Genomic DNA, 54,577 nt, shown 5'->3' on the forward strand with positions numbered 1-54,577 from the left:
GGTGGGCGTCGGCAGCCTCGTCATCTGGGTCGTCGACGTGGCGACGGCGCTGGTCGTCTTCGCCGCGTTCCCCGACATCGCGCTGACGCCCGCGCTGGTCGCGACGGCCTTCTTCGCGGTCAGCGTCGGCAACCTCGCGAAGGTCCTGCCGCTGTCGCCCGGCGGGATCGGCCTCTACGAAGGGGCGTTCACCCTCATCGTCTTCGGGCTCACGAACGTCGCGGCGCCGGTCGCGTTCGCCATCTCCATCGTCGACCACGTCGTCAAGAACGCCGTCACCATCCTCGGCGGGCTCGCCTCGATGGCCTGGCTCAACGTCTCGCTGACCACCGCAGTCGAGGAGAGCCGCGAGGCCGGCGAGGTCGAGGCCGCCGCCGCGACCGAGGACTAGTACAGGTCGGTCGCGAACGGCCCGAACGCCCCCGCGACTGCGTGGGCGAGCGCTGACTCCCGGTCGATTGCGCCGCCCGTGAGCACGCCGGCGGCGCCCGCTCGTTCCCTGAGGCCCTCGGTGTCCAGGCGGTCGTCCAGCACCGGCCCGAGCTCCTCGCCCGACCGGACGCGCTCGGCGATGTCGTCGGGGAGTCGCAGCGCGGGGCCGCCGCCGCGTTCGAGGGCGTCGCCGTCGGTGACGGCCGCCCACATGATCAGGTACAGTCCAGGTCGGTCGGCCAGGTCCGCGACCCCGCCCTCGATCCCGACGCCGTAGGCGGCCTCGGGGTCGGCGCCGAGCGCGCGGGCCGCCCGGTTCTCCGCCCCGGCCACCGTCTCCGCGCGTCCCCTGGGCTGTTCGGGGACGCCCGGATCGACGGCGACGGCCACTACCTCGGCCCTGTCCTCGAACAGATCCGCCACGACCCGCTCCGTCGCCCCGACCTTCACCGGATTCTCGCTCCCGACCACGACGCGTGCCATGTCCCGATCCAGACCGACCCCCCGCTTGCCCCTTTCGTTCCGCACCGAATACAGGTATATAAATGCAGGATAGTAACGTGTGGAACACGTTCACACACCGTCCGAAATCCCGTCTTTCGGCCGTTTCGGAGGACGGCCTCACTCGCCAGCGAAAGATTTATAATAGTATCTCCGTATGATCGTGCCACCACCGAGCGAGTCCGGGATTCTCCGTCGCGTTCTACCCGGATCGACACGCCCCCAGCAATGAGCGACTCTCGACTCAGAACCCAGCGAACAGACGTACAGGAAGACGAATCAACCGAGGAGCGGACCGACGAGGCCTGCCCGGAGTGTTCCGGCCACCTCGTGGTCGACGACGAACGCGGGGAGACGGTCTGTGAGGACTGCGGCCTCGTCGTCGAGACCGACGAGATCGACCGCGGGCCGGAGTGGCGCGCCTTCGACGCGAGCGAGAAAGACGAGAAATCGCGCGTCGGTGCGCCGACGACGAACATGATGCACGACAAGGGTCTCTCGACCAACATCGACTGGCGCGACAAGGACGCCTACGGTAACTCCCTGTCGTCGAACCAGCGCCAGAAGATGCAGCGCCTCCGGAAGTGGAACGAGCGATTCAGGACGCGCGACTCCAAGGAGCGCAACCTCAAGCAGGCGCTCGGCGAGATCGACCGTATGGCCTCCGCCCTGGGCCTGCCCGAGAACGTCCGCGAGACCGCATCGGTGATCTACCGCCGCGCGCTCGACGAGAACCTCCTGCCGGGCCGCTCCATCGAGGGCGTCTCGACCGCCGCCGTCTACGCCGCCGCCCGCCAGGCGGGCGTCCCGCGCAGCCTCGACGAGATCAACGAGGTCTCCCGCGTCGAGAAGTCCGAAATCGCCCGCACCTACCGCTACGTCATCCGCGAGCTCGGCCTGGAAGTCGCGCCGGCCGACCCCGAGAGCTACGTGCCCCGCTTCGCCTCCTCGCTCGAACTCTCGGACGAGGCCGAACACCGTGCGCGCAAGCTCCTCCAGAACGCCAAGGAACAGGGCGTCCACTCCGGGAAGTCCCCCGTCGGGCTGGCCGCCGCGGCCGTCTACGCCGCCGCCCTGCTGACCAACGAGAAGACCACCCAGGCCGCCGTGAGCGAGGTCGCCGACATCTCCGAGGTCACCATTCGGAACCGCTACCACGAACTGCTGGAGGCCGAGCAGGGCCTCCCCGCGGTCTGACCGGCCGACCGCTCTCGCTTCCGTCCGCCCGCGACTCACCCGCGACCGCACCGCCCGAACTCGTCCGACAGCGGCATCCGCGGGCGGTCTCGCCGCAATCGAAAATCAGGGCTGATAACAGCGGGAGTACGTTTAATTCGGTCGCTCACACCGATCGGCGTATGGCTTCCGATTCCGGTGACCTCGGCACCGAAGCACTCGACGTACACTCCGAGGCAGGGGACATGACCGTCGACGAGCTTGGGACGGCGATCGACGAGCTGTTGCGGGCCTCCGAGAGCGTCTCCCAGAGCTCCCAGCAGATCAGTGACCTCGCCAACGAACAGTCCGAGAACATGCGGGAGGTCGCCGGCGAAGTGTCGAACCTCAGCGCGACCGTCGAGGAGGTCGCCTCCAGCGCGAGCCAGGTCCGACAGGTCAGCACCGAGGCCCGCGACCTGGCCGACGACGGCCGCGAGATGGCCGACGAGGCCATCGACGCCATGGAGTCGGTCGACGAGGCCAACTCCGAGGTCTCGGAGGACGTCCGCCAGCTTCGGGACCGCATCGACGAGATCGACGAGATCGTCGAGGTGATCAACGACATCGCCGACCAGACGAACATGCTGGCGCTCAACGCTTCTATCGAGGCCGCCCGCGCCGGCGAGGCGGGCGAGGGCTTCGCCGTCGTCGCCGACGAGGTCAAGAGCCTCGCCGAGGAGTCCCAGCAGAACGCCACGGAGATCGAACAGCTCGTCGGCAACATCAAGAGCGACACCGAGAGCACCGTCGAGAGCATCGAACACGCGAACGAGCAGGTCGAGGAGGGCATCGAGCAGGTCGACGACACCGTCGACGTGCTCCGGGATATCGACGCCGCCGTCGAGGAGGCCGCCCAGGGCGCCCAGGAGGTCGCCAGCGCCACCGACGAGCAGGCCGCCTCCACCGAGGAAGTCGCCTCGATGGTCGATTCGACCGCCGAGAGCGCCGAAGAGGTCGCCGGCGAGATCGAGCGCATCGCCGCCGCCAACCAGCAACAGACCGCCCAGATCAACGAGATCCAGAGCCTCATCGACGACCTCCAGCGCTAACGGGACCGCGGCCGGCGGGGGCCGGGACCCCGGCGGCCCCGCGACATCCGATCCGGTCGCTTTTTTTCGCCGGTCACGGTAGGGAGCGACATGGAGACCGATTTTTCGTCGTTCGTCCTCGCGGCCGCGACCGCGGATCTCTCTGACGAGCCCGCCGCGCGCGACGACGCCGACGCGGTCGAGTTCCGGCTCGACCTCGCGACCGAGCCGCTGGACGCGCTGGCGACCTACGACGGCGAGCTGCCGCTGATCGCGACCAATCGGGCGACCTGGGAGGGCGGCGAGGCAGCCGACGACGCGGCGCGCCTCGACGCGCTCGAAGTCGCCGCCGAACACGACGCCGTCGGGGCTATCGACGTGGAGCTGGCGGCGCTGGAGCGCGGCGACGCCGCGGGCGTCGTCGACCACGCTCGCGAGCACGGGACGGCGGTGATCGTCTCGACGCACGACTTCGAGGGGACGCCCCACCGCGACGCGATGGCGGAGACGCTGTCGGAAGCGAGTCGCCTGGGCGACGTGGCGAAACTGGCGGTGACCGCCGAGGGCGCCGGCGACGTGCTGGACCTGCTCGGCGCGACGTGGGCGGCGACCACCGCCGGCGAGACCGTCGCGACGATGGCGATGGGCGAGGCCGGCCGCCACTCCCGGGCGGTCGCGCCGCTGTACGGCTCGCGGATCGGCTACGCGCCCGTCGACCCCGCCGACGCGACCGCACCCGGGCAGTACGACCTGGCGACGCTGGCGGGACTGGTCGAGCGGCTGGGCGATGTGTGACCCGTCCGGGGCGACGAATTCCGGGAAGTCGGAAACTTGAAACCGTGTGACGACGGAATTCGCACAACGAACAGTGAGTACACGGAACCGAACGCGACCGTTGCTGGCAGTCGTGCTCGCCTTCCTCTACCCCGGTCTCGGGCACGTCTACCTGCGCGAGTGGCTCCGCGCGCTCGTCTGGTTTTTCCTCAACGTGACGAGCTTCACCCTGCTGATGCCCGCCGACGCCGTTCCGGAGACGTTCGGCTGGTCGGAGCTGGTCGCGGCCGCCGAGAACGTCACCCCGGAAGCGGCGCTGGCGCTCGCCGCGATCACCGTCTTCAGCATGATCGACGCCTACTGGATGGCCAAGCGCCAGAACACCGAGACCGAGGTCGAGGAGGGCACGACCTGTCCCAACTGCGGCCGCGACGTGGACTCGGACCTCGAGTTCTGTCACTGGTGTACCGAGCGCCTGAACCCCGAGTCCGACGAAGCGGAAGAGACGGCCGACGACTCCGGGGCGAACGCCTGAGCGCGATGGTCGGTCGACCGAACGCCAGCGAGCGGGCGGTCACCCCGTCGGCGTCCGCTCGTTGGTCGGGCCGCTGACCAGTTCGTCGTAGAGCCCGACCAGTTGCTCACCGACTCCCTCCAGCGTGAATCGGTCGGTCGTCGCCGCGGCGTTGGCACCGATCCGCCCGCGTTCGGCCTCGTCCTCGCAGAGTTCGGTGATGGCCTCGACGAACTCGTCGGTCGTCTCGACCTTGCGGCAGTCCTCGCCGTCGGCCAGCCACTCGTAGGTCGGAATCGCCCGGACGACCGGCGGCTTGCCGCAGTGCATCGCCTCCAGCAGCGCCATCCCCTCGTTCTCGTTGCGCGAGGGCCAGAAGAACACGTCGCCCGCCGCAGGCGCCCCGCGCGGGTCCTCGATGTAGCCGGTGAAGGTGCAGTTGTCCGGCGAGTTCTCGACGAGTTCGCGGGTCTCGCGGGGCTGGAGGAACCTGTCGAGGCGGCCGCCGGTCGGGTTGAGGTAGCCGAACCAGGCGAAGTCGTACTCCGGGAGCCGGCGGGCGACCTCGACGAACGTGTCCAGGCCCTTGCGCTTGATGACGTGGCCGAACATGAACACGACCGGCGGCTCCAGATCGTAGCGGTCGAGATACTCCGCACGCAACTCGGGGTCGTCCCAGCCGGCGAACCGGTCGCCGTCGAACCCGTTCGAGATGACCGTCGAGGGCGTGTCCGTGTAGTCGGCGATCACCTCCTGGTTGTGTTCGGACGGGCAGACCAGATGGTCGGCCTGGCCGTAGGCGTAGGCGAGGAACGGCTTCAGCGGCCGTGCGAGCGCGTTCGAGAAGACGAAGCTGTCCCGGAAGTCCGCGGCCGTGTTGTGGGTGTGAAAGAGGACCGGGATCCGCCGGCGCCGGGCGCGCTTGGCGTAGTAGATCGACCGCGGGCCGGCGTTGTTGAGATGCAACAGGTCACAGTCCAGCGTCGGCTCGGTGGTGTAGTCGATGCCGTGGTCGTCGAGGACCGCGCGCTGGTTGTTGACCGACTGGGCGAACCCCCCGGTGACGACGCCCTCGCCCTCGAAGTAGTGGCTGACTCTCATATGTGGTCGGGGTGCGGTCGACGCCGCGGCCGCACGCTTGCGACCGCTGACACCGGCCGCGTCACTTCTCGATGATGCTCTCCTCGATGGCCTCGCCGAAGTGGCGGGCCTTGTCGCCGTAGAAGACGCGCACCTCGTCGCCCTCCTCCAGATCCGTGACGGCCTTGCGGCCGTCGGCGGTGGCGACCTTGATCGTCTCGGCGTTCTGCAGCAGCGTCTCGATGCGGTCGACGCCGTCGTCGGTCTCGACCTCGGCGCTGATCCGGAACATCGGCCGCTTCTCGATCTTCACCCGGCCGACGATGGCCTCGCGGGTGCGCCCGTCGGTGTCGACGACCTGCACCTCGTCGCCGCTGCGCAGCTCCGAGAGGTACTTCGTGCCCCCGTCGGGCGTGCGAACGTAGGCGTGGACGGCACCGGCGTTGACGCGGAAGGGTCGCGAGGCGACGTACGGCGACTCCGCGGTCTCGGCGTGGACGAAAAAGAGGCCGCGGCTCATCGAGCCGACGAGCATCCCCTCGTCGTGTTCCATGAGGTTGCCCGTGTCGATGCAGACCCGGTCGGCCGAGCCGGTCTGCTCGATCTCGGTGATCTCCGCCGTGGTGAGATCGAGCTGTTCGCGGCTCATCTCGTCGCGAACCTCGACTGTCTCGCGGATCTCGTCGACGTTGTCGGTGTCGAGCAGGACCGAGTCGGCGCCGATCTCAAGGGTCTCGTAGGCGGTGCGGGCCTCCTTGGCCGTGGTGACGCCCGCGACGAGGTTCGTCTCGTCGCCGATGCGCGCGATGAGATTTTCGAGGGGGATGATCTGCCAGTCCTCGCCGACGACGATAGTGTAGTCGGCCGCCGTGGCGACCGCCTCGGCGAACTCCTCGTAGCGCTCGTCGAAGATGCGGACGTAGCCGGCGCTGGCCTTGCCGTCCTGGCGGAGCACGGAGAGGTCCGCCGACCCCGACAGGTCGCCGGGGATGTCCATCGAGCCGTCCCCCTCGCCGTCCTTGCCGACGACGGCCGCGTCCGGCTCCTCGTCCTCGTCGGCCTCGGCGTCCATCACGTGGACGTCGCCGTTGGTGAACGCCGCGATATTGACGGCGCCCAGGTCGCGAACGCGGGCCACGTCGGACTCGTCGACGAGGACCCAGTCGACCCCCGCCTCCAGCCCCGCCGTGATCCGGCGCTTGCGCGCCTCCCAGTCGCCGACCTCGTCGTCGGCCTTCAGCCACACTTGCCGTGTCATGTATCCACGCTCGCCCCCGTCCGATTTGAACGTGGCGGAAGCGGCGCTATCGGTCAGTGCGGTCCAGTCCCCGAGCGACAGTCGTCGCTGGCCGGATCGCGGTCCGGTGGACAGAATTCGCGAGTACCCCTACCCGCTGTCCACCGACGTGTCGCCGAATCGACCGACGGAAGGGATATGTCTTGTGGTTGCTGTCAGTTGTCGCCGCCCGGAGTGAATGGCCGTCCGGATCGACGGCGCTCGACTACGGATCCGTTCGATACGACGGGTCGTCGGACGCCGACCCGAAACGGGGGCGTGGGTTCGGACGAGTCACGCGCGTCCGTCACTCGGCGGAATCGATCACGCCTTCGACCAGCACGACGACTCCCTGCAGCCCGACCACGAACCCGACGAACAGAGCGGCGATCCACGTCCCGACCGCGGCGAGAACGGTGTCGCCTCCGCCGGAGACGCTCGTCCAGGCGAAGACCGTTCCGAGACCGGCGATCGCCGCGCCGACGGTGAGGCGACCGGCCGCGCGGATCCGGAGGAGGATCGACTCGCCCACGTCCATGCGGACGAACTGGTCAGCGGCTCTAAAAGTCGTTGCGCTTCCGTCGGTGACGCCGTGACCGGCCCGGCCGCGGGCGTCACGTCGATCTCGACGACCCCTCTCAGCCGACGGTGTTCGCACCTCCCTCGCTCGTGGCTTCGTCGGCCGAGCGCTCCCCGCACTCGACACAGACGTAGTCGTCCCCCCGCTTGACGACCGCTGCGCCGCACTCGCACTCGATACGAGCGTTTCGGCTCGCTCGCGGAAATCGAGTCATACGGTATCATGTAGCAGGGGCAGAAACATAACTATTTTCCATGGACGACACGGCGACGCGAGCCCACCGAGCGGCGGGTTCGGAACGCCTATAGCGACGGGCATTCGACGCGGCACATGGTGTCGTCTCGCCGATTTTTCTGCCTGAGCGTCGCGTCGGCGACGCTGGTCGGCGGCTGCTTCGGGCGGCCGGAGCGCACCCGCCTCGACGAGATCCAGTTCGTCAATGAGGGCGACGCGGCCCGGACGTTCGAGGTCACGATCGAGGCGGACGGCGAGGAAGTGTACGCCGAGACGCGGACGGTTTCCCCGGCCGAGGACGAACCGATCCCCGTCGTGACCGAGGGGCTACCGGACGCTCGCGGCCCGCTGACCGTCCGGACGACGGTCGGCGACGCCGCGGCGTCGCATACCTACGAGGCCGGCCGCTGTTTCGGCCTGCTCGTCGAGTACTCGCCGGGAACGGTCGTCTACTTCTCCAACGACCGACGGTGCGCGGGGACCCCCAGCCGGGGACGGAGCGGCCGGTAGCGGCGAGCACGGGGTGCCGGCCGAGAGACCACGGCCGGGCTCGGCCTGCGAGAATCGCCACAAGGCTCTTTCGGGAGGCGTTCCCACGGTCGAGTATGCAGGAGGCCTGGATCCAGCTCCAGTGTCCCGAATGCGACGAACAGTGGGAAGCCAACCCCGCCGACCTCCACGAGCCGGCCGAGACGTTCGGCTGCGAGGACTGCGAGGCGCGGCGGCCCCTTTCGGAGTTCACCAAGACCGCCCGCGACTTCGAGATCTTGGAGGAGTTCCACGGGAGCTAGCGACCGGAAGTTTCGCGCGAACGAAAAGCGTCAGGCAGTGACGCTTCGAACTCCAACGGGATGACCGAACTCGACGCGGTGGTGTTCGACCTCGACAGCACGCTCTGCGTCTCGACACAGGACGACGAAGCGATCCACCGGGCGATCTTCGAGCGGACGGGCATCCCGGCGTTCTTCGAGCCGGCGGACCTGCACGCCATCGACTGGTCGGCGCTGCCCGAGGCCGGCTCCGAGCGCGCTCACTACGAGAACATGTACCGCGCCGTCGCGAGGGAGGTCGGCGCCGACCCCGACCACGCGCCGGCGCTGGCCGAGGCGACCGTCGAAGTGATGGACCCGGCCGCGGTGGCGTTCCGCGAGGGCGCCGCGGACGCGCTCGCGTACGCCCGCGACCGGTACGATCTCGCCCTGCTCACGAACGGTTCCGAGGACTCACAGCTGCCGAAGGTCGAGCGCCTCGGCGTCGCCGACTGCTTCGAGACGGCCGTCTGCTGCGGGCCGGGCACCGGCATCGAGTCCAAACCCCATCCCGAGCCGTTCGAACGGGCCCTCGACGCGCTCGGGACGGCGCCAGAGCGGACGGCGTACGTCGGCGACCGCCACGACGGCGACGTGGTGGGCGCCCACGCCGCGGGGATGCGGTCGGTGTGGGTACCGACGGGCGTCCCGGGCCGTGACCACCCGGAAGACCCCGATCCCGCGCCCACCCACCGCCTCGACGGGATGAACGAACTCGTCGACATCCTCTGAACCGCGACGGTGCCCGCGATGAGAAGACCCATACCTATCGTCGACACACAACTACGGGATGACAGGAAGGCTGCCGGCTGCACTCGCGCTCGTCGCCCTGGTCGCGCTGGCCGGCTGCGCCCCGCTGACGGGGTCGACGCCGTCCGGACCCGCCGAACCGGTCGAAACCCGGTCGGTGGGGGGAACCGCGGTCCCGTCATCGCCGGGCGACATCGCGACTGCGACGGCGGTCCGTCCGACGACGGCCGCGACGGGGTCCGGACCCTCGACCGTGGAGACGGCGAACGCGAGTCGGGTCCGGCGAGTGGTGGCCGCCCACAGCACCGCCCTCGCGGACCGCGACTACGAGGTGACGCGCTCCGAGCGGCGGCGAGTAACGGGCCCGAACGGGACGCGGTCGGCCGTTCGGCGTGTCGTCGCCCGTAGTAGCGCGGCCCAGGACCGCATCGCGGGTCGACTCACGGTGAACGGTACGTTGGAGCCGGGTGTGACGCGAACGAACACCTTCGTCGCGGACGGGACCGTCAACAGGCGGACCGTCCACTCCGGTCACGAGCCCGAATACACCCGTGAGGCGGCAGAACAGTCCCATCGCGAGCTTCACGGTGAGATGGCGACGACGAGCCTCGAAGAACTCCTCGAACTCGGGCGCTACGAGCGCGCTTCGACGGTCGAACGCGACGGTCGCCGTCTCGGGCGGTACGAACTCGCCGCGTTCGCCGGGCCGTCCTGGAGCCGGGCGTCGACCGTCGAGAACGCGTCGGGGGTCTACCTGGTCGACCGCGACGGGGTTGTCCGCGAGGCCCGGTTGACCTACCGGCTGTCCGACCCGGAGGCCGAGACGACGATGACGGTCGAGCGGACCTACGCGGTCGAGACGGCCGACCGGCTGGCCGTCGAGCGGCCGGCCTGGGTCGACGAGGCGGTCGAGGCGGCGGATGGACGAGCGTCCCCGTCGACCAGTTCGAACCGCACCAAGAGCGACGACGGGCCGTCGTAGACGAAGCGGTAGTCGCCCGCGGGCAGCCGCTCGCAGACGACGAACTTCCCGGTCGAGAAACCGGCGGCGCTCGCACGGAACAACCATTCTATGCCCTCGCCTGGGTCGTGGCGGAGCGCCGTCGCGTTGAATCCGGATCGACCGCTCGGGAACAGCGTCACCGTCCGCCAGCCCCCACCGACGCGCCGCTGGAGCGCGTAGCGGTGGCGGGTCCCCGTGGTTTGCCGGTCGTCCGCGACGTTGGTCAGCTCGAAGGCGATCGGCTCGCCGCGCTCGACGACCGACCGGTTGGCGGTCAGTTCGAACCCGCCCGCGCTGGCGGGGAGCGCACCCGCGGGGCCGACCCCGGGCGTCGTTTCGTCGCCGGAACAGGCCGACGGACTCGCAACGGTCCGCGGGTCGGCCGGCCCGCGCTCGGGGCCCGAGGCGACGCCGAGACAACCGGAGACTGCAGCCACCGCGAACAGCGCGAGTGGCGCCAGGAGTGCGACGGGGGCTGTCGAGCGATCGCGACCGTTCATACCCCGGGAGAGCGCCGGGGACCACCTCAGAGTATCGCGAGCTACAACGCCGATTTACGTGCCCCGCAAGTTCAAGAGGGCGGCGGCCATCCCGGCGGACATCGTGACCGAGGAGGCGACGGGGCCGTGAGCATCTTCCCGATCCGGTCGGAGCCCGACGCGAGCGACCGCGAGCCGAAACTGGTCGACCTGGGCGAGGCCGACGCCGAGGAGGTGTTCGACGCGCTGGGCTCGGAGACCGCTCGCTCGCTGTTGCTCGAACTCCACGAGCAGCCCCGTCCCGCCTCCGACCTCGCCGAGGCACTCGACACCAGCGTCCAGAACGTCCAGTACCACCTGACGAAACTCGTTGCGGCCGACCTCGTCGAGGGCGTCGACACCTGGTACTCCGAGAGCGGGTCGGAGATGACCGTCTACGCGCCCGCCGACGAGGCGCTGGTGCTGTTCGCCGGCGAGGAACCGGAGTCGTCGCTGCGGCGGCTGCTGGCGCGGCTGGTCGGCGTCGTGGGACTGCTGGCGGCCGGCGCCGTCGCGGTCGCGCTCGCCGTCGGCGGTCGCGGGGGAACGGCGCCGGCGGCCGGCAACGCGACGGTCAACGCGAGCGCGCCGCCCGTGGACCCGACCGGAGCGGGTGCCGACCCGGTCGTCGCCGGGCTCGCCTTCCTCGCCGGCGGACTCGTCGCACTGGCGGCGCTGGTCGTCGTCGAACGGGTCTGATACGGATTATTGCGAGCGTTCCCGGGTCGACCGCGCGCAATCGTGCAGTCGATCCCGAGCTGTCTTGCAGTAATCCGCATCAGAGAACGGAGTGGCCGACGGTGGTCGAACCGTTCAGGCTTCGACGGGGAGTCCCGCGACCTCGATGGCTTCCTCGGCGGACGCGTCGTCGTGGAGGACGGCGGCGACGGCACTGGTGATCGCTTCGGGGTCGTCGTGCTGGAAGATCGACCGGCCCATCGAGACGCCGTCTGCGCCGGCGTCGACGGCGCCGCGCACCATCGAGAGCGTCTCGTGGTCGGTGCCCTTCGAACCTCCGGCGATGACGACCGGCAGCGACGTGGACTCGACGACGCGACCGAAGGTGTCGGCGGAGCCGCTGTAGGCGGTCTTGACTACGTCGGCGCCCAACTCTTCGGCCAGCCGGACGGCGTGGCCCAGGTCTTCGGCGAACAGCTCGGGGTCGTCGTCGCGCACGTCGTGGCCGCGGGCGTAGGCCATCGCGAGCGTCGGCAGGCCGTAGCGCTCGGCCTCACTGGTGACCTCCGAGAGCTGCGTGATCTGGTCGGGTTCGTGCTCGCTGCCGACGTTGATGTGGAAGGAGACGGCGTCGGCGCCGGCGCGGATGGCGTCCTCGACGGAGCCGGTCATCCGCTTGTCGCTCTCGTCGGGTCCGATACTCGTCGAGCCGTTGAGGTGAGCGATGTAGCCGGCGCCGTTGGTGTTGGGGTGGACGCGGTCGGCGACGCCGCGCTGGGTGAGCACGGCGTCGGCGCCGCCGCGCGTGACGGCGTCGACCGTCGATTCGATGTCGACGAGGCCTTTGACGGCCCCCAGTGTGATCCCGTGGTCCATCGGGACGATCAGGTGTCGCCCCCCCGTCCCGATGCGGGCGAGGCGCGCGTCTTTCCCTGCGGTCATGTTGTGTGAGGGTGTGTCAAGTACGGTTATTTGCCTTCCGGTTGCGGCCCGTACTGCACCGACCGCACGGTCCCCACGGCCGCCGCGTCCCCAGACCGCCCCGCGGTAAACTCCCGTTCCCGCAGACGTAGTTTATTATCATCTTCGATACGCGGCGAGATACAAATTTACACACAGACACCGTATCTCGGCCCGATGAGACGTTTGTCAGCCGTCTCTGCGCTCGTCGTCATCATCTCGATATCGATGGTGATTCCGGCGAGCGCAGCGGTCGGTCCGACGCCGTCGGCGGGCGACGGGGTCGCGGTCGACCGGTCGAGCGGCGACGAGCGCGCCGCGGACGCGGTTCCGACGGAGGCGGTGTCGGTGACGCGCGCCGACGAGGGTATCCGATACGACCTCCGCTTCTCGCGGCCCGCGGGGGCCGACCGGGCGTGGCTGGTCGTCCGCGGGTCGGCCCGCGTCGTCGAGACGGCCGGGTTCGAGCGGGTGACCGGGTCGGACCTGACGCGACTGCGCTGGACGGGCGAGGGGTCCGCCTCGGCGTCGGTCGTCGTCCGGCCGAACGCGAGCGACCCGGCCGAGACGGCGACGACCGAGGCGTGGACGTTCACCCGAACGCCGTTCGTCGAACTCCAGTGGGTCGCCGACGGGTCGGTCCACCAGGTCTGGCCGCTAGCCGAACGGCCGGGGAACGTCTCCGCCGAGGTCGGCGCGTTCGGCCGCTACGCGCTCGTCGGTGCCACCGAGACTCTCACCCGGGCGACGCCCGCAGGTCGGGTCGACCTGGTCGTCCCCGCGGGCGCGATGGCCGACGCGAAGGGCGAACGCGTCGCGGACGCGCTCGCGCGGGCGGCGCGGGACCTCGACGTGGGCGACCGCGACGACGCGACGCTGGCGTTCGCGGCGCCACCCTCCGTCCGCTGGGGCGGCGAGTCCGTTCCGGCACGGGACGAGTTCTGGGTCAACGCCGACTCCCGACTGGACACCGCCGAGGCCGTCTGGCTCCACGAGTACGTCCACACTCGCCAGTCGTTCCGCCTCGCTCCGGAGATGCGATGGTTCCGCGAGGCCAGCGCCGAGTACTACGCCGCGCAACTGGCTCACGAACAGGGACTGATCGACCGGTCGGCCGTCGAGGCCCATCTCGACGGCGACCCCTCGACGGTGACGCTCACCGACTCGGCCACCTGGGCCGGCGACGACGTGCCCCAGCGGGAGGGCGCTCGAACCCTCGCGGTGCTCGACCGGCGCATCCGCGAGCGGACCTACGGGCAGCGCTCGCTCGAAGACGTGTTCCGCCGGCTCAATCGCCACGACGGCGTCGTCACCTACGCTGCCTTCGAACAGACGGTCGCCGAGGTCACCGGCGAACCCGACGACGCCTGGCTCGGACGCCACGTCAACGGCTCGGCACCAGTCGCCGACCAGTACGGCCCGGACGCCCGCCCGCTCGCGGTCGCACTGCTCGACCGACTCGGCGTCGACGGCGCGGCGACCGGGTCGACGACGGGTGCGGGCGGCGTCCTCACCGCCGTCCGCGGCGACGGGGCCGCGTTCTTCATCGTCGCGACCGGGTTCAGTGGCGTGGCCGCGATCCCGCTGTACGGCGCTCTCCGACGACGGGAACGGCGAGAGCGAGCGACCGGGACGGCGCTGTCCGGTTCGCGAGCGACCTGACGACGGCCCGGCGCCGTGAAAGAAGGGGGCGGGCGCCGGCTCAGTCGGACTGCTCGGCGGCGGCCCGCTCGGCGCCGGCGAGCGCGCCCTCCTTGAGTTCGCGAGCCTTCGCTTCGAGCCGCTGGGCGGTTTCGGCGAACGGCTGGTCCACGTCGGGGTCCGCGCCGTCAGCGACGATGTCGACCAGCGCCGAGCCGACGATGATCCCGTCGGCGCCCGCCGAGACGATGCGCTCGGCGTGCTCGCCGGTTTTGATACCGAACCCGACGGCCTTGGGCACGTCCCAGTCGTCGACCCGGGCCAGCGACCCCTCGGTCTGGTCGGACACGTCGTCGCGGGCGCCCGTCACGCCCAGTCGCGCCTGCACGTAGACGTAGCCCGAGACGTGCTCCTGCATCCGGTCGAGGCGCTCGCCACGGGTGGTCGGCGCGATGATGAACACCAGGTCCTGGTCGAACTCGTCGCAGGCCTCGCGGAGCGGCCCGGCCTCCTCCGCGGGCAGGTCGACGACGACGAACCCCTCGATGCCCACCTCGTCGGCGCGCTGTGCGAACGCGCGCGGCCCCGTCTCGCCCGTCTCGGGGTGGGTGTACTGGGCGATCAGGTTGTAGTAGGTCATACAGACCAGCGGGACCTCGACGTCCAGGTCCTCGACGAACTCGAAGTACCGGTCGGGGGTCATCCCGCCCTCCAGCGAGCGGACGACCGCCTCCTGGATGGTCGACCCCTCGGCGATGGGCTCGGAGAACGGCAGCCCGAGTTCGATCACGTCTGCGCCCCCTCGCTCCAGGGCCTCGACGTACTCCAGCGATTCCTCGTAGGTGGGGTCGCCCGCGGCGACGTAGGGGACGAAGGCCGGCTCGTCGGCGAAGACGCGCTCCAGCCCCATCAGAGGTCACCCCCGCCGCCCGCGGCCGCGCGAAGCACCGACATGTCGGGCGCCACGTCCAGGTCGCGCTTCTCGGTCTCCTCCAGCACGGTCTCCAGGTCCTTGTCGCCGCGGCCGGAGACGTTGACGATCACGAGATCACCGAGTTCGTCGTGATGCTCTTCGAGGTAGCCGAAGGCGTGGGCGGTCTCCAGCGCCGGGATGACGCCCTCGTCCTGAGAGAGCCGGTGGAACGCTTCGAGCGCGCTGTCGTCGCCGACGTTGACCGCGTCGACCCGCTCCTCGTCGACGAGATGGGCCAGTTCCGGCCCGACGCCGGCGTAGTCCAGCCCGGCCGAGACCGAGTGCGATTCCATGATCTGTCCGTGCGAATCCTGCAGGAGCTTCGTGCGCGCGCCGTGGAGGACGCCCTGCTCGCCGGTCGACAGCGACGCCGAGTTGGGCGCGACGCCTTCCTCCTCGTCCACGTCGAGCGACGAGCCGCCGGCCTCGACGGCGTAGAGGCCCACGTCCTCGTCGTCGACGAAGTGATGGAACGTGCCCATCGTGTTCGACCCGCCGCCCGCACAGGCCAGCACCGAATCGGGGAGGCGCCCCGCCTTCTCCCGGACCTGCTCGCGGGCCTCCTCGGAGATGACCGACTGGAAGTCCCGGACCATCCGCGGGAACGGCGCGGGACCGACGACCGACCCGATGACGTAGTGGGTCGTCTCGACGGTGGTCGCCCAGTCGCGCATCGTCTCGGAGATGGCTTCCTTGAGCGTCCCCCGGCCCGTCGTGACGGGGGTGATCTCGGCGCCGTTGATCTTCATCCGGAAGACGTTGGGCCGCTGGCGGCGGATGTCGGTCTCGCCCATGTAGACCTCACAGGGCATGTCCAGATGAGCGGCGGCCATCGCCGTCGCCGTCCCGTGCTGGCCGGCGCCCGTCTCCGCGACGATCCGCTCTTTGCCCATGTACTTCGCGAGCAGCACCTGTCCGAGGGCGTTGTTGAGCTTGTGCGCGCCGCCGTGGAGCAGGTCCTCGCGTTTGAGATACACCTCGGTGTCGTACCGGTCCGAGAGCGACTCGGCGTGCTGGAGCGGCAGCGGCCGCCCGCCGAAGTCGGCGAGTCGCTGCCGGAACTCGTCCATGAAGCCGTCCTCGTTGTCGAGGACGTATCGCTCGTAGGCGTCGGTAAGCTCTTCGATGGCCGGCATCAGCGACTCCGGCACGAACTGTCCACCGTACTCGCCGAACTTCGCGTCGTCTGTGCTCATGATTGGGTGTCCGCCTCCGCGTCAGTGTCCGCGTCCGCCGCCGTCTCGGCTGTCGCGTCCGACTCCGCCGTCACGAGCCGTCGGGTGTTCGCTTCTACGTCGCTGCCACCCGCCGCGTCCACGATCGCCGACCCCACCAGGAGGGCGTCGGCGCCCGCCTCGCGCATCGCCAGTGCGTCGTTCGTCGTCGCTATGCCGCTCTCCGCAATGAGGGTGACGTTTTCCGGCACCTCAGTGGCTACCGTCTCGAACGTCTCCAGGTCGACCTCCAGTTTCGCCAGGTCGCGGTTGTTCACCCCGACGATCTCCGCGCCCGCCCCCAGCGCCCGCTCAACCTCCGAAGCGGTGTGGGCCTCGACGAGCACCTGAAAGCCCCGCTCGCGCGCCGCCGTCAGCAGGTCCGCCAGGTCGTCGGTTCCCTCCTCGTCGAGAAAGCGGACGATCAGCAAGAGTACGTCCGCTTCGACGGCGTCGAGTTGGGCCTCGCGGACGACGAAGTCCTTGCGGAGGACCGGCACGTCGACCGCCGCCCGGATCCGTTCGAGCGCGTCGGTCGACCCGCCGAAGTGTTCGGGTTCGGTCAACACCGACAGCGCCGCCGCGCCGCCCGCGACCATCGACTCGGCCAGCTCGACCGGGTCGTCCGTCCGCTCGCCGTCGGTCGTCGGACTCGTCGGCTTGACCTCCGCGATCACCGGCACGCGCCCGTCTGCCTCGGCCCGTTCGAACGCCTCCGTCAGCGACTGAGCGTCCGCGTCGATCCGCTCGTCGCTCGCGCCCTCCCGCGCCGCCGCGCGCTCGCGGGCCGCGTCGAGTATCGACCGCACCTTCGGTGCGATATCGTCACCAGTACTCATTGATGTTCACTAACGGACAGAGTTGTACATAAGGTTTGCGTCACGGTCGCGCGCTCGACCGGCACCGCGGCGCCCTGGCGGGACGACGCGCTCCTCGTCGGTCCGGCTTCCGAGCCGTCCGCACGACACGGCGACCCGACCGTCGTGCCTTCGAGGGTAACCCGCCAGTTAAGACCACCCGCCCCGTTGCTCCGCCTATGGACCTGTCGCGGGTGCGAGAGCGCGATCCGGTCGGCCTGCCGGCCGAGGGGTCGCGGGCCGAGGGCAGCGACCGCCTCACCGGCGAGGAGCGCGAGGCGGCGGTCCTGGCGCCGGTCGTCACCCGCGACGGTGCGGACCACGTCCTGTTCACCAAGCGCGCTGACCATCTCAGTGACCACCCCGGCCAGATGAGCTTCCCCGGGGGCGGCCGCGAGCCCGAGGACGCGGACCTGCTCGCGACCGCGTTGCGGGAAACCGGCGAGGAGGTCGGCCTCCGGCCCGAGGAGGCCGAGGTCGTCGGCCGGCTCGACGACATCCGGACGATCACCGACTACCTCGTTCGCCCGTTCGTCGCCCGCGTCACCGACCGCGAGTACCTGCCCGGCGACGGGGAGGTCGCCGAAGTGGCCGTCCTCCCTGTCGCCGGCCTGATCGACACGGACAACTACGAGAGCGAGCGCCGCGACCACCCCCACTACGGCGAGATCCGGCTGCACTTCTTCCACGTCGGCGGGTTCACCGTCTGGGGCGCCACCGCCAACATGCTCGTCCAACTGCTCGAGTTGACGACCGACTGGGAGCTCCCACCGGAACCCGACCGGACCGTCGACGCCGACGCCGACCTGCCGGGAACGTAGTACGGGATCCGCGGCTCGTCTCCGGGAGGAGAGCAACTCCCGGGGGGTGGTGCGATTTTTTCGCGGACGGTCGGCCGTGACGAAATACAGGAGTACTATTAAACACAAACACAGCTATGTGACTGAGAGATGGAGTGTCCGAAGTGCGGTTCGCAGGTCTGGTCGTCTGCGGACGAGTGTCACGAGTGTGGGGCCGCCCTCGGTGAAGGAGTACCGACCGACTCCGCCGATCCCGAGGGGTCGACACAGACGGATCTGAAAGCGACGGCGGATGATCCGGATCGAGACGATCCGAACGATACGACAGACCGTCCAGCCGTGCAGACGGACGCCACCGATCGACAGCCGGACGACTCGGGCGGTTCGACGGGGACCGGACGGTCGGTGGCGCTCGGTGTGGTCGCCGTCGCCGTTCTCGTGGTGGTCGTCGGTGCGCTGGCGGCCCCGACGCTGCTGGATTCGCTCGGGCAGGAACCCGCCGAGCAGGCGGCCGTCGACGCCCCGAACACGCCGACGCCCGCCCCGGCAGCCGCGGCGGTGACGGACACCGCCACGCCCACGGACGTCATCGAACCGGCAAGCACACCGACGGCCACCCCACGACCGACGCCGACGCCCGGACCGTCGACACCGACGCCCGAACCGTCGACACCGACCGACGGTCCGATACCGCTCAACGAGTCCGCCCTCGAAGCGGCAGTCGAATCCGAGATCAACGACCATCGTCGTACTCGGGGGATCGAAGCCGTCCAGACCAGCGGATCGACCGTCGAAACGATCCGGTCGATGGCCAGAAACCACACCCGACAGCTCCGCGCGGACGGCCGAGCCTGGAGCATCCCCACCGAGTACAACATCGTCGGGTTGTACCGCGCGCACGACCTCTACCAGGCTTGCGCGTTCAAAGGCGACGGCGAGTACGTGATCCGGGCCGACGACGGTGACCTGATGACCGTCCAGCGCGTCGAGGTGACCGGCAGTGACGAATCCCGTCTCGCCGACGGGATCGTCGACGCCTGGGCCAACAGCGAGTGGCACAGCGCAAAACTCGCGTACCGCAACGCGGAACGCGCCGGGGTCGGTGTCACGTACGACAGCGACAAGGACGTCGCCTACGTCGCCATGTCGATGTGCTGACGCCGCCAGGGAAAGAAGTCACCTCCGACCGCCGTCGGCTACGAGCCGTCTCCGAGCGGGCGTTCCTTTTTCAGTCCGTACTCGTTGTAGCCGAGATAGCTCCCCGCGCCCAGGAGGGCGAGGCCGATGACCGCGACCGGTATCGACGAGCCACCGACGAGCCAAAGGAGCATCACTCCGAGCGCGACGGCGATGCCGGCGGCGGCGAGAACGGTCGAGTTCCAGCCGTGGCCGGACGCACAGTCCGGGCAGTGAGCCTGTATTCGGTCGCCATCTCCAGCGCCGACGCCGGCGTATTTGAACAGTTGCGGCTGGTGGGTGATGCCGATACCGCAGTTCTCACACAGCTGTCGACCGCACTCGTGACAGAGGTAGTCGACCTCGAACTGACAGGCGCCAGCGTTGACCTGACACTCCTGGCCGGCCGGATATTCGAACGTGTCCGGGATGTTTTCGAGTTCCATGTTAGAAGTCCTCCGAGAGCGAACCGAGCGTCATCTTCAGGTCGTCACGCAGTTCCGAGACGTACTCGTCGACCTTGTCGGTCTCGATGCCGTCGCCGGTTATCGTCACGCCGGTGTGGCCCGTCTCGGTCGTGACGCTCTTGCGTTCGGCCGGCAAGTTCTCGTCGGCCTCCCGGCTGGACTCGCGCTGTGCGGTCCGCCGTTCGCCGTCGACTTTCACCGTGACCCGTATCTCGGCGCCCTGGTGACGGACGATCCCGCCCCTGAACGCCGTCTGGAACCGCGTCAGCTCCGTCCCCTCGCGCATGTTCCGCGACTCGGTGATATCGTCCTGTTCGTATCCGGAGACGCCGCGTTCCTGAATCCGCTCTTCGATCTTGCGAATCGTTCGCTCGCCGGGTGGGACTCCCTGTACCTGGATCTTCTTCGTGATGTCTCCCTGCTGGTCGATGGTTATCTCCGAGACTGGCGTTCGGAACGAGGCCGTGATCTTTCCCCGAGAGGAAACGTCCGCGACGCTCTCGTCGCCGAGCGGGTTCCCGCCGGCGTCGAACACTGCGACCGGATTCAGGTCAGAGAACGGCGTCTCACGGACGAATTCCGCTTCTCCGTCGAGTCGCTCCAGACTCCGTGGTGCGGCCTTGCCCACGTGGAACGGGATCTCCACTTCGCCGCCGTTGGTCGACCGCGGAATCCCCTGGACATCGATCGCGTACACCCCCCGCTCGGGGTCGTATCGGCCGTCTACCATCGACGTGTCCGCGGCGCCGTCCGTGTGGCCCACGTCGACCTCCCGGCCCACCTTCGCGGGCATCTCGATGTTGATCGTCGCCTGGACGATCCGGTGGGGCTGCGTGTTCTCGACCGTGATCGTGAAGTCCGTCCCCTCGACCCGCGGGTTCGACCGCGCCTGCAGGCGGATCGGCGAGGGGATATCGACGGACTCTCTGATCCCTTCGCGTTCGAGCTGGCGGTCGATCTCGTCCTCGATGGCGTCGTAGGTCGTCTCGTAGTCGGTCTCCGTCCGGAGCTGCCGCCGCAGGTCCTCCGGCGAGAGCGAACGGAGCCGGTCCTGCGAGAACGTGTCACCGAGGTCGTACGTGTTGTCGATATCCATCGGGTTCGTCCCTTCGAGCAGCAACGTCCCGTAGTTCAACTCGACCCGCCCCGGGACGGCGCCGTCGAGCGACCAGTCCTCCAGAAACATATTGAGACGGTCGGATACACTCGGTTGCGCGACCCTGTCGAGGCGGTCGATCAACCCGGACCGGTTGATCTGGTAGTCGACCACGATCCGCCCGGTGATCTGGCCGACATCGACGTACTGGTCTTCCTCGTCGCTGAGATCGAAATCCACCGACGCAGTCTCCTCGATTCTGATATCGAGCATCCCTTTTGCCGTTACAAGGTCCGATGAGACTGGCACTTCCATTCTGTACCTTATGTGCTTTATGTACTGTTTAATAACTCTTTGCACCAAATTACGTCGTTCGAGACTGTGGGCGCCCTATCGGTAGCGTTCGAACGGTCTCCACCGGTGGATGCCGAGCGTCCACTGAACGGAGCCGCCCGCCGCGCGGAACAAATCTTCAAGTTCCGACCGGACGGAGACGGTGACATGAACGAAGAGGCTGGGATCTACGCGCGGGAGTCGTCGTATCTCGACCGGTACGTCCAGTTCGGGGAAGCGCAGGGACGAGTGCTGTCGCTGTCGTTCCCGAACGCGCCCGACGACGACGCCGTGGCCGACCACGCACTGCTCGACCGGATCGAGGAGTACCTCGCCGGTGGCGAGGACGACTTCGCCGACGTGACCGTCGCGCTGACGGTGCCGACCGACCGCCGCGGGGTGCTGGAGACCGTCAGGGAGATCCCCTACGGCGAGCAGGTGAGCGTCGCAACGCTCGTCCAGATGACACCGGAGGGCGATCCCGACGACGAGGAAGACGTACGCACCGCCCGGTCGGCGCTGGCGGACAACCCCGCGCCGCTGCTCATCCCGGATCACCGCGTCCGCGACGGGCCCAGCGCCGCCCCCGCGGAGGTCGAACAGCGCCTGCGCTCGCTCGAAGGGCTTTAGGGACCATCTTTTTCGCGGATGGGTTTCCTCGCGAGCCTCCGGCTCGCTGCGGGAACCCATCCGCCGAAAACATGGGTGAAAAAGCCGACTGCTCGGCTTCGCCTCGCAGTCGGTGAACCGCGCTCGCTCCGCTCGCGCGGATGCTCAGTAGGTTACACTCACACCTCAGTTCCAACGCCGTCGGGCGGAGCGGAGGCGAACGCTGAAATGGGCCGGCGTCGTGGGCCCGGGTATGAGTCTCGTCGCCGACGAACTCGCGGGCGTGGTCGACCTCTTCGGGGGGTTGACCCGGGAGGAACTCCACCGCGCGCTCGAGGAGCTGGCGTACAAGCGCGGCGAGGAGCCCGACCTCGACGCCGTCACCGCGGCCGTCGAGGCGGCCGTCGAGAGCTATCACCTCGTGCCCGTCGAGCGCGAGGGGACGACGCTGCTCGTCGCCGGGCCGACGGCGTTCTCGACGCTGCCCGACCACGCCGAGGACCTCCCGCACATCATGGACGTCGAGGCGCGGTCGGTCGACCGCGAGACCGCCGCGGCGGCCGCTCGGGACCGCCTCGACACCCAGGCCGTCGACGCGGCCAAGGCGGGCGACGGGGACCGCGCCGACGCGCTTGTCGAGGTCTGTTACGACCTCGAGAGCTGGGCCGCCGTCGACACCGCCGAGCTGCGCGAGCGACTCGACGACGTGTGAACCCCGGCGGGGTCCGCCAGGACGGGAGAGAAGCGCTTGCGCCGCTCGCAGTCGAGGCCGACGACCCGCTCGCTGCCGGCGGATTCACGAGCGATGGGCCATCTCGGTCGTCCGGTCCCCGGAGCGACGGGCTCGTCAGAAGAAACTCCCGAGGACGACCATGTAGAGGATCACGGTCGCGGCGTAGGTGACGCCCAGCGCGACGACGGCCTTGGCGTGGAACAGCCACAGGTCGTCGCGTTCGGTCTCCAGGGCGGCCTCGTAGCGTTCCCGCTCGGCCGGCGTCGGGTCGTGGCGCTCGCCGACGTGGAGGTCCCGGGCGTGTTCGCTGCGGAACGGACAGTCGCAGTAGGGGCAGGTCGCCGCGGGCGCCTCGTCGGCCGGCACCGCAGTATCGCGGCTCGGACGAACGGGGGGCGCGCGGTCGACGCGCGATGGGGTGGTGGGCTCGCTGGGCATGGTATCACACGTACGGCGGCGGCGCGTACGGCTGCGTGATCACCCATAGGGAGGTCATCGTGTAAAAGACCATCACCACCACGGAGGGGTACTGGCTCCGGATCGCCGCGAGCACGCCCGGGAACAGCTCGAAGGCCAGCGAGTGAGCGACCCAGATGGCCAGCACGTGCCCAGCGAGGACGAAGAGCAGTTTCACCGAGCCGTACCATCCCGGGAGGACGAGCGCGAGCGGCGACGCGGGCGGTGCGAACGGACTCGTCGCGACGGCCGCGAGCGCGGGCGCGAGCCCGAGGAAGTAGCCGAGGAAGTGCGCGAGGTGGTAGCCGGCGGCGATGGGCAACAGGGCGGGCGCGAACCAACGCTCGATGGCCCGCGCGGTGACGTAGGTGTCGGCAGTCTCCCGCACCCGTCGGGCGGCCAGCCGGTAGACGCCGAGAAAGAGAGCGAACCCGGCCAGGAGGACGGCCGCGTAGACGACCAGTGCGGGGACGCCGGCGTCGACGACGGGTTCGACGGCGGCCGCCCAGGTCGGCGTCGCGACGAGGCCGTCGTACGTCGTCACCCACAGCAACGCGACGAGGAAGGCGACCTCCCCGGGACGGTCGGGCAGAGAGTCCTCCGTCAGCGCCGTCCCCGGGAGTCGGAGGGAGAGCGAGCCGTCGACGCCGCACTGGATCGGTGCAAGCCGTCCGTACGCGGCGAAGACGCGGCTGATCGGGTCGACCCGGTCGAACCACACCGGCCCCGCGAGCAGCGACCCGGCGACGGTCGCCAGGGAGTACGCCAGCACGACGCCGGCGAGCAGGCGCGGGTTCTCACCGACCGGGCTGACCACTTCCAGCCAGACGAGCCCGAGCAGTCCGACGACAGCGGGCCAGACACCCCACGGCGCCGGAACGGAGACGCCGCCGACGAGCGAGTCGGCCTCGCCTTCGGCGTCGCCGTCGCCGCCGGCGCGCCGACGGTCGCGGATCCACCGGAGCGCCGAAAGCGGCGCGCGCCAGGGGTTCAGCGCCGGCCAGGTGTTCCCGACGAGATACGTTGTCGCCGTGTAACCCGCCCACCAGCCGACCCACACCAGGAGAAGCGCGAAGTTCCGCACTCCTTCGCGCGGGCCGACGAACCCGGTCGCCAGCACGACCAGGAGGACGCCCACCGAGCACGCGCGGGCGAACGGGACGACCGCCCGGCGGAGTCGGGCCGGCGCCGGGAGGGCGAGGCGCCACCAGTTTACCCCGCGCATCGCGTCGTGGTCAGTGAGGAGAGTCGTGAACAGGAACGATCCGCCGACGACGATACCGCCGGTGAGGACCGTTAGCCACGACGGCACCGTCGCCGAAGCGACCGACCCGCCCAGCGACCCCGAGTGGGCGGCGACCCGTTCCGACAGCACCGCAACCGCGGCGGCCGCCGCGACGCCCCCTCCCAGTGGCCGCCCACGCCGACTCGGTCGAGGCTCCTCCATGCTTGCCCACCCTTCCGACCCGAGCCTGTTAACTGCTACCGTGAGACAATTGTCCGTGTAGGCCGGGCGACGCCACCGTCGCCCGCGCCCAGATCACGCGCGAGAACGCGTCGCTTTTTGCGGTCGACGCCCAAGTGCGACCATGGCAGAGAGCGACGAGGGCGGGTACGACCGGAAGTGGGCCGCGCTGGCGGTGGTACCCTTCCTTATGCTCGGGCTGGCGGACGTCCTCCTCTTGTTGTGGTGGGGAATCAACCCGCTGTGGGGATTCATGATCCTGCCGCCGATCCTCTTCATGAGCGTACTCGCCTGGATCGCCTTCCGCTCGGGCTTCGTCGGCAACCGGGTCGTCGACGAGGACCCCGCTGTCGGCGAACTCGACCACGACTGAGGCCGCCGAGGATTCTCCGGTCGGTCGGTCCACGTCGAGCGACTGCATCGTGAGCGGAACGCGTGGGGACCGGGGGGCACACAGGAACCGCGGGGCGCGCGAACCGGCCGGTCGGGCGACCGGCGTCGCCACTATCGGAGTAGCGTCGCCGGCCGAAGTCGGCCGGTCTACGCGAACAGGTCGTCGACGGCGCCGCGCGCGGCGAGGGCAGCGTCGTCGGCGACGCGGTCGGGGTCGCCCGACGCGTCGGGCGCGTTGAGGTACACGTCGACCTCCAGGATCCCGTCTTCGAAGGTGACGGTCACGTCGAGGTCGTCGACCGCCGACCGGTCGAGTCGCGAGAAGACGACGCGATCGGCGGCCTCGGCCGCGGCCTCGACGACCTCCTGGTCGGAGGGGTCGTCGGCCCCGGCGTCGGTGCCCCCGTCAGCCGCCGCGTCGTCGGTCGGCATCTACGCGCCGCCGGCACCCGGGCCGCCCGGGCCGCCCATGCCGCCGCCCTGAAGCATGTTCTGGAGCTCCGTCTGGAGTTCCTCGAACTGCTCCTGGACGCGCTCTTCCTGCTTCTGCAGCGTCTCGACGCGCACTTCGAGGCTGTCGACCTTCTCTTCGAGGTCGTCGTTGGCCTCGTCGTACTCGGTCTGGACGAGCAGCTCGCCGACGCGGCGGTACATGCCCGCGTCCTCGTCGATGTCCTCAAGCTCGTCGAGGGCCGTCTGGGCCTCCTGGAGCTGTGTCTCGGCCTGCTGTTTCTGCGCGGCGACCTGCTGGGCCTTCTCCTGCAGATCCTGCAGTTCCTCGAGTTTCTCCTGTGCTTCAGGCGGCAGATTACCCTGCATACCTCCCCGTGGGTGACCCGTGGTGAAAAACCCCCGCTTTCCGGTCGGGCCGGTGGGAGTCGACCGCCGCTGGGGCCGACCCCGACCGGCGCGACCGTCCGCGGTCGCCGCGGCCGTCAGTTGTTCCGACCGTCGACCTCGGTGACGTGGTCGAGCCACTTCTCGACGGTCGGCTGGCCCCAGTAGCGGACCGTGTCCGAGCGGTCGTCGTAGTCGACGACCCCAGCCGCGTCGAGCCGCGGCAGATGCGTCTCCACGAGCTCGGTCGCGAACTCGTCGTGGCTGCGCCCGCGGGGCTCCCCGAGCCCCGCCGGCTCGCTCGCCGCGAGCAGCATCGCCAGTTCGTCCACCGTCGCCGTGCTCACGTCGCCCTCCTTGAAGAACTGACACACCTCGCGGCGCCGCCAGTCCGAGAGCGCTTCGAACACCGTGTCGATGAACGGCCGATCCCCCTCCAGGTCGTCGACCGCAGGCTTCGTGCGACCGCGTCCTCCGTCGCTTGACCCGCTCCGTTCACTCATACCCGTCTATCCTACCAATGCCCGCTCTGCATCAAGAATATCGGCCCTAGAAGCCTAGGGTTCCTGTTACTCGAATCACGTGTCTGTGGACGTTGACGTTCGACGGGGTGACGATTCGGTGGTCGGGGACGCCGTCACTACGAGTCGAACATCGCTTCGAGGACGCGGCAGTGACCTTTGCGGAGGTGCTGGAGGAACGTCGTCGAGGCGATGTCGAGCGAGTCGGCGAGCGTCTCGGAGTCCGCGTCGCGGGGCCACTCGTAGTAGCCGTTGTAGTAGGCGGTCTTGAGGACCGCGCGCTGGCGGTCGGTCAGCCGGGCCCCGATGTCGCCGTGGCCCAGCCACCAGGGGGTGTCGGTCCGGTGGCGTTCGCGTTTGGCGGCCAGGCTCACGTCGGAGAACCGCGCGTTCATCGCCTCGGTGACCCGCCGTACGTCCAGATCCGCCGGGGCCTCGACGATCATGTGACCGACGCCGTCCTCGACGATGCCGCGCTTGCCGCGCGCGCCGGCGTCGGCGAGATACCGGAAGACGGAGTCTGTCAGCGTCATCTCGAAGTGTGGACCGTCCTCGCGGTCGAGTTCGCGGATCTCCTCGACGTGAGACAGCTCGCGGGCGGCCGCCGCGCCGACCTCCGGGTCGGCGCCGTCGACGGTGAGGTAGTTGACGACGCGGTCGTCGCCGACCCGGACCGCGTGGTCGATCTCGAACCGACAGCCGTGCTCGCGGCTGGCCGCGAACAGCGGCGTCTCCTCGTTGACCTCGAACTCCAGCTCGAGCACGGAGTCCGATTCGAGGAGCCGGCGGTACTGGGCCGCCGCCAGGCCGAAGCCGACCGCCTCGCCGAGCGTCTCGAAGCCCGACAGCTCCCGCTTGCTGAAGGCGTTCGGACGGTCGGCGTACACCGCGAGCAGGCCGTGGGTGGTCGACCCGTGGGTCAGCGGCACCGCGACCATCGACCCGAAGCCGCTCTCGACCGCGGCCTCGCACCAGGGCTCGAAGGCCGGCTCGCTCGTCACGTCGTGGACGACCTGCACCTCGCCGGTGCGGTAGGCCTCGCCGGCCGGGCCGCCGCCCCGGTCGTCGGCCGCGACCGTGACGGTGATCTCGTCGAGGTAGTCGTCGGCGATCCCGGCCCAGTGAGTCGGCGCTACCTCTCGTTTCGAGGCCTCCCGCTGTCCGATCCAGGCGAACTGGTAGTACTCCGAGTCGGCCAGCCGCTCGCAGACGCTCTCTTTGATCGCCTCGCTGGTCGTCGCGCCCGTCAGCGCCCGGACGCTCTCCTGGACGAGCTCCTGGATCTCCGCCAGCGTCTCCAGTTCGCCGCGCTGGCGCTCCAGCTCGGTGATGTCCCTGGCGATGCTGACGGTCCCCTGCACCTCGCCGTCGGGACCGTTGTACGGCGCGAACGTCAGCTGGATCGTCTTTTCGGTCGGTTCGGCGGCCACCGTCTCCTCGACGACCCGCGCCCCTTCGGTGTCCAGTACTGCGCGGCGGTGGGATTCGAGACGCGTCGCGAATCGGTCGTCGAACACCGCCCCCGGCGTCGACCCGACGATCGAGTCCCGGTCGCCGTCGATGATCTCGACCATCGCCTCGTTGACGACCTGGTAGCGGCCGTCGACGTCCTGCATCGCGATCGGGTCGGCGCTGCTCTCGATGACCGCGCGCAGTTCCCGTTCGCGGGCCTGAAGTTGCGCCTCTCGCTGCGTCCGGTCGGTGATATCGATGGCGACGGCGATAGCGCCCGCGGCCACCGCGTCGTCCGCGCCACCGCCCCCGGGCTCGGCCTCCGAGAGCGGCTCGAAACACGCCTTGTACGTCCGGTCGTTGATCGTGGCCGTCGCGTCCGTCGTCTCCCCGTCGAGCGCCCGATAGAACCCGGTGACCAGGTCCGGACACACCGGCTCGAACGCGTCAACGGGCTCGCCGAGGAACTCCGAGCGGTCGCAGACGAGCGCGTCGAAGTCCAGCCCCTGACAGTGGTCGATCCGACCCGCCGCGTCGACGACGACCATCATGACCGGCAGGTCCTCCATGATGGTCGACAGCCGCTCGCGGTTGGCCGCCAGCGCCTCCCGCCGGCGCTCGCGCTCGGTCACGTCGCGGACGACGTTGACGACCGCGACCACCTCGCCGTCGCGCTCGATCGGCGCCAGCCGGTTCTCGACGTATCCCATCGCCTCGTCGAGCCGGACGTTCGAGGTGATGGTGTGGCTACCGACCTCGCCCGCGAACAGGTCGCGAAGCGCCCGCATCCCCTCGTGGAAGGTCTCCCCGTCGATGATCCCGAGCTCGCGCAGACAGTCGATGTCGTGCCCTTCGACGCGCTCGCTCGGGATACCGGTAAAGCGCTCGAACCCGTCGCTTGCCGCCCGGATCGTGTGCGAACGGTCGACGACGTACACCGCGTCGGCCGCGGCGTCGACGCTGGCCTCGTAGAGCGCCCGCTCCGTCTCGAAGGGGTCCGTCGCGTCGGACAGCGTCACCACGGCGGCGGTCACCGCGCCGTCGCGCTCGACCGGACGGACGGCGACGGTCACCTCCCGCCCGCTCGCCGCCAGCGGCCCGCTCCCGATCGTCCGCTCGCCGGTCTCGACCGCCCGCTTCAGGGGGTCGCTCGGGCAGTCGACCACCGCCGCGAGCGCCGAGTCCCGCGGGTCGTCGTCGATCCGTTCGGCGAAGGGCTCGTTCCAGGCGCGGACGGTTCCGTCGGGGTCGCAGACGACGGCCGGGTCCGCGACGGCGTCGAGCAGTTCGGCGACGATGGGGTCGGTCGCCGCCTCGCGACTGCCGACTCGCTCGCTCACGCTGGTCCCACCCGTCCGTGCTTGCTACCCATGGCTATTGGGAGTACAGTACTGCGTCGAGATGCATAACTTGTGGGCCTGGCTCGTGACCCGTCGGGTCAGTCCGCCAGGGCGGCGCCGCAGTCCTCGGCGACGGCGACGAGCGACAGCCAGGTGTTACAGCCCGCCCGCAACGCCACCAAGTCGGCGGCGGTCACGGTCACGGTCAGGGTCGCGCCGTCGCGGTCGAGGCTGGCGGTCGTGCGGTCGCCCTCGATATCGCCGACCTCGACGGCGACGGCCCGCTCGACGCGGCGGGCGCGCTCGGCGTCGGGATAGTCGCACTCGAAAACGGCCTCGTGGTCCACGGCTCGCGCGTTACTTCACGTCGACTTCTTTGATGTCGCGGCTGCGCTCTTTCAGGAGCACGCGGTGGCCGCAGTACGGGCAGCGGACGCCGCCGTACTCGTCCAGTTCGACGTCGCGCTTACAGCGGGAGCACTTGTAGCTCATTCGTCGTCGTCGGCGAGTGCGGCGCGGATCGACCGGGTGACCGTCCGGCCGCCGGGGGTCGTCGGGCTGTACGCGCCACCGGTGAAGGTGTGACCGCAGTAGCCGCATTCCCAGATGCCGGTGCCCTGGCGGTCGACGCGGTCCTCGCCGCAGTCGGGGCACTCGTGGTCCTCGTTCATCTCGCCCTCGATCTCGGCGACGCGGCGGCGGGCGACGCGGCCGTACCGCGCGCCGAACCGTCCCGCGCTCCCGGTTCGTCCCTGCTGTTTAGCCATAGTAACGTATCGTCCGGCAGTTGGCCGTATAAACCCTACGAGTCGTACCCGACCGCACCGCGGTGGTCGGTCCGCCGAGCCCCGAGACGGGCGCACTCGTCTGTCCGCGCCGCTCGCTCACTCCTGCAGGTCGGCCTCGCGCAGCGCCTCGTTGAGGTCCTCTCGGACCACTTCGCCGAGGTCGCGCTCGCGGGCCGTCGTCACGACGCGGTTCTCCTGGACCGAGGAGCCGTCGCGGATGAGCAGCCTGACGTTGCCGTTCTCGCCGGCGCGGGTGGCCTTCGCGCGGACGCCCGACCGCGAGCCCGACCCGCCGGCGTCGATCGGACCCGGAATGATCTTCTTGACGTGAGGGTGCCCGGCGACGGTCTGGATGGCGCGCTGGCCCGCGCGACCACCCACGAGCGTCGAGTGCGACCCCCCGATCTTCTCGCGGGGCGCCGTCTCGACGACTTCCAGCGGCGCGTCGCCCCGCCGGGAGAGCACCGACTCGACGGGGTCGTCTCCGTCGCCGACCCGGTAGAAGTCGTGGTGCAACTGGCCCCGGACCGCCCGCACGACCTCGCGGTCGCCGGTCGCGTACACCTCTTCGGGGCGCTTGCGCCGGACTTCGTCCGCGACGAGGCCGGCGAAGTTCCGTAGCTCGATCACGCCCGTCTCCTCGCCGTCTTCGGGCGTGGTCGTCACCTCGCGGACGCCGGCGACCGCCTCGTCGACGAGCGTCGTCACGCGGGCGCGGTCGCGGTCGAGTTCCAGCACCACGGCGTCGGCGTTCTCAGAGCGACAGACCAGGCAGTAGTCGCCCGGCCGCTCCAGCGACGAGCCGCAACGCCGACACTCCATGTCCGATTGGTTTCCGGTCGAACGGCAAAAGCGGCGCGGAACGCCCGTTCCGTGGGTGTCGGTCACACCTGCCGACTGCATCGCTCGCGAGTCGGTGCGCGACCGGAAAACCGCAGGAGAGAACGCTGATATCCACACGCCAGCGATACCGTGTCTATTCGGACGATCGTGATTAGCTTTTGAATCTACTTGGGTCTTGCGGGAGAAGTTGCGGATTTGGTGACGTATTGGGCCACCCGGTGAGAATGGGCTCGCGGTGACACGAAAGACATGACGACGAGAGACGGCGAGTCGATAGCGGGGATGTACGAGACTGCGGTTGGCGACGCGAACCCGGTGGCGATGCTCCTGCGGCGGTACCTCCCCGGGCGGGGTTCAGTGTTCGGAGCGGCGGCGTTCTCGACGGTCGTCTTCCGGGTCTCGAAGCTCGTCCCGCCGTACCTGCTGGGCGCGACCGTCGACGCGTTCTTCACCGGGGAGCCGGGGTCGCTGTCGGTGGCGCTAATACCCCAGCGGTGGATCCCGCCGACGGTGCGGGGCCAGTTCGCGCTGGCGATGGGGTTGTTCGTCGCCGTGGCGCTCTGGACGCGGGTCGCGGAAGGGGTCCAGACGGTGACCTGGCGGTGGTTCCAGCAGTCGGTCGTCCACGACCTGCGGCGGGACGCGTTCGACGCGGCCCAGCGCCTCGACGTGGCGTTCTTCGAATCCGAGCAGACCGGCGACGTGACGAGCGTCCTCACCAACGACGTGAACCAGCTCGAGACGCTGCTGAACGACGGGATCCAGCGAACGGTCGAGCTGACCGCGTTTTTCCTCGGGTTGATCGCCGTGATGTGCTGGCTGCACTGGCAGCTGACGCTGGTGGTGCTCGCGTTCGCGCCGCCGACGGTCGGCGTGCTCGTCATTTACAAGCGCGTCGTCGAGCCGAAATACGGGGAGCGCCAGTGGGCAGTCGGGCAGCTGAACGCGCACGTCCAGAACGCGGTCACGGGCGCCGAGACGGTCAAGGCGTTCGCGAACGAGGACCGCGAGCGGGCGGCGCTGACCGAGCGCTCGCGCACCTACTGGCGGATCGACTGGGGCGCGGCGAAGGTGACGGCGCTCCTGGGCGGCCTCCGCGGGCTCGTCGCCAACGCGGCGTACGTGACGGTGATGGTCGTTGGCGGGTGGTGGGCGCTGTTCGGCCCGCCGTTCGGCGTCGGCGCACCGCTGTCGGCCGGGACGTTCGTCACGTTCTACTTCTACGCGAGCATGTTCGTCGGACAGTCCAACCGCGTCGGCCAGCTCGTCGACACGTACGCCGACGCCGCCGCGTCGGCCAGGCGCGTGTTCGGCCTTCTGCACTACCCCTCGTCGGTCGCCGACGCCGACGACGCAACGACGCTCGACGCCGTCGACGGTCGCGTCACCGCTCGCGGCGTGACCTTCGCCTACCCGGACGCCGACGAGCCCGCGCTCCGGGACGTGGATTTCGCCGTCGAACCCGACGACTTCGTCGGGCTCGTCGGTCCGACCGGCGCCGGCAAGTCGACGGTCCTAAAACTGCTGCTCCGCTTCTACGACCCCGACAGTGGGCGGATCACCGTCGACGGCGTCGACCTCACGCGGGTGACGACCGAGAGTCTCCGCGACGCGGTCGGGTACGTGAGTCAGGACCCGTTCCTCTTCGACGCGACCGTCCGGGAGAACATTGCGTACGGCACTGACGTCGACGACGCCGCTGTCGAGGCGGCGGCGAAACGAGCCCGCGCCCGCGAGTTCGTCACGGCGTTGCCGGACGGCTACGACACCGAGGTCGGCGAGCGCGGCGTGAAGCTCTCTGGCGGCCAGCGCCAGCGCATCGCCATCGCCCGCGCGATCGTCCGCGATCCGGATATCCTCGTCTTGGACGAGGCGACCAGCCACGTCGACAACCGCACGGAGTTGCTCGTCCAGGAGAGCCTCGCGGCCATCGCGGAGCACCGGACGACCTTCGTCGTCGCACACCGGCTCTCGACGGTCCGGGACGCCGACCAGATCCTGGTGTTCGACGAGGGGCAGATCGTCGAGCGCGGCACGCACGCGGAACTCGTCGAGCGCGACGGGCTCTACGCCGACCTGTGGTGCGTCCACGTCGGCGCGACCGGGTCGCCCCCCGACGCGGCCGTCGAGTCGGGGCCGGGGTAGCTCAGAGGTCCTCGGGGTCGCACTTCAGATACTCCCGCAACACGACCGTCGCGTAGCTCCCTTTTGGCAGCGTGAACTCGAAGGCGAGCGCGTCGTCGCCGTCCCGAGCCACGGCCAGATCCGTCCGTAACAGTATCGCCCGCCGCGTCCCCGTCGACTCGAACTCCCCGGGCAGGTCGAAGTCCGCGGGGTCCAGATCGAGGTCGTCCAGCACCGCGCGTTCGATCTCGCCCATCTCGCCGTCGGCGAGTTCCGTCTCGGTGCCGACCAGCGGCGCGGTGACGAACGCGCGGCCGCGCTCGCAGTGTCGGCGGACCGTCCGCAGGCGGTCCTCGGTCACCCGCTGGGTGCGGTCGGTGTCCGGCAGCGCGACGCCTTCGGGCGCTTCGGAGTCGGCGAAACAGACCACGTCGCCCGCGACGGGCTCGTGGAACGGCAGCCCCCGCTCCAGGCGTTCGGAGAGCATCCGGTTGAACGCGTAGGACTGGGCGGCGTTGACGAACAACCGCTGCAGGTTCGAGGGAACGGCTTCGAGCGCGGCGCGGTAGTCCTCGTCGTCGAGCGCGCCGTCCTCACCCTCTCGCTCGTCCTGCCGTTCGACCAACCGGTGACACATCGACCGCTCGAAGCCGAGTCGCTTCGGCAGCCTATCGAGGGCGCCGGCCCAGTCCTCCGTCTCGTCCACGTACGCGCGCGCCTCCCGCGTCGATTCGGGCTCGCGCTCGGCGGGGCTGCCGACGTAGGCTAGCACCGCGCCCTTCCAGTTGCCGCGGAGGATCTCAAGGCCCACCTCGTGGGTGACCGGTCGCTTGCTACCGAACCGCTGCTGGCCGAAGTAGTTCGGGACGCCGACGGTGACCGGGTCGTCGGTGTCGCCGTTCGCGGATTCGGCGTCGTCGGCCCCGGTGGCGAACGACCGAAGGTCGGCGGTGACGGACTCGGCGTGCTCGGACGCATCGGGATCGACCCCGCGGACCGTGATCTCGAAGGCGTTGCCGGCCAGGTCGCCGAACAGGACGGGCCGACCGGTCCGGCCCAGCAGTTCGATCTCGGCGTCGCGGACCTCGACCTCGCTGACAGCCTCGGGGTCGCCCTTCTCGACGGAGAACAGTTGGGTCGTGACGGCGTGTTTGTCCTTCGTCCCAGCCCAGGAGACACGCTCACGGGAGATTCCGAGTCGGTTCGACAGCTCCGAGGCGAAGTCGTTGGTGTCCCAGCCCCGCAGCGTGACCCGCGCGAGGACGTTCGGGTACCCGCCGGGGTCGGAGTCGAGTGGATCGGGCTCGAACGCCTCGACCTCCGTGACGCGGAAGTCCTCGGGCGACTCGCGGAGGCGCCCGCCGACCCCGGGCGCGTCGCTGACGTAGTGTGCCATCCCGACCGCCCGCTCGACGGGGTGTGCCTCGCGCATCTGTTGGCTCGTCCTCCGTGGTCGCGGTACCTGTATCTGCCTGATCAGTGCGGAGGGCTGGAGGAGACGAGACTCGGTTCGAGACTGCCCGTCCCGCGACCGCTAGCTCTGCCGTGATTGCAAGCGGCGTGAGAGCCCCTCGAACAGCCGTCGCTACCGCGACAGCACCCGTGGCCGGAACCGCAAACAGCGTGAAAGCCCCCGTGGGTTGCGGGCGAGGCGCTCTCGGTCGCGGCCCCGTGGTTGGCGGTCGCGGACGCGTCTCTCACACTCGGACGCGAAACGGACAGGTAGCCGGCGACGGTATCGACCACTCGATGAGAGTCACGCGAGTCAGCGTCCCGGTGGAGACACGCGCACTTACGGGCCAGACGAACGCGTACGTGTTGGGGTCGGATCCGGCGTTGCTAGTCGACCCCGCCGCCCGGAGCGACCGTCTCGACGCGCTCGCGGCCGAGCGGGGCGTCGGCCACGTCGCGGTCACGCACCACCACCCGGACCACGTCGGCGCGGTCGCCGGCTACGCCGAGGCGCACGACGCGACCGTCTGGGCCCGAACCGGTCGTGCTGACGCCTTCGAGACGGCCTCCGGCGTCGAACCCGACAGGGCCTTCGCCGAAGGGTCCCGGATCGAGACCGGCGAGGGGAGGGTCCGGGTCGTGGACACCCCCGGCCACGCGCCCGAACACGTCGCGTTCGCGGCCGACGGGAGCGACGACGGAAACTCCGCGTTCGTTTGCGGCGACCTGGCGGTCGCGGAGGGGAGCGTCGTCGTCGGCGCGCCGGGGGGCGACATGCGCGCGTACTTGAGTTCCCTCCGGCGGGTCCACGCGATGGCCCCCGACCGCCTCCTGCCCGGCCACGGCTCGGCCGTCGACGGTGCGGCCGTCCGCGACACCACGGCGCGACTGATCGCCCACCGCCTCGACCGCGAGGGCCGGGTCCGCGAGGCGGTCGAGGACGGCGCGGAGACCGTCTCGGACATCACGGACGCCGCATACGAGAAAGATCTGTCGGGGGTGCGTGACCTCGCCGAGGCGACCGTCCGCGCCCACCTCGAAAAGCTCGCCGTCGAGCGGTCGGTCCGGTGGGACGGCGAGCGGGCACGGCCGGCGTAGGGCAGTCGCCCCGCGCTCGCGACGCGCTTTTGGCCGTCGGGCCGGTAGCCCGTCCATGGAGAGTCTCGAAGCCGAGCGCGAGCGGGCCGAGGCCCTGGACGTGTCCGAGTTGGCCGACGCCATCGAGACGATCGGCTTCGAGTGTACGCGCTGTGGCGCCTGCTGCAAGGCCGTCGAGGGCTGCGAGAGCGGGGCCCAAGACACGGAGGGCGACGGCGCCGAGACGGGGGGCGGTTCCGCGGGTGGCGACGCCGAAGGACACGACCACACCGCGACGGTCTTCCCCGACGAAGTACGCGAGCTACAGGAGACAGAGGACTACGACTGGCGGGACGTGGCGCGACCGATGCCCTACGGACTCGTCGAGGGCGAGGATGGGCCACAGGGCGAGACCCTCGAGTGGGCGCTGCAGACCGACGACTGCGGCGACTGCACGTTCTACGCCGAGGACGGCGACGGCGTCGGCGCCTGCACGGTCCACGACGACCGCCCGCTGGTCTGTCGGACCTATCCGTTCAGCGTCGCGCTGGGCGGGACGAGCCAGCCGATGGGCGAGGCCGTCGACGAGGCGGGGATGGTCCGCGCCCACGAGTGCGAGGGGCTGGGGCGGGACATTCCCCGGGCGGAGGCCGAGGAGCTGGCGCGGGCGCTCAAGGAGCGGGCGGTCAGGGAACTCGACGAGGCGGTCGCCGTCCGTGACGGCTACCGGCCGGTCGAGCGCGACCCCGGTGAGGTAGTCGTCTTCGACTCGGAGGGCCCGAAGCGACCGGACGGGTCGGCGATCGAGTGAGCGTAGGGATCGCCCCGAATCGGGCTTCGCACAGCGTTTTTCGAGGATCGGGCTGGCATACTTTCATAAAACAGGGGTTCTATGACCCACTCGGAGGTCTACATCGTGGAAATCTCAGATAAGCTGCTGTGTCTGTTCAGTGCGGACGTGTCGGACGACGGCGACCGGTACGTCGTAGAGGTGCCGAAACGGGAGATCGAGACGGGGGCGGTCGAACCGGGGGAGACCTACCGCGTCGCGCTCATCTCCTCGGAGGTGGAACGGGCCGAAGACACGGACGAGGACAACGTCCCCTCGGAGCCCCAGCCGCCGGTCGAGCCCGGCGAGATCCGCTACGTCGAGATCGAGGACATCGGCAAACAGGGCGACGGCATCGCGCGCGTCGAGCGCGGGTACGTCATCATCGTTCCCGGCGCCGACGTGGGCGAGCGCGTCAAGGTCGAGGTCACCGAGGTCAAGTCCAACTTCGCCGTCGGCGAGATCATCGACGAGGATCTGTAGTTCTCTCGGGGCCACCGCCCGTCTCGTGTCCCGCCGCGACAGCGGCCGCTGTCGCGACCCGACGCTGGTACGGCCGGTTAACCAACGGCACCAACTACCCCACAGCGGCGCGCCGTAGGCCCACGTTACGACCACACGTGAGCGGGGTAATCGCAAGAGGGCGCCGGGCTTTACCGATCGTACCAAACCCGCTTTAGGGGAACGGTACCTGCCTCGTAGTATGAGCGCGACCACCGCGAGCGCGACGGGCGAACAACTCACCCTCACCGAGAAGCAGCGCCGGATCCTGGAGTACCTCCGGGACAACGCCGAGACGCAGACGTACTTCAAATCGCGGCTCATCGGCGACGAACTCGACCTCTCGGCCAAGGAGGTCGGGTCGAACATGACCACTATCCAGAACAGCGACACCGACCTCGACGTGGAGAAGTGGGGCTACTCCTCGTCGACCACCTGGAAGGTCACGGCGTAAGCGAACTCTCTTTCGCGCTTTTTCACACCGTCAGCGACGGCTGTGGCTGGACGATGCGTAGTTCTGCCCCGCGGGCCATTCGGGCCCGAACCGTTCAGGGGTCGTAGGTAACGATGTCGTCGGCGTCGGCGGCCAGCTCGCGGGCCCCGGGGCCGAAGGAGTCGGCGTGCTGGACGAGCAACAGGAGCAGCGTCTCCGGACGTTCGAGCCGGTAGCCGTCCTCGCGGGAGAGCAGGTCTGCCTCCTCCAGCTGGCTAGCGTACTTGCTGACGGTGGGCGCGGAGACGCCGAGCTCCTCGGCGAGGGCGGTGCCCGACGCCTCGGGGTCGCGCAGGAGCGCGACGACCATCCCGCGCGGCGTCTCGCGCCGGAGGTAACCCAGCGCTACCCGTTCGAACTCCGAGAATCGGCCGGCCGGGAAGTACCGCCGGTACTCGCCGTCTTCCCGGCTCTCGACGGCGCCGTCGCGTTCCAGCCGCCGGAGGTGGTGCTGAGTCTCCCCCGTGCCGAGCTGCAGGTCGTCCCGGATCTTCGAGAAGTGCGCGCCGGGCGTCGCGGCGACGTACCCGAGCAGCGCGTCGGGCGCGTCGCTGTCGCTCTCCTTCGCGAACCCGACGAACGGACTGGTCGCCCCCAGTGCAGCGAAGCGACGGAGCGTCGCCCGCTTGCTCTCGTCGACATCCCCCTCTCGCGCCATTATGGGTCTTTTGGCGGTGGGGTGGTAAAACGGCTTCGGCTACTCGAAGCGACCGCCCACGGGCCGCCGAGAGCCGCTAAGGGCGGCGAAATCGGACGAAAGAGTCGTTGATAGAGAGATAACAGACGAGCGAACGGTACGTATCCGGCTGGGAAGCGATCGGAACCCGAAGCGGGAGGCGGTACGGGCTCCGGACCCGAACGGACAGGGAGGGCTTACTCCGTCTCGGTCTCGGGTTCGCGCTCGCCGTCGGTGCTGGCGCCGCCGCTCCCGTCACCGCCGGGACCGCCCACCGGGCTCCCCGAGGGGTCCATATCCGAGTCCATCTCTTCGATGACCTCGTCGGGGTCGCGGATGTTCGTCGCGTCCTTGCCTTCCTTGATGGCCTGGGCCTCCTGTTCCATCTCCTCGACGTCGACCTCGGCCTCCTCGTCGATCTGCCCGAGGATCTCCTCGATGTTGTCGAGACCGATGAGTTCGCGCGTCTCGGCGTCGAAGTTGAGGCTGTCGAGTTCGCTCTCGCCGTTGGCCTTCGCCATCTCGTTGACGTCGCTGCCCGAGAGGTGCTTGCCGTACCGCCCCACCAGCGAGGTGAGTTCCTGGGGCATGACGAACGTCGTCGACTCGCCCTGGCCGATGTTTTCGAGGGTCTCCATCCCCTTGTCGATGATGGCGCGCTCGCCCATCGACTCGGCGGATTTCGCGCGGAGGACCGTCGAGATGGCGTCACCCTGCGCTTCGAGGATCTGCGACTGCTTTTTCCCCTGGGCGCGGACGATGTCGGACTGCTTCTCACCCTGGGCCTGCTCGATGGCCGAGCGCCGTTCACCCTGCGCTTCGAGGATCATCGCGCGGCGTTTGCGCTCGGCGGAGGTCTGTTGCTCCATGGCCTGCTGGACGTCCTTCGAGGGGTTGACCTCGCGGACCTCGACGCTCTCGACGCGGATGCCCCACTCGTCGGTGGGCTCGTCGAGTTCCTTGCGGATCTTGGCGTTGATCTCCTGGCGCTTGTTGAGCGTGTCGTCCAGTTCCATGTCGCCCAGCACCGCCCGCAGCGTCGTCTGGGCGAGGTTCGAGACTGCCTTCTTGTAGTTGTCGACCTCGAGGAACGCCTTCTTGGCGTCCATGACCTTGATGTAGACGACGGCGTCGGCGGTCACCGGCGAGTTGTCACGGGTGATCGCCTCCTGTCGGGGTACGTCGAGGGTCTGGGTCCGCATATCGAAGGCGTAGGTCTTCGAGACGAACGGCGGCACGAAGTTGATACCGGGTTCGAGCAGCTTGCGGTACTCGCCGAAGACCGTCAGCGCCCGCTTCTCGTAGGCGTTAACGATCTCCACCATCTGGTACACCATCACGACCGCGAGCAGCAACAGGATCACCGCTACGATCGGAAGGGCTCCTCCGAGGCTCTGCAACACTGGTACGGGGATCATGCGTTCAAACTTCGCACCACCCCATCAAAAGTGTTGGGTCAACAACCACAGATGCCGGACCGCGGTACGGCGATCGCGGGGGGAGTCGCCCGTCGGCTCAGGCCGGGTCGGTCTCGAACTCGCGTTCGTCGTCGCGGTCCCCGGAGCGAGAGTCGTCGCCGTCGGCCGAACCGTCCGAGTTCCGCTGGCGTTCTCGCGCGAGTTCGCGGTCGATCTCGTCGACGCCGCCGGTCAGCGGTTCGACGGTGACGACGTTGCCGCCGCCGGGGTCGACGACCATCACCTCGGTGCCCTCCTCGATCTCGCCGTCGACGCTCCGGGCGCGGTAGTAGGGGTTGAACCCGCCCTCGTCGAGTTTCACCTCGCCGCTCGTGTCGGTGATCCGCTCGGTGACGCGACCGGTCTCGCCGCGCAGCGAGTCCGAGTCGCTGGTCTGGGGACCGCCCTTGCCGCCGTAGAAGTCGAACTGCCGGTAGACGTAGAAGGTGCCCGCCCCCGCGGCGAGGACCAGTCCGGCGAGGATGAGCGGCGCGAGCACGCCCAGTCCGGGGGGAAGCAACAGGCCGACCAGTCCGGCGACCAGCAGGGCCACTCCGAGGACCATGAAGTGTGCCCCGGGGGCGAACGCTTCCGCGATAGTCAGCGCCGCGCCCGCGAGCAGGAGGAACAGCGGGAGGTTCGCTCCGATCCACGTCAGGACCGAAGTCTGTCCGATCCACTCTATCATACCGGAGATTTGGTCGCCTGCCCGAAAACACTTCTGCTCACGTGGATCTCGTGGTCGAGCGCCGGGACGCCGTCAGAACCGGACGAACACCGCGTAGACGACGGCCGTGACGGCCGTGACGCCGAGCGTGACCGCGCCGATCGTCCTCGGCGTCAGTTGCGTGACGACGCTGGCGAGCACCAGCAGGACCAGCAGGGCGCCGGCGGCGACGAACACCGCGCTCTCCAGGCTGGGCGTGTCCGACTCGACTGCCAAGTCAGGGGTCACCGACCCGGCGACGTTACCGCCGCCCTCGCTTTCGCCCTGCCCGTCGCCGTCGGAGTCGGAGTCGGATTCCGTGCCGCCGAACGCGACGGTCGGGCCGTCGTCGTCCTCGTCGCCGACGGTCACGTCCCACTCGTTGCTCTCCCCGTCGAGCGTGTCGGCCTCCTCGACGTCGCCGGTGTCGTCGCCCACCTCGTCGACGGAGAAGCGCCACTCCTCCTCGTCGTCCCCGGCCTCGTCTGCCATACCCGTCATAACGGTCGGCCACCAATAGGGCTTGTCGTCGCGGGCGCGTAGCGCGCTCTCCTATCCGATCCGGAACAGAAACCTGCTTCGCCAAGATTTTTTGAGCCCGGGCGTCACTCGTCGGAGTATGCGAACCTGCCCTCCAGCAGAGCGGTTGCCGCCGCAGTGCGGACCGACCGCCACCCGACCGTGGTGCGGCATCGATGGCGAACCAGTGGCGCGCGGTGCGGGCCGCGTCCGGCCCGCGAGTCGCGGAGGTGACGGACGGTGACCGACCAGGCCATCGTCGCCGACGGGCTCACGAAGCGCTACGGCGAGGAACTGGCCGTCTCGGGCCTGTCGCTGTCGATCCCCGCGGGCGACGTGTACGGCTTCCTCGGGCCGAACGGTGCCGGGAAGACGACGACGATGCGGATGCTGACCGGGCTGACCCAGCCGACCGACGGGACCGCGACGGTCGCCGGCGCCGCCGTCGACGAGCGCCCGGCGCTGACCGAGCGGATCGGCTACCTACCCGCCGACCCGCCGGTGTTCGACGAGCTGACCGGCCGCGAGCACCTGCGATACGTGGCGCGGCTCCACGAACTCCCCCCAGAGGAGGCCGGCGAGCGGATCGACGACATGCTCGCGCGGTTCGACCTGGCGGACGACGCCGACCGCCGGGTCGGCACCTACTCGACGGGGATGCAGAAGAAGGTCGGCGCCATCGCCGCCCTGCTCGGCGACCCCGAGGTGGTCTTCCTCGACGAGCCGACCAGCGGACTCGACCCCCGCGCGGCGCGGACGATGCGCGACACCGTCGCCGCCGTCGCCGAGCGCGACGTGACCGTCTTCCTCTCCTCGCACGTCCTCTCGGTCGTCGACGAGCTCGCCGATACCGTCGGTGTCATCGACGACGGCGAACTCGTCGCCGAGGGGGCCACGGAGGAGCTGAAACGACGGGCCCGCGACGACGGCGAGGCCGACCTGGAGACCGCCTTCCTCGACATCACGGAAGAGGCACATGCCCCCGACGAACGAGTCGAAGCCTGAGTCACCGCGAGGGGTGGAACGTGCCCCTCCCTCGTCGAACCGGCGCGGGCGGTTCCCGTCGCCGTCGGTCAGCGCGACCGTCGCCCGCGTCGAGTTGCGGCGGATGTTTCGACGGGTCCGCGCCCAGGACGTGTGGCTGGCGCTGGTCGTTCTGGGGTCGCTCGCCGCCCTCGCGATGCTCCCCATCGCGTTCGACGCGGCCAGCGCCTGGGGCGCGACGCTGGCGAGCGGCGATGCCGCCCCCGCATCGACCCTCTCCCTGCTGGTCGCCAGCGGCTGGGTGTTGGTCCTCGCGATGGGCGTCGTCGCCGGTGTCGGCTCCTACGGCGAGATCGACGAACCCGCGGGGATGTTGACAGTTCGGCCCCCGAAGGACGTCGCGGGCGGGCTGCTCCTGATGAACGCCGTCGGTTACGTCCCGTACGTGGTCGTCCCCTTCGGCGTCGGGTTCGCCGGCCTGGCCGTCGGCGCGGGCACGCCGCTGGTGCTGCTCGGAGGGGTCGCTGCGACCGCCGCCCTGCTGGCCAGCGCGATGGCGATCGGCTACCCCGTCGGGCTGGCGCTGAAGGGCGCCATCCATCGGTCGAAGTGGCTCTCGCGGCTCAAACCGGTCGTCGGTGCGGTCGTCGTGGTCGCGTACTTCTGGGTCACGTTCGCCGGGCGCCTCCCGGCGCTCGTCGACGCGCTGGAGCCGGTGTTGCGCGGCCCGCCGCTGGCCTGGCTGAGTGATCTCGCGCTGGTCACGACGCCGGGCGCCGACGCCTCGCCGCTCGGCGCCGCGGCCGCGCTCGGACTCTCGGTCATCGTCGTCCCCGTCGGGACGCTCGCGACGGTCCGTGCCGCCGAGTTCGCGTGGTTCGCCGACGAACAGCGCGACAGCGGCGCGGAGGCCGAACCCGGCGAAGGGTCGAGCGCCGCCTCCGGGACGGGCACGCCGACGGGGTCGACCCGACTCGGTGACGTCCTCGGGCTCGTCTGTCGTCGACAGGGCACCGCGGGCGTCGCGGCGACGACGCTCGTCCGGGCCTACCGGGCGCCGCTGCAACTGCTGTTCGCCGCGGTGCCGCTTTTGTTCGCGCTCCCGATGGCCGAGGGCGCCCTCGCGAGCGGGACGGTCCCGTCGTACGCGCCGTGGTTCGCGATGCTGTACGGCGCGTGGGTGGCCGGCGTCGCCGCGCCGCTCAACCTCCTGGGCAACCAGGGCGCGACTCTCCCCGGCCTCCTCACTTCCCGCGCGAGCGGCCGCGAGGTCGTCCACGGACACCTCCTCGCCGTCGTCGCGCCGGTCGCACCAGTCGCCGCGGTACTCTCGGGCGCGGCGGCGCGCGCGACCGGGCGCTCGACCGCCGAGGCCGTCGGCTTCGCGGGACTCGCGCTGGTTGTCGTCGCCGGTGGCGCGGTCGTCGCGGCCGCGCTCGGCGCACGGTTCCCCCGGTTCGACGGCATCGACGTGACCGCCGACCGGACGGCGACGCCCCCGAGCAAGGTCGCCTTCGCGCTGTACTCGATCCTCGCGAGCCTCGGCGTCAGCGCCGCCGGCGTCCTCACCGACGAACTCTACCGGGTCGTGATCCACTCGCTGCTCGCCCCCCGACTCCCCTTCGGCCTCTCGCTGTCGGTCGGCGGGCTCGAACGGGTCGCGCTCGGGGTCGCTATCGCCCTCGTTGCGGCCGTGCCGGTGGCCTACGTCCTCGCGGTCCGGCGGGTGAGCGGCTACTATATCGAGTGAAAAACGGCGGCTCCGCGTCCGACGTTACCGGATCTTCGTGCCGGGCTCGGCGTCGCCGTGGGTCGTCAGCAGGTCGGCCTCCTCGCCCGCCGCGAGCACCATCCCGTTGGACTCGACGCCGAACAACTCGGCTTTCTCCATGTTCGCAAGCAGGACGACCTTCTTTCCGGGGAGCTCGTCGAGGTCGTGCAGCTGCTTGATGCCGGCGACGACCTGCCGGGTCTCGACGCCGATGTCCACTTCGAGCCGGGCGAGCTTGTCCGAGTCCTCGATGGGCTCGGCGGTCTCGATCCGCCCGACGCGGATGTCGATCTCCTCGAAGTCGTCGAAGCCGATGCGGTCCTCGGCGAGGGCTTCTACGTCCATACCTCCCTCGTCGCTCTCGGCGGCCTCGTCGGTTTCGGTTCCCTCGTCTGCGTCGTCGGCCTCGGCGACTTCCTCGACGCGCTCGTCGAGCTTTCGGTTGAGTTCCTCGACGCGTTCGGCCTCGATCTTCTCGAACAGCTCGCTGGGCTCGCCGAAGTCGGCCGGCGGCGCTTCCAGCGCGGCGTCGAGGGTCGCGTCGGCGACCGATCCGTCCTCCTCGAGCTGCTCCCAGAGGCGCTGTGCGGTGTCGGGGGTCGCCGGGTAGACGAGGACGGCGACCGCCTTGGCGACCTGGACGCAGTCGCGGACGACCGGCGCGGCCTCGTCCTCGTCGAGGTTCCACGGTTCGTGGCGCTGGATGTACTCGTTGCCGAACCCGGCCAGCTGGACGGCCGCCTGCGTGGCCTTCCGGACGGAGTAGTCGTTGACGGCCGCTTCGAACTCCTCGGTCGCCGCCTCGATGCGCTCGCGGACCTCGCTCGACACGTCCACGTCGGGCGTGCCGCCGAAGTTGCGCTCCGCAAAGAGGAGCGAGCGGTAGGCGAAGTTGCCGACGTTGCCCACCAGCTCGCCGTTGACCCGCTCGCGGAACCGGTCCCAGGAGAAGTCGATCTCGTCCTGGAAGCCGCCGACGGTGGTAAGGTAGTATCGCAGCGTGTCCGGGTGGAACCCCTCGTCGAGGAACTCGCGGGCCCAGATCGCGCGATTCCGGCTGGTCGAGAAGGCGTCGCCGTCGAGGTTCATGAAGCCGCTGGCGACCACGGCGCGGGGTTCGTTGTAGTCGGCGCCACGGAGCATGGCCGGCCAGAAGACGGTGTGGTGCTGGATGATGTCCTGGCCGATGATGTGGACGATCTCGCCGCCGTCGGGGTGGTCGTCGGTGCCGTGGTTCTTCCAGACGGCCTCCCAGTCGTACTCGTCGGCCCCGACGCGTTCGGTGTACTGCCTGGTCGAGGAGACGTACTCGATGGGCGCGTCGACCCAGACGTACAGCACCAGGTCCTGGCCGCCCTCGTCGCCGGGGTAGTCGACGCCCCAGTCGAGGTCGCGGGTGATACAGAGGTCTTCGAGTTCGCCCTCGATCCACTCGCGGGGCTGATTGCGGGCGTTGTCGGTACCTTCGAGGCGGTCGAGAAAGCCCTGCAGGTACTCCTGGAAGTCCGAAAGTGCCAGGAACTTGTGCTCGCGAGTGCGGTACTCGGCGGGGTTGCCGGTGACGGTGCTGACGGGCTCCTCGATCTCGCCGGGTTCGAGGTGGCGCTGGCAGCCGTCGTCGCACTCGTCGCCGCGGGCGTTCGCGCCGCAGTGGGGACAGGTCCCCTCGACGAAGCGGTCGGGCAGCCACTGGTCGGCGTCGGGGTCGTAGGCGACCTGGATCTCCTTCTCGTGGACGTGGTCGCCGTCGATCCACGACTCGACGAACGACTTCGTCATCGCCTGGTTCGTCTCGTCGTGGGTGTGACCGTAGTTGTCGAACTCGATATCGAAGCGGGGGAACGTCTCCTCGTACTGCTCGTGATAGCCCAGCGCCAGCTCCTCGGGGTCGACGCCCTGCTCGGCGGCCTGGACGGCGATCGGCGTGCCGTGCATGTCGGACCCGGAGACGAAGGCGGTCTCCTGGCCCAGCGTTCGCAGCGCCCGCGAGAGCACGTCGCCGCCGACGTACGTCCGCAGGTGGCCGATGTGCAGGTCGCCGTTGGCGTAGGGCAACCCGCAGGTCACGACCGCGGGATCTTCCGTGGGAAAGTCGTCGTGGCTCATACTACTCGATACCTCCAGTCGGCTCTTTAACGCGGTGATTCGCTGTCATCGTCGGATCGTGTCGTTCGGGGGCCCGGACTCGCCGCTCGAGTCCCGGACTCGTCTGTCGGATCTCGGTCGCAATGGTGGGTCGAATGCCGGCGTTCCCCGCCCCGCGCCGGCCGGGCCGTCCGGCCCGACTGGGGTATGAGCCCGCGACGGTGCGGTGGGTCCACCCGGCGCTAGAAAGGACTGTGCATACGCATACGGCGGGTGGACAGAACTGTCATCTCACGCTTCACTCTGGCGCCTCGTCGGATAAATGTTGCCGTCGGAGTCAGTCGTCGACGGCGACGCCGCCGAAGAAGGCGAAGCCGGTGACGACCAGGTCGACCTCGTCGTGTTCCTCCGCGCGGCGGGGCCGTTCGTCCTCGGCGGCGCCGAACAGCGGCAACACGTCGACCCGGACGTTCCACTCGCGGGGGACGATCAGGTCGACGCCGCCGAACAGGGCGCCGGCGTTGACCGTCGCCGGTGGGTGCTCGACGACGGCGTCGCGCAGGTCGAGTTCGACGCCCCCGAACACGGCGGTCAGGTCGGCGCCGTGGAACGTCTTCGAAGTCGAGCGTTCTGTGCGGCCGCCGAAGACGGCCACCGAGGTGAGGAAGTCCGACTCGCGAGCGACGGCGCGGGCGCGGTACTGGCCGACGATCAGCGAGAGGCCGAACAGGACGAGCAGGACCGGCCACAGCGAGAACACCGTCTCGGCGGCGAGGTAATCGAGCGCGACAAGTTGCCAGCCGGCGGCGACCAGCACGACCGCCAACGGGCCGACGAGGTTGCGGAACCCGCTCGCGACGATGGCGAACAGGCCGACCAGCACGAACAGCGACGGGACGTAGACGAGCAGGCGGCCGGTGTCGTAGACGCCGGTCGTCCGAGCGAGTAGGACGAGCCCCAGCAACACGACGACGACGCCGACGAGGATCTGAGAGGTGACGCGACGGTACTCCATACAACTACTACGATCGGTGACACGATAAAGCCCGCCGAGCGCGTGGGTACCACGCAGGTAGGTCGTGGGTTCGCGGTGACGAGGAGGCAACCGGGGCGGACCGGTCGGGTGGGACGACCCGCGGTCACTCCCAGGTGATCTTCACGAGGAAGGCGAGCGCGAGCAGTTCGAGGACGTTGAGCGCCATCATGCCGCGCTGGGCGACGGGGGCGGCCGAGTAGACCCAGCCGTGGAAGGTGCCGTGGAAGAAGAGCAGATAGACCGCGAGCAGGTTCTCCGCGAGGAGGAGACTGCCGAAGACGAGCAGGCCGAGGGTGTGGCTGGCGCCGTAGGCGCGGTAGTTGCGCGCCCAGACCGCGGTCAGGCCGAGCAGGAGCGCGACGTTGCCGACCACGGCGAGGCGGGCGGCCTCGAACCACAGTGTCATCGCTGAATCACTCCTTTGGGACGCGCCCGCAAATAGGCTGTCCAAATTGTCTCCGGACTCGGCGAGCCGGTCGGTCGCCGGGTCGCTCGCGGTCCCGCGGCCGGCGGTCGGTCGTTCGGCGGGTCGTCGGTCGCGGGTTCGTCGTTCGGCGGGTCGGTCGGCGGATCGCTCGGTCGGCTGTCTGTCGGTCGTTGGGTCATGAATCGTCCTCCAGAACGGTCCCCAGGACCTCCTCGACGGTGTCCCAGTTGGCGCGACACTGCTCCGTGGGCAGGTAGACGGCGCCGTAGTCGTCGCCGCTGGCCTCGACGACGTTGTTGTCTTCGAGCACCTCCAGGTGGTGGCGGACGGTGGTGTAGTCCAGGTCCAGGTCCCCGGCCAGCTGGTTGGCGTTGCGCGGTCGCTCGTCTATCGCACGGAGGATGCGCGCCCGGTTCTCCCCCCCGCGGGTGCTGGCGAACACGTACCACAGCACCCCTTCCATTACCCCGAAGTGACCCGGACACCTTGTAAGCGCACCGGCGGCGGCGAGGTACGGTGAACGGGACGATCCGCGGTGGCCCCGCGGGGGCAGATACCGGGCGGCGGGCCGCCGGTCGCGACCCGTTCACAGGCTCGCGACCCCGCCTCGGACGACGACGATCCAGACGAGGAAGCGGCCGACGCTCCCGACGAAGGTGGCTGCGGCGAACTTCAGGTAGTCGTCTTCGAGGACGGAGAAGGCGTACACGGAGAGGGTGTCGGGGAAGGCGGGGACCGATAGCGCGAGCGCGAGGCCGGCGTAGCCGTACTTTTTCGAGAGCTGGACGACCTTCGACTGGGACCACTCGATGACGTCGAACCGCGAGCGCCGGAGCCACCTGACGACGGGCCCGGATTCTTTGGCCTCCTGTCCGATGTGGAACGCGAAGACGCTCCCGCCGGCCTTCCCGATGCTGGCGACGAGGACGACCAGCGTCAGGTTCGCCCACAGGGGCAGCCCGAGTCGGAGCTGGTCGGCCAGCGGGAGGACGATCTCGGAGGGCAGCGGGAGGATGAACGTGATCAGGAACGAGTAGACGAGGACGATGAACAGGCCCGGGGGGCCCGTCGCGGTGCAGACGGCCTCGACGAGGGTCCCGGAGGGGTCGCTACAGGTACTGCCCAACAGGAGCGCGGGGACCTCGACGGGGAACACGACCGGCGGTAACGCGCGGGGTATCGTAAGCTTTCATATTTGCCCTACGTACCTCGGTGTCCGTCGAGGCTCAGTACCAGTCGAGGTCGGCGACAAAGGAGCGCAGCATCGAGCGGGTGACGTGTGGCATGCAGACGACGCGCATCTCGTCGGCGCCGGTCTTGGCGACCCGCCAGCCCCGCGAGCGCAGTTCCTCCGTCATCGGCACCGACAGGTCGGCGGCCACCAGCGGCAGGTCCGGCTCGACCACGTCGTGGCCCCGGGCGGCGAGCTGGTCGGCCAGCCACTCGGCGTTGGCCATCGACCGGTCGTACTGCTCGCGGTAGCCCTCGGGCCACAGCGCCTCCATCGCCGCGACGGCGCTGGCCACCCCGGCGCCGCTGCGGGTCCCGGTGAGCGTCACCTGCGACGTGGACTCGAGGTAGGGGGTCCGGATCGCGAGTTCGTCGAGCAGCGACCGGTCCCGCACGAGCAGGCCGCCGGCGGGGATGGCGGCCTGGCCCATCTTGTGGGGGTCGATCGTCAGCGTGTCCACGTCGGTGTCCTCGAAGTTCCACTCGTGGTCGGTAAAGGGGAGGACGAACCCGCCCCAGGCGGCGTCGACGTGACAGAGCGCGTCGACCTCGTGGGCCACCTCGGCGAGTTCGGGGATGGGGTCGACGTAGCCGTACTCGGTCGAGCCGGCGACGCCGACGACGCAGACGGTGTCGTCGTCGACGAGTTCGGCCATCGCCTCGGGGTCGGCCCGGTGGCCGGTCGTCGGAGCGGTGCGGTACTCCACGTCGAGGATATCGGCGGCCTTCGTGAACGAGAAGTGCGCGCTCGCGGGCGCGACGACGTTGGGGTCGTCGGTGTCGGCGCGGTTGCGGGCGATCCGGACGGTCTGGATGTTGGCCTCCGTGCCGCCGCTGGCGACGTACCCCTCCGGGTCGGGGTGGCCGGTGACCTCGCCGAGCAGGTCGACCGCGCGCTCCTCCAGCGCCGCGACGCTCTCGTAGGTGCCGGGGTCGCCGGGGTTGGTCGCGAGGAATCGCTCGGCCGCCTCCCGAGCCGCGGGGTGGGGTTCGGTACACATCGACGACAGGACGCGCTCGAAATCCTGCGGCTCGGCCAGCTGCATACCAACGAGCAAGGGAGCGACTCGTTTAGCTCCTGCGGTGTCGGAACCGGTCGTTCACGGGGTCGAGCCGGCCACGTCGTCGAGGTACGCCGTCAGGTCGTCGACGACCCCCGGGTCGTAGGTCACGACGCCGACGTAGGTCCCCGGGGATTCCTCCTCGGCGATCATCGCGCACTTGTCCGCGTCGTCGCCGCCGCCGTCGAAGGCGACGACCCAGAAGTCGCTGATCTCTCCGGTCTCGTCGCGACGGATATCGACGCCGTCGATATCCGGCGGCCCCCAGTCAGGGTCGCCGTATACCGTGACCGAAAGGTCCGTGGTCCCCGCGAGGTGCTCGTACGTCGAGACCTGCTTCTCGAAGGCCGACAGCGCCTGAAAGGTCGCGTAGAGTCTGCCTCGACCGTTCCGCCAGGCGCGGTCCTCGATCTCGCGGGCGGTCGCCACCATCTGGTCCCTGTCGCCCATCTCGAAGGACGTGCCCGAGAGCAGCGCCACCAGGTCGTGGTAGGCCGACGCCGCAGCGGTCGTGTCCCACGGCGCGTCGTCGGGCGGGTCGCGCAGTTCGCCGAACGCCGCCGCGGAGATGGCGCCGAGATACTCGCCGCCGCGTTTGACGACCAGGTATCCCGACGACTCGGGGATCGGCAGCGACTCGTGGACCAGCTCGGCGTCGAACCGGTCGAGGACGCCCGTCAGGTCGTCGTACGGTTCCGGGCCGAAGGTCGTGACCGTTTTCGACGGGCCCCGCGCGCGGCCGCGCAGTTCGCGAAGCGGCGGCTCGTCCTCAGCCGCCATCGTCCGCTCCCGCGTCGCCGGTCGCAGCGAGCAGTCGCTCGAGGTCGACGGCCGCGTCGGTCGTGTCGGCGGCCAGCGCCGCGTCGACCACCGTCTCCCCCGCCGACGAGAGCCCGTCGAACGTGACTCGCCCCTCGTCCGGGTCGTAGTCGACCAGTCCGGCCGCGTCGAGCGTCGGCAGGTGGACGTGGTGGAGCCCGACCCGGACGTCGTCGTGGGTGACCGGCCTGTCGGGCCCCGGCCCCGCCTCGGTCCACCCCGTCACCAGGTCCGCGAGCGTCTCCAGCGACGCCGACTCGCGTTCCCGCAGGTAGTACAGGACGACCCGCCTGTCCGGGTCGGCCAGCGCTCCGAACAGGCGAGACGCTCTTCCTCTACGATCATTATTCATAGTTACACTTCCGACCCCGAGGTGAAATATCTATTGGGGGCAGATGTCCGCGTAGGGCTCGAAACGGCTACGTACGGCGGATTTAGCGCCACGTGCGGCCGGGCCCTGGAGTCGCTTCCGAGACGCCACCACCGCCGTTGCGCCGACTCGACTGCCGACACTTATAGCGGCGGCCGTCCTATCGAGCGCTATGTCGAGCGAGCAGTCCCTGGACGGACAGGCAGCGATCGTGACCGGCGCGAGTTCCGGCATCGGCGAGGCGACGGCCCACGCGCTGGCCGAAGACGGGGCCGACGTGGCGCTGGCCGCCCGCCGGGAGGAGCGACTCGAATCGATCGCCGCCGACCTCGAAGACGCCTACGGTATCGAGACGCTGGTCGTCCCCACCAACGTCCGTAGCGAGGACGCCGTCGACGCGCTGGTCGAGAAGACGGTCACGGAGTTCGGCCGCCTCGACCTCCTCGTCAACAACGTCGGCGTCGTCGCCGGCGAGGGCGTCGACGACCTCTCGACGGAGGACTACCGCACGATGATGGAGGTCAACGTCGACGGCTACTTCTTCGCGACCCGGGCCGCGCTGCCCCACCTCCGCGAGACCGCCGGGACCGTCGTCTTCATCGGGAGCTTCGCCGGGCAGTACCCCCGACCGTTCAACCCCGTCTACGCGGCGACGAAGTGGTGGGTCCGCGGGTTCGCCAAGAGCGTCTCCGCCGATGTCGGCGAGGACGACGTGGCTGTCACCACTATCAACCCCGCCGAGGTCCGCAGCGAGTTCGCCAGCGAGAGCGGCGAGTCCTTCGAGGAACGGTTCGAGGAAGGCGAGGCATCGGAACCCACCGAGATCGCCGACGCCGTCCGCTTCGCCGCGAAACAGGACCCGTCGATGGTCTCCGAGATGGACCTGTACCGCCGGGACAAGCTGACGTTCTTCTGAACGGAGGCGGTCGGCTCAGCCACCCGTCTCGGTTCCCGTCTCCGTCGCACCGCCGGGGGTTCCGGTCTCCGTTCCGGCCGTTCCCGTCTCGGTGCCTGGGGTCTCGGTCGCCGTGCCACCGTCGCCCTGGTTCACCGCCAGCGCGCTCCACTCGACGGTCCCTTCGTCGACGACGGTCTCCGGCGCGAGCGCGGGATCGGTGAGCGTCACGCGCGCCAGTCCCGCCGGGCCGACGCGCGGCTCCGGGAGCGCCTCGGGGTCCGCCGTCTCGAAGGCCGCGTCCGTCTCGTCGCCGACGACCACGCGCATCGCCATCCCGTAGACCTCGTGGGGCGAACAGAGGAAGTCGTAGACGCCCGGCTCCGCCAGCGCGAGCAGCCAGTGGTCCGGCTCCGGTCCCTCGCCCTCGTCGGTCGGCGTCCCCGTCTCGGTCCCGGTCTCCCCGGCGTTGGCGCCGGGAGAGACGGTCGCGGTCGGCGTTCCCGTCGCCGCCCCCGTCGGTTCCTCACCGCCTTCGCCCGGCGGGTCGACCATCTCGCCGGGGATGGAGTCGGGTCGATACCCCAACAGCGGCGACGAGACCGGGGCCACGTCCAGGGGCACTCGCCGTCGCATCCCGAACGCGGGGTGATAGGAGACGACGTTGTGGTCGGGGGTGACGAACTCGAAGCGGATCATGTCACCCGGCTCGACGGCCAGCCCGGTGGGCTGGTAGTAGAAATCGGCCGGTCGGTCGGGGTTGGTCGGCGGCCCGGTGGTCAGCGTCTCGACGGTGTGTACCGATTCGGCCTGCTGCACGCGGTCCGCCCCGCTGACCGCACCGACGTCTTCGCCGCCGACTGCTCGCCCGTCTCGCCCGCCGACGACGGCGGTCCCGCCCAGCCCCGCCAGCACCGTCCCCGCGCCCAGCGCCTTCAGTACGCCCCGCCGTGACGAGCCGCGGTTGTCTGGTGTCATCCCGTGCGATCGGTCGCCTCCGGCGAACTTTGTTATCAGCGAGGTATCCGCCCGCTCGCGGCCGAAACGCGGCGCTACTCGTCGCCAGCCGGTCGACGCCGCCCGCCGTCGCGCGAGCGGGAGCCCCGACGCTCCGTCGTATGGGTGTTGTTACCGAACGTCAGGAACGAGCGCCGAGTCGCGGTCGTGAGGGGGGAGCCAGCGGCGAAAACCGTGCTACGTCGGGTGGTATCGCGGTGATACCGGCTCAGCGCACGTCGTCGAGCAGGAGCTTCTGCTCGACGCGCTTGACCTCGTGTTGCACGTCGCGGACGGCGTCGATGTTCGCGGAGATGGAGGTAACGCCCTCGTTGACGAGGTGGTCGACCATCTCGGGCTTCGAGGCGGCCTGGCCGCAGATGCTGGTGGCCACGCCGTGTTCGCGGCAGGTCTCGATGGTCTCGCTGATGAGCTTCAGCACCGAGGGGTGGAGTTCGTCGAAGATATCGGCCACGCGGCCGTTGTTGCGGTCGACCGCGAGCGTGTACTGGGTGAGGTCGTTCGTGCCGAAGGAGACGAAGTCGATGCCCGCGTCGGCCATCGACTCGACGCCAAGCGCGGCGGCGGGCGTCTCGATCATCACGCCCCAGTCGCGCTTGTCGGGGTCGATGCCCTCCTGCTCCATGAGCCGGCGGGCCTGCAACACGTCCTCGGCGTCGTTGACCAGAGGGAACATGATCTCGACGTTGTCGTAGCCCAACTCGAACAGGCGGCGGAAGGCGGCGAGTTCGTGGGCGAAGAGATCCGGGCGGTCGAGGCTGCGGCGGATGCCGCGGTAGCCGAGCATCGGGTTGTGTTCGGCGGGTTCGTCGGCGCCGCCCTCCAGCTGGCGGAACTCGTCGGTGGGGGCGTCGAGCGTGCGCACGCGGACGGGTCGGGGGTAGAACTCCTCGGCGACGCCCCGCACCCCGTCGACGATCTCGGAGACGTACTCGTCGGCGCTGTGGTCCTCGATGTAGCGCTCGGGCGTCTTGTTCGTCGAGAGGATCATGTGTTCCATCCGCAGGAGGCCGACGCCGTCGGCGCCGGTCGCCGCGGCGCGTTCGGCGGCGTCGGGGATGGAGACGTTGACCTTGACCTCCGTCGCGGTCATCGGCTTGACCGGCGCCTGCGGACGGACCTCCTCGACGGGTTCCCGTTCGTCGCCGCCGGTGGCGTCGCCCTGCTCGACGGTTCCCTTGTCACCGTCGATAGTGATGACCTGGCCGTCGTGGAGCGTCTCGGAGCCCTGTTCGGTGCCGACGATGGCCGGCACGCCGAGTTCGCGCGAGACGATGGCGGCGTGACTGGTCATGCCGCCCTCGTCGGTGACGATGCCGGTCGCGCGTTTCATCGCCGGCACCATGTCGGGGGTGGTCATCTCGGCGACGATGATGTCGCCCTCCTCGACCTTGTCGAGGTGGTCGAGCTTCCGAACGATGCGGGCCGGTCCCGAGACGCGACCGGGGCTGGCGCCGATGCCCGAGAAGACGACGTTGCCGTCGCCGCTCGAACCGCCGGATTCGGCGGCCGCGCCGCCGTCGGCGACACCGGCCACGTCACCGACGCCGTTGGAGGCGCCCTCGACCTCCTCGGCGCCCTCGTCGATAGTGGTGATCGGACGGGACTGGAGGACGTACAGCTCACCGTCGGCGATGGCCCACTCCACGTCCTGGGGGTCGCCGTAGTACGATTCGATCTCGTCGCCCAGACCCACGAGGCGGTCGAGTTCCGCCTCGGAGAGAACCTGCTCGTCGCGCTTGTCGTCGGGGACCGGGCGCTCGATCGTCTCGCCGGTCTCCTCGTCGCGGACGTGCATGACCTTCTTGGTGGCGACGGTGGCATCGCGCAGCTCGCCCGTCTCGCGGTCGAGGACGTACTTGTCGGGGGAGACGGCGCCCGAGACCACGGCCTCACCCAGGCCCCAGGCGGACTCGATGATCGCCTGCGGGGCGCCCGTGGTCGGGTGGCTCGTGAACATGACGCCGCTCTTGTCGGCGTCGACCATCAGCTGGACGACGACGGCGATGTTGACCACGTCGTGGGAGAAGCCCTGTTCCTGTCGGTAGTAGATTGCCCGCTGTGTGAAAAGAGAGGCCCAGCAGTCCCGTACCTTGTCGAGCAGGCCCGAGCGGGTGACGTTGAGGAACGTCTCCTGCTGGCCGGCGAAGGAGGCGTCCGGGAGGTCCTCGGCCGTCGCCGACGAGCGGACCGCCACTGAGGCGTTGCCGTCCTCGACGGAGTCGTAGGCTTCGAGGATCTCCGCGCGGATCTCGTCGGGCATCTCGGTCTCCTGGATGAGTTCCTGTGCGCGCTCGGCGGCCCGCGCCAGCGCCTGGGAGTCGTCGACGGAGACGTCGACGGCCTCGAACAGTTCCTCGTCGATACCGGTCTCCTCGATGAACGACCGGTACGTCTCGGCCGTCACGACGAACCCGGGGGGCACCGGCAGACCCGCCGATGTCAGCTCCCCCAGGGATGCGCCTTTACCTCCGACCGAGTCGAAATCCTCGGCCGTAACGTCGTCCAGCCAGAGTAATGCCATGACCGTATCCACAGTGTCGCCGAGGACGCTCAAGAAGTTTCCGGCCGGCACATCGGTAAAAAACTTGCGCTAGAGGCGGTAACGGCGTCGTTATACCGAATATTGTTTCGGTTCCGAGTACCCGTGATACCATCACACGGGCGGCGGCCACGTGCAGTCAGCCGCAGGCCGCCGC

60 protein-coding genes are annotated in these 54,577 nt (G+C 69.6%); 24 read left to right on the forward strand and 36 right to left on the reverse strand.

Annotation, left to right across the window (positions count from 1 at the left end; all coding sequences use genetic code 11):
* Positions 1-391, forward strand: a 391-nt coding sequence (locus tag C475_RS20195) for a lysylphosphatidylglycerol synthase domain-containing protein (RefSeq protein WP_193366329.1), incomplete at its 5' end; no start/stop codon positions are given.
* Here C475_RS20195 and yjjX read toward each other — a convergent pair.
* Positions 388-915: an inosine/xanthosine triphosphatase gene (gene yjjX / locus C475_RS20200; protein WP_006885762.1), complete on the reverse strand. Its 528-nt coding sequence runs from the start codon at positions 913-915 to the stop codon at positions 388-390. The genes C475_RS20195 and yjjX overlap by 4 nt on opposite strands.
* A gap of 246 nt (positions 916-1,161) precedes the next feature.
* Here yjjX and C475_RS20205 point away from each other — a divergent pair, with 246 nt between their 5' ends.
* From C475_RS20205 to C475_RS20220, 4 genes are all read left to right on the forward strand, one after another.
* Positions 1,162-2,130 carry a transcription initiation factor IIB gene (locus C475_RS20205; protein ID WP_006885763.1) on the forward strand — a complete coding sequence of 323 codons (969 nt, stop codon included), beginning with the start codon at positions 1,162-1,164 and terminating at the stop codon, positions 2,128-2,130.
* Between the two features lie 161 nt (positions 2,131-2,291).
* Positions 2,292-3,200, forward strand: a complete 909-nt coding sequence (locus C475_RS20210) for a methyl-accepting chemotaxis protein (RefSeq protein ID WP_006885764.1) — start codon at positions 2,292-2,294, stop codon at positions 3,198-3,200.
* A gap of 90 nt (positions 3,201-3,290) precedes the next feature.
* On the forward strand, positions 3,291-3,974 hold the full coding sequence (locus C475_RS20215; RefSeq protein WP_006885765.1) for a type I 3-dehydroquinate dehydratase: 684 nt from the start codon (positions 3,291-3,293) through the stop codon (positions 3,972-3,974).
* A 73-nt stretch (positions 3,975-4,047) separates the two neighbouring features.
* Positions 4,048-4,488 (forward strand): zinc ribbon domain-containing protein, encoded by a 441-nt coding sequence (locus C475_RS20220; RefSeq protein WP_082223384.1) that lies wholly within the window; start codon positions 4,048-4,050, stop codon positions 4,486-4,488.
* Positions 4,489-4,527: 39 nt separating this feature from the next.
* Here the strand turns inward: C475_RS20220 and C475_RS20225 are convergent, their stop codons facing one another.
* The 4 genes from C475_RS20225 to C475_RS24545 form a co-directional block, all read right to left on the reverse strand.
* Positions 4,528-5,568, reverse strand: a complete 1,041-nt coding sequence (locus tag C475_RS20225; RefSeq protein WP_006885767.1) for a glycosyltransferase family 4 protein — start codon at positions 5,566-5,568, stop codon at positions 4,528-4,530.
* A gap of 61 nt (positions 5,569-5,629) precedes the next feature.
* Positions 5,630-6,805, reverse strand: coding sequence for a 3-dehydroquinate synthase II (locus tag C475_RS20230; protein WP_006885768.1), 1,176 nt, complete (start codon positions 6,803-6,805; stop codon positions 5,630-5,632).
* A 325-nt stretch (positions 6,806-7,130) separates the two neighbouring features.
* A complete protein-coding gene (locus tag C475_RS20235; RefSeq protein WP_006885769.1) occupies positions 7,131-7,361 on the reverse strand; it encodes a hypothetical protein in 231 nt (76 codons plus the stop codon).
* 100 nt (positions 7,362-7,461) lie between these two features.
* Positions 7,462-7,617, reverse strand: a complete 156-nt coding sequence (locus C475_RS24545) for a hypothetical protein (RefSeq protein ID WP_193366330.1) — start codon at positions 7,615-7,617, stop codon at positions 7,462-7,464.
* Between the two features lie 116 nt (positions 7,618-7,733).
* On the opposite strand from C475_RS24545, the gene C475_RS20240 reads away from it, so the two are divergent.
* The 5 genes from C475_RS20240 to C475_RS20260 all read left to right on the forward strand — a co-directional run bounded on the left by C475_RS20240 (position 7,734) and on the right by C475_RS20260 (position 11,416).
* Positions 7,734-8,147 (forward strand): hypothetical protein, encoded by a 414-nt coding sequence (locus C475_RS20240; protein WP_006885770.1) that lies wholly within the window; start codon positions 7,734-7,736, stop codon positions 8,145-8,147.
* 95 nt (positions 8,148-8,242) lie between these two features.
* Positions 8,243-8,428 carry a DUF7836 family putative zinc-binding protein gene (locus C475_RS20245; protein ID WP_006885771.1) on the forward strand — a complete coding sequence of 62 codons (186 nt, stop codon included), beginning with the start codon at positions 8,243-8,245 and terminating at the stop codon, positions 8,426-8,428.
* A gap of 60 nt (positions 8,429-8,488) precedes the next feature.
* Positions 8,489-9,178, forward strand: a complete 690-nt coding sequence (locus C475_RS20250) for an HAD family hydrolase (protein ID WP_006885772.1) — start codon at positions 8,489-8,491, stop codon at positions 9,176-9,178.
* Positions 9,179-9,236: 58 nt separating this feature from the next.
* Complete coding sequence (locus C475_RS20255; protein WP_049931073.1) at positions 9,237-10,178, forward strand: DUF7537 family lipoprotein; 942 nt, start codon at positions 9,237-9,239, stop codon at positions 10,176-10,178.
* A gap of 647 nt (positions 10,179-10,825) precedes the next feature.
* Positions 10,826-11,416 carry an ArsR/SmtB family transcription factor gene (locus C475_RS20260; protein WP_006885774.1) on the forward strand — a complete coding sequence of 197 codons (591 nt, stop codon included), beginning with the start codon at positions 10,826-10,828 and terminating at the stop codon, positions 11,414-11,416.
* Between the two features lie 114 nt (positions 11,417-11,530).
* Here C475_RS20260 and C475_RS20265 read toward each other — a convergent pair whose 3' ends face one another.
* Positions 11,531-12,337, reverse strand: a complete 807-nt coding sequence (locus C475_RS20265) for a 2-amino-3,7-dideoxy-D-threo-hept-6-ulosonate synthase (protein ID WP_006885775.1) — start codon at positions 12,335-12,337, stop codon at positions 11,531-11,533.
* Positions 12,338-12,532: 195 nt separating this feature from the next.
* On the opposite strand from C475_RS20265, the gene C475_RS20270 reads away from it, so the two are divergent.
* Positions 12,533-14,017: a M61 metallopeptidase family protein gene (locus C475_RS20270; protein ID WP_049931075.1), complete on the forward strand. Its 1,485-nt coding sequence runs from the start codon at positions 12,533-12,535 to the stop codon at positions 14,015-14,017.
* A 40-nt stretch (positions 14,018-14,057) separates the two neighbouring features.
* Here the strand turns inward: C475_RS20270 and trpA are convergent, their stop codons facing one another.
* The 3 genes from trpA to trpC are packed head-to-tail and all read right to left on the reverse strand — an operon-like array spanning position 14,058 to position 17,022.
* A complete protein-coding gene (gene trpA, locus C475_RS20275) occupies positions 14,058-14,906 on the reverse strand; it encodes a tryptophan synthase subunit alpha (protein WP_006885777.1) in 849 nt (282 codons plus the stop codon).
* Complete coding sequence (trpB, locus tag C475_RS20280; RefSeq protein ID WP_006885778.1) at positions 14,906-16,165, reverse strand: tryptophan synthase subunit beta; 1,260 nt, start codon at positions 16,163-16,165, stop codon at positions 14,906-14,908. Before trpB ends, trpA begins: the two co-directional genes overlap by 1 nt.
* Entirely contained in the window at positions 16,162-17,022 is an 861-nt protein-coding gene (gene trpC, locus C475_RS20285; RefSeq protein WP_049931077.1) for an indole-3-glycerol phosphate synthase, read from the reverse strand. The genes trpB and trpC overlap by 4 nt, the downstream gene beginning before the upstream one ends.
* Before the next feature lie 197 nt (positions 17,023-17,219).
* Between trpC and C475_RS20290 the strand changes: the two genes are divergently transcribed.
* Together C475_RS20290 and C475_RS23540 are read left to right on the forward strand one after the other, a co-directional pair.
* Positions 17,220-17,861 (forward strand): NUDIX hydrolase, encoded by a 642-nt coding sequence (locus tag C475_RS20290; RefSeq protein WP_006885780.1) that lies wholly within the window; start codon positions 17,220-17,222, stop codon positions 17,859-17,861.
* Positions 17,862-18,179: 318 nt separating this feature from the next.
* On the forward strand, positions 18,180-18,998 hold the full coding sequence (locus tag C475_RS23540) for a CAP domain-containing protein (protein WP_152436556.1): 819 nt from the start codon (positions 18,180-18,182) through the stop codon (positions 18,996-18,998).
* Between the two features lie 38 nt (positions 18,999-19,036).
* On the opposite strand, the gene C475_RS20300 is transcribed toward C475_RS23540, so the two are convergent.
* Both C475_RS20300 and C475_RS20305 read right to left on the reverse strand, forming a co-directional pair.
* Entirely contained in the window at positions 19,037-19,462 is a 426-nt protein-coding gene (locus tag C475_RS20300) for a hypothetical protein (RefSeq protein ID WP_006885782.1), read from the reverse strand.
* A 1-nt stretch (position 19,463) separates the two neighbouring features.
* Positions 19,464-20,894 (reverse strand): hypothetical protein, encoded by a 1,431-nt coding sequence (locus tag C475_RS20305; RefSeq protein WP_204366202.1) that lies wholly within the window; start codon positions 20,892-20,894, stop codon positions 19,464-19,466.
* A gap of 186 nt (positions 20,895-21,080) precedes the next feature.
* Between C475_RS20305 and C475_RS20310 the strand changes: the two genes are divergently transcribed.
* Entirely contained in the window at positions 21,081-21,542 is a 462-nt protein-coding gene (locus C475_RS20310) for an MGMT family protein (protein WP_049931079.1), read from the forward strand.
* Positions 21,543-21,774: 232 nt separating this feature from the next.
* Positions 21,775-22,233, forward strand: coding sequence for a DUF7109 family protein (locus C475_RS20315; protein WP_006885785.1), 459 nt, complete (start codon positions 21,775-21,777; stop codon positions 22,231-22,233).
* Positions 22,234-22,368: 135 nt separating this feature from the next.
* Here the strand turns inward: C475_RS20315 and C475_RS20320 are convergent, their stop codons facing one another.
* Together C475_RS20320 and C475_RS20325 are read right to left on the reverse strand one after the other, a co-directional pair.
* The gene (locus C475_RS20320; protein WP_049931081.1) at positions 22,369-22,692 is read right to left on the reverse strand and encodes a DUF7410 domain-containing protein; all 324 of its coding nucleotides are present in this window, start codon (positions 22,690-22,692) and stop codon (positions 22,369-22,371) included.
* A gap of 4 nt (positions 22,693-22,696) precedes the next feature.
* Positions 22,697-24,157: a hypothetical protein gene (locus C475_RS20325; protein WP_049931083.1), complete on the reverse strand. Its 1,461-nt coding sequence runs from the start codon at positions 24,155-24,157 to the stop codon at positions 22,697-22,699.
* Between the two features lie 142 nt (positions 24,158-24,299).
* On the opposite strand from C475_RS20325, the gene C475_RS20330 reads away from it, so the two are divergent.
* Complete coding sequence (locus tag C475_RS20330; protein ID WP_006885788.1) at positions 24,300-24,548, forward strand: hypothetical protein; 249 nt, start codon at positions 24,300-24,302, stop codon at positions 24,546-24,548.
* A gap of 167 nt (positions 24,549-24,715) precedes the next feature.
* Here the strand turns inward: C475_RS20330 and C475_RS20335 are convergent, their stop codons facing one another.
* The 8 genes from C475_RS20335 to C475_RS20370 all read right to left on the reverse strand — a co-directional run bounded on the left by C475_RS20335 (position 24,716) and on the right by C475_RS20370 (position 30,328).
* Positions 24,716-25,000 carry a DUF3194 domain-containing protein gene (locus C475_RS20335; RefSeq protein ID WP_006885789.1) on the reverse strand — a complete coding sequence of 95 codons (285 nt, stop codon included), beginning with the start codon at positions 24,998-25,000 and terminating at the stop codon, positions 24,716-24,718.
* The gene (locus C475_RS20340) at positions 25,001-25,387 is read right to left on the reverse strand and encodes a prefoldin subunit beta (protein WP_006885790.1); all 387 of its coding nucleotides are present in this window, start codon (positions 25,385-25,387) and stop codon (positions 25,001-25,003) included.
* A 116-nt stretch (positions 25,388-25,503) separates the two neighbouring features.
* The gene (locus tag C475_RS20345) at positions 25,504-25,908 is read right to left on the reverse strand and encodes a DUF7344 domain-containing protein (protein ID WP_006885791.1); all 405 of its coding nucleotides are present in this window, start codon (positions 25,906-25,908) and stop codon (positions 25,504-25,506) included.
* A gap of 137 nt (positions 25,909-26,045) precedes the next feature.
* Positions 26,046-28,718 (reverse strand): bacterio-opsin activator domain-containing protein, encoded by a 2,673-nt coding sequence (locus tag C475_RS20350; RefSeq protein WP_006885792.1) that lies wholly within the window; start codon positions 28,716-28,718, stop codon positions 26,046-26,048.
* A gap of 98 nt (positions 28,719-28,816) precedes the next feature.
* Entirely contained in the window at positions 28,817-29,065 is a 249-nt protein-coding gene (locus C475_RS20355; protein WP_006885793.1) for a KEOPS complex subunit Pcc1, read from the reverse strand.
* A gap of 10 nt (positions 29,066-29,075) precedes the next feature.
* Positions 29,076-29,210, reverse strand: coding sequence for a DNA-directed RNA polymerase subunit P (locus tag C475_RS20360; protein WP_006885794.1), 135 nt, complete (start codon positions 29,208-29,210; stop codon positions 29,076-29,078).
* Positions 29,207-29,485, reverse strand: coding sequence for a 50S ribosomal protein L37ae (locus C475_RS20365; protein ID WP_006885795.1), 279 nt, complete (start codon positions 29,483-29,485; stop codon positions 29,207-29,209). Before C475_RS20365 ends, C475_RS20360 begins: the two co-directional genes overlap by 4 nt.
* 117 nt (positions 29,486-29,602) lie before the next feature.
* On the reverse strand, positions 29,603-30,328 hold the full coding sequence (locus C475_RS20370) for a DUF2103 domain-containing protein (protein ID WP_006885796.1): 726 nt from the start codon (positions 30,326-30,328) through the stop codon (positions 29,603-29,605).
* A 270-nt stretch (positions 30,329-30,598) separates the two neighbouring features.
* Between C475_RS20370 and C475_RS20375 the strand changes: the two genes are divergently transcribed.
* Positions 30,599-32,494 carry an ABC transporter ATP-binding protein gene (locus tag C475_RS20375; RefSeq protein WP_006885797.1) on the forward strand — a complete coding sequence of 632 codons (1,896 nt, stop codon included), beginning with the start codon at positions 30,599-30,601 and terminating at the stop codon, positions 32,492-32,494.
* A gap of 1 nt (position 32,495) precedes the next feature.
* Here the strand turns inward: C475_RS20375 and truD are convergent, their stop codons facing one another.
* Entirely contained in the window at positions 32,496-33,905 is a 1,410-nt protein-coding gene (truD, locus tag C475_RS20380; RefSeq protein WP_006885798.1) for a tRNA pseudouridine(13) synthase TruD, read from the reverse strand.
* Between the two features lie 317 nt (positions 33,906-34,222).
* On the opposite strand from truD, the gene C475_RS20385 reads away from it, so the two are divergent.
* From C475_RS20385 to C475_RS20400, 4 genes are all read left to right on the forward strand, one after another.
* Positions 34,223-35,023: an MBL fold metallo-hydrolase gene (locus tag C475_RS20385; protein WP_006885799.1), complete on the forward strand. Its 801-nt coding sequence runs from the start codon at positions 34,223-34,225 to the stop codon at positions 35,021-35,023.
* A gap of 55 nt (positions 35,024-35,078) precedes the next feature.
* Positions 35,079-35,813: a YkgJ family cysteine cluster protein gene (locus C475_RS20390; RefSeq protein WP_006885800.1), complete on the forward strand. Its 735-nt coding sequence runs from the start codon at positions 35,079-35,081 to the stop codon at positions 35,811-35,813.
* 105 nt (positions 35,814-35,918) lie between these two features.
* Positions 35,919-36,314: a TRAM domain-containing protein gene (locus C475_RS20395; protein WP_006885801.1), complete on the forward strand. Its 396-nt coding sequence runs from the start codon at positions 35,919-35,921 to the stop codon at positions 36,312-36,314.
* A 220-nt stretch (positions 36,315-36,534) separates the two neighbouring features.
* Positions 36,535-36,786 (forward strand): DUF7123 family protein, encoded by a 252-nt coding sequence (locus C475_RS20400; protein WP_006885802.1) that lies wholly within the window; start codon positions 36,535-36,537, stop codon positions 36,784-36,786.
* A gap of 94 nt (positions 36,787-36,880) precedes the next feature.
* Here C475_RS20400 and C475_RS20405 read toward each other — a convergent pair whose 3' ends face one another.
* The 4 genes from C475_RS20405 to C475_RS20420 form a co-directional block, all read right to left on the reverse strand.
* Complete coding sequence (locus tag C475_RS20405) at positions 36,881-37,483, reverse strand: winged helix-turn-helix transcriptional regulator (RefSeq protein WP_006885803.1); 603 nt, start codon at positions 37,481-37,483, stop codon at positions 36,881-36,883.
* Between the two features lie 215 nt (positions 37,484-37,698).
* On the reverse strand, positions 37,699-38,919 hold the full coding sequence (locus C475_RS20410) for an SPFH domain-containing protein (protein ID WP_049931087.1): 1,221 nt from the start codon (positions 38,917-38,919) through the stop codon (positions 37,699-37,701).
* 97 nt (positions 38,920-39,016) lie between these two features.
* Positions 39,017-39,646, reverse strand: coding sequence for an NfeD family protein (locus C475_RS20415; RefSeq protein WP_006885805.1), 630 nt, complete (start codon positions 39,644-39,646; stop codon positions 39,017-39,019).
* A gap of 72 nt (positions 39,647-39,718) precedes the next feature.
* The gene (locus tag C475_RS20420; protein ID WP_006885806.1) at positions 39,719-40,156 is read right to left on the reverse strand and encodes a hypothetical protein; all 438 of its coding nucleotides are present in this window, start codon (positions 40,154-40,156) and stop codon (positions 39,719-39,721) included.
* A gap of 267 nt (positions 40,157-40,423) precedes the next feature.
* Between C475_RS20420 and C475_RS20425 the strand changes: the two genes are divergently transcribed.
* A complete protein-coding gene (locus C475_RS20425; protein WP_006885807.1) occupies positions 40,424-41,188 on the forward strand; it encodes an ABC transporter ATP-binding protein in 765 nt (254 codons plus the stop codon).
* Between the two features lie 103 nt (positions 41,189-41,291).
* Positions 41,292-42,917, forward strand: a complete 1,626-nt coding sequence (locus C475_RS20430) for a hypothetical protein (RefSeq protein ID WP_152436558.1) — start codon at positions 41,292-41,294, stop codon at positions 42,915-42,917.
* Positions 42,918-42,941: 24 nt separating this feature from the next.
* On the opposite strand, the gene metG is transcribed toward C475_RS20430, so the two are convergent.
* The 8 genes from metG to C475_RS20470 all read right to left on the reverse strand — a co-directional run bounded on the left by metG (position 42,942) and on the right by C475_RS20470 (position 49,948).
* Positions 42,942-45,044 (reverse strand): methionine--tRNA ligase, encoded by a 2,103-nt coding sequence (gene metG, locus C475_RS20435; RefSeq protein WP_006885809.1) that lies wholly within the window; start codon positions 45,042-45,044, stop codon positions 42,942-42,944.
* A gap of 316 nt (positions 45,045-45,360) precedes the next feature.
* Positions 45,361-46,038 carry a LiaF transmembrane domain-containing protein gene (locus C475_RS20440; protein ID WP_006885810.1) on the reverse strand — a complete coding sequence of 226 codons (678 nt, stop codon included), beginning with the start codon at positions 46,036-46,038 and terminating at the stop codon, positions 45,361-45,363.
* Between the two features lie 124 nt (positions 46,039-46,162).
* Positions 46,163-46,465: a hypothetical protein gene (locus C475_RS20445; protein ID WP_006885811.1), complete on the reverse strand. Its 303-nt coding sequence runs from the start codon at positions 46,463-46,465 to the stop codon at positions 46,163-46,165.
* Between the two features lie 196 nt (positions 46,466-46,661).
* On the reverse strand, positions 46,662-46,949 hold the full coding sequence (locus tag C475_RS20450) for an ArsR/SmtB family transcription factor (protein ID WP_006885812.1): 288 nt from the start codon (positions 46,947-46,949) through the stop codon (positions 46,662-46,664).
* 123 nt (positions 46,950-47,072) lie between these two features.
* A complete protein-coding gene (locus C475_RS20455; protein ID WP_006885813.1) occupies positions 47,073-47,642 on the reverse strand; it encodes a YqaA family protein in 570 nt (189 codons plus the stop codon).
* A 70-nt stretch (positions 47,643-47,712) separates the two neighbouring features.
* Positions 47,713-48,762: a tyrosine decarboxylase MfnA gene (gene mfnA, locus C475_RS20460; protein ID WP_006885814.1), complete on the reverse strand. Its 1,050-nt coding sequence runs from the start codon at positions 48,760-48,762 to the stop codon at positions 47,713-47,715.
* A gap of 54 nt (positions 48,763-48,816) precedes the next feature.
* Positions 48,817-49,557 (reverse strand): DICT sensory domain-containing protein, encoded by a 741-nt coding sequence (locus C475_RS20465; RefSeq protein ID WP_006885815.1) that lies wholly within the window; start codon positions 49,555-49,557, stop codon positions 48,817-48,819.
* Positions 49,547-49,948, reverse strand: coding sequence for a DUF7344 domain-containing protein (locus tag C475_RS20470; protein WP_006885816.1), 402 nt, complete (start codon positions 49,946-49,948; stop codon positions 49,547-49,549). The genes C475_RS20465 and C475_RS20470 overlap by 11 nt, the downstream gene beginning before the upstream one ends.
* Before the next feature lie 190 nt (positions 49,949-50,138).
* Between C475_RS20470 and C475_RS20475 the strand changes: the two genes are divergently transcribed.
* Positions 50,139-50,882, forward strand: coding sequence for an SDR family oxidoreductase (locus tag C475_RS20475; RefSeq protein ID WP_006885817.1), 744 nt, complete (start codon positions 50,139-50,141; stop codon positions 50,880-50,882).
* A gap of 15 nt (positions 50,883-50,897) precedes the next feature.
* Here C475_RS20475 and C475_RS20480 read toward each other — a convergent pair whose 3' ends face one another.
* The gene (locus C475_RS20480; protein WP_006885818.1) at positions 50,898-51,839 is read right to left on the reverse strand and encodes a cupredoxin domain-containing protein; all 942 of its coding nucleotides are present in this window, start codon (positions 51,837-51,839) and stop codon (positions 50,898-50,900) included.
* Positions 51,840-52,086: 247 nt separating this feature from the next.
* Complete coding sequence (gene ppsA / locus C475_RS20485) at positions 52,087-54,402, reverse strand: phosphoenolpyruvate synthase (protein WP_006885819.1); 2,316 nt, start codon at positions 54,400-54,402, stop codon at positions 52,087-52,089.
* Positions 54,403-54,577 lie beyond the last annotated feature (175 nt).

Source organism: Halosimplex carlsbadense 2-9-1, from assembly GCF_000337455.1.
GTDB lineage: Archaea > Halobacteriota > Halobacteria > Halobacteriales > Haloarculaceae > Halosimplex > Halosimplex carlsbadense.

Coding starts and splice junctions, on each gene's coding strand:
- yjjX (WP_006885762.1), bottom strand. CDS start 915: ATGGCACGCGTCGTGGTCGGGAGCGAGAATCCGGTGAAGGTCGGGGCG.
- C475_RS20205 (WP_006885763.1), top strand. CDS start 1,162: ATGAGCGACTCTCGACTCAGAACCCAGCGAACAGACGTACAGGAAGAC.
- C475_RS20210 (WP_006885764.1), top strand. CDS start 2,292: ATGGCTTCCGATTCCGGTGACCTCGGCACCGAAGCACTCGACGTACAC.
- C475_RS20215 (WP_006885765.1), top strand. CDS start 3,291: ATGGAGACCGATTTTTCGTCGTTCGTCCTCGCGGCCGCGACCGCGGAT.
- C475_RS20225 (WP_006885767.1), bottom strand. CDS start 5,568: ATGAGAGTCAGCCACTACTTCGAGGGCGAGGGCGTCGTCACCGGGGGG.
- C475_RS20230 (WP_006885768.1), bottom strand. CDS start 6,805: ATGACACGGCAAGTGTGGCTGAAGGCCGACGACGAGGTCGGCGACTGG.
- C475_RS20235 (WP_006885769.1), bottom strand. CDS start 7,361: ATGGACGTGGGCGAGTCGATCCTCCTCCGGATCCGCGCGGCCGGTCGC.
- C475_RS24545 (WP_193366330.1), bottom strand. CDS start 7,617: ATGACTCGATTTCCGCGAGCGAGCCGAAACGCTCGTATCGAGTGCGAG.
- C475_RS20240 (WP_006885770.1), top strand. CDS start 7,734: ATGGTGTCGTCTCGCCGATTTTTCTGCCTGAGCGTCGCGTCGGCGACG.
- C475_RS20245 (WP_006885771.1), top strand. CDS start 8,243: ATGCAGGAGGCCTGGATCCAGCTCCAGTGTCCCGAATGCGACGAACAG.
- C475_RS20250 (WP_006885772.1), top strand. CDS start 8,489: ATGACCGAACTCGACGCGGTGGTGTTCGACCTCGACAGCACGCTCTGC.
- C475_RS20255 (WP_049931073.1), top strand. CDS start 9,237: ATGACAGGAAGGCTGCCGGCTGCACTCGCGCTCGTCGCCCTGGTCGCG.
- C475_RS20265 (WP_006885775.1), bottom strand. CDS start 12,337: ATGACCGCAGGGAAAGACGCGCGCCTCGCCCGCATCGGGACGGGGGGG.
- C475_RS20270 (WP_049931075.1), top strand. CDS start 12,533: ATGAGACGTTTGTCAGCCGTCTCTGCGCTCGTCGTCATCATCTCGATA.
- trpA (WP_006885777.1), bottom strand. CDS start 14,906: ATGGGGCTGGAGCGCGTCTTCGCCGACGAGCCGGCCTTCGTCCCCTAC.
- trpB (WP_006885778.1), bottom strand. CDS start 16,165: ATGAGCACAGACGACGCGAAGTTCGGCGAGTACGGTGGACAGTTCGTG.
- trpC (WP_049931077.1), bottom strand. CDS start 17,022: ATGAGTACTGGTGACGATATCGCACCGAAGGTGCGGTCGATACTCGAC.
- C475_RS20290 (WP_006885780.1), top strand. CDS start 17,220: ATGGACCTGTCGCGGGTGCGAGAGCGCGATCCGGTCGGCCTGCCGGCC.
- C475_RS20300 (WP_006885782.1), bottom strand. CDS start 19,462: ATGGAACTCGAAAACATCCCGGACACGTTCGAATATCCGGCCGGCCAG.
- C475_RS20305 (WP_204366202.1), bottom strand. CDS start 20,894: ATGGAAGTGCCAGTCTCATCGGACCTTGTAACGGCAAAAGGGATGCTC.
- C475_RS20310 (WP_049931079.1), top strand. CDS start 21,081: ATGAACGAAGAGGCTGGGATCTACGCGCGGGAGTCGTCGTATCTCGAC.
- C475_RS20315 (WP_006885785.1), top strand. CDS start 21,775: ATGAGTCTCGTCGCCGACGAACTCGCGGGCGTGGTCGACCTCTTCGGG.
- C475_RS20320 (WP_049931081.1), bottom strand. CDS start 22,692: ATGCCCAGCGAGCCCACCACCCCATCGCGCGTCGACCGCGCGCCCCCC.
- C475_RS20325 (WP_049931083.1), bottom strand. CDS start 24,157: ATGGAGGAGCCTCGACCGAGTCGGCGTGGGCGGCCACTGGGAGGGGGC.
- C475_RS20330 (WP_006885788.1), top strand. CDS start 24,300: ATGGCAGAGAGCGACGAGGGCGGGTACGACCGGAAGTGGGCCGCGCTG.
- C475_RS20335 (WP_006885789.1), bottom strand. CDS start 25,000: ATGCCGACCGACGACGCGGCGGCTGACGGGGGCACCGACGCCGGGGCC.
- C475_RS20340 (WP_006885790.1), bottom strand. CDS start 25,387: ATGCAGGGTAATCTGCCGCCTGAAGCACAGGAGAAACTCGAGGAACTG.
- C475_RS20345 (WP_006885791.1), bottom strand. CDS start 25,908: ATGAGTGAACGGAGCGGGTCAAGCGACGGAGGACGCGGTCGCACGAAG.
- C475_RS20360 (WP_006885794.1), bottom strand. CDS start 29,210: ATGAGCTACAAGTGCTCCCGCTGTAAGCGCGACGTCGAACTGGACGAG.
- C475_RS20365 (WP_006885795.1), bottom strand. CDS start 29,485: ATGGCTAAACAGCAGGGACGAACCGGGAGCGCGGGACGGTTCGGCGCG.
- C475_RS20370 (WP_006885796.1), bottom strand. CDS start 30,328: ATGGAGTGTCGGCGTTGCGGCTCGTCGCTGGAGCGGCCGGGCGACTAC.
- C475_RS20375 (WP_006885797.1), top strand. CDS start 30,599: ATGACGACGAGAGACGGCGAGTCGATAGCGGGGATGTACGAGACTGCG.
- truD (WP_006885798.1), bottom strand. CDS start 33,905: ATGCGCGAGGCACACCCCGTCGAGCGGGCGGTCGGGATGGCACACTAC.
- C475_RS20385 (WP_006885799.1), top strand. CDS start 34,223: ATGAGAGTCACGCGAGTCAGCGTCCCGGTGGAGACACGCGCACTTACG.
- C475_RS20390 (WP_006885800.1), top strand. CDS start 35,079: ATGGAGAGTCTCGAAGCCGAGCGCGAGCGGGCCGAGGCCCTGGACGTG.
- C475_RS20400 (WP_006885802.1), top strand. CDS start 36,535: ATGAGCGCGACCACCGCGAGCGCGACGGGCGAACAACTCACCCTCACC.
- C475_RS20405 (WP_006885803.1), bottom strand. CDS start 37,483: ATGGCGCGAGAGGGGGATGTCGACGAGAGCAAGCGGGCGACGCTCCGT.
- C475_RS20410 (WP_049931087.1), bottom strand. CDS start 38,919: ATGATCCCCGTACCAGTGTTGCAGAGCCTCGGAGGAGCCCTTCCGATC.
- C475_RS20415 (WP_006885805.1), bottom strand. CDS start 39,646: ATGATAGAGTGGATCGGACAGACTTCGGTCCTGACGTGGATCGGAGCG.
- C475_RS20420 (WP_006885806.1), bottom strand. CDS start 40,156: ATGGCAGACGAGGCCGGGGACGACGAGGAGGAGTGGCGCTTCTCCGTC.
- C475_RS20430 (WP_152436558.1), top strand. CDS start 41,292: ATGTTTCGACGGGTCCGCGCCCAGGACGTGTGGCTGGCGCTGGTCGTT.
- metG (WP_006885809.1), bottom strand. CDS start 45,044: ATGAGCCACGACGACTTTCCCACGGAAGATCCCGCGGTCGTGACCTGC.
- C475_RS20440 (WP_006885810.1), bottom strand. CDS start 46,038: ATGGAGTACCGTCGCGTCACCTCTCAGATCCTCGTCGGCGTCGTCGTC.
- C475_RS20445 (WP_006885811.1), bottom strand. CDS start 46,465: ATGACACTGTGGTTCGAGGCCGCCCGCCTCGCCGTGGTCGGCAACGTC.
- C475_RS20450 (WP_006885812.1), bottom strand. CDS start 46,949: ATGGAAGGGGTGCTGTGGTACGTGTTCGCCAGCACCCGCGGGGGGGAG.
- mfnA (WP_006885814.1), bottom strand. CDS start 48,762: ATGCAGCTGGCCGAGCCGCAGGATTTCGAGCGCGTCCTGTCGTCGATG.
- C475_RS20465 (WP_006885815.1), bottom strand. CDS start 49,557: ATGGCGGCTGAGGACGAGCCGCCGCTTCGCGAACTGCGCGGCCGCGCG.
- C475_RS20470 (WP_006885816.1), bottom strand. CDS start 49,948: ATGAATAATGATCGTAGAGGAAGAGCGTCTCGCCTGTTCGGAGCGCTG.
- C475_RS20475 (WP_006885817.1), top strand. CDS start 50,139: ATGTCGAGCGAGCAGTCCCTGGACGGACAGGCAGCGATCGTGACCGGC.
- C475_RS20480 (WP_006885818.1), bottom strand. CDS start 51,839: ATGACACCAGACAACCGCGGCTCGTCACGGCGGGGCGTACTGAAGGCG.
- ppsA (WP_006885819.1), bottom strand. CDS start 54,402: ATGGCATTACTCTGGCTGGACGACGTTACGGCCGAGGATTTCGACTCG.